Here is a 57,671-nt window from a genome sequence, read left to right as displayed (position 1 = left end):
CGCGAGTGGGCGCCGGAGTATCTCGGCGAGAATCCGCCGGAGCCCATGGTCGACCTCGGCGAGACCCGGCGTCGCGCGCTCGACGCCTACGCCGAGACCCGGCACGGGCACTGACGCGGGCGGGCCGGCCGTCCCCGGGCGTCGGCACCGTCGCGATGCGCCGGGTGTCGGCATCCGGGCACGCGAAAGGGGCGCCACCTCTCGGTGACACCCCTTCGAAAGCGATCGTCAGTTGACGCGGGTGTCGTCGACCTGCTCCTCGTCGTCTTCGCCCGGGATGAAGACGTCGACCACGGTCACGTTGATCTCGGCGACCTTCATGCCGACGAGCTCCGTGATGGCCTGCGAGACGGCGGCACGCACGTTCGACGCGACGCGCTGGAGCTGCTCGGGGTAGTCCACCTGGATCGAGATGTCGGCGGCGACCTCGGTCTCGCCCACCTCGACGCTCACGCCCTGCGCGTGGTCCTTGGCACCGACGGCCTGGCGGATGTTGCCGATGACGCGAGCCGCGCCACCGCCGAGGGCGTGGACGCCCGGAACCTCAGCCGCGGCGATACCGGCGACTTTGGCGACGACGGCGTCGACGATGACCGTGGAGCCGCCGTCCTTCTTGGCAGTGGTGGGGGTGGCGGTGGTGATGGTGTCAGCCATGAGCGCTTCCTTCCGTCGTCTCCGGGACCGTCTGTCCCGCGATGTCATAGAGGAGACGCAGCGGGCGACCGATTCGTCACGACTTTCTTCCTGAGAGAAGGCTGAGCACCGCTCACACGTCGAAGAAGCCGCCGAACGGGTCTTCGGAATCACCGGTGTCGCGGGGGTCGTACTGCACGGTCTCGACGGCGAACAGAACGCGCGTATGGGCCGTGCAGAGCACGCTCATCCGGCGGTTGCCCACCACGACGAAGCTCTCGAATCGCCCTCCGCTGTGGACGGCGCTCTCGATGCGTTGCTGCAGATCCGCCAGATCCTGCCCCTGTGCGAGGGAGAAGGTCGCGTCGTCGACGACGATCTGAGCGCGCACCATCGTGTGCGCGTCGGTGTCCTGCACGTCATCCGTCTGCGGGCCGTCGAGCGGCGTCCCCGCGGAGTGCGATTCGCTCATAGCGGGACGCTACGCACGATGAACGGGATCACGGACGGGGGTTGCGGCTCTTCTCGAGACGGAATAGCGGGCGGCCCACGGAGGTTGTCGTCGAGGTGACCGACGCGATCCCCTCCCTCTCTGTTCTCGACCTCGTGCCCGTGCGGCACGGGCAGACCAGCGCGCAGGCGGTGAGCGCCGCCCTCGACCTCGTCGAGCGCGCCGACCGCCTCGGATACACCCGCTACTGGTTCGCCGAACACCACAACATGCCCGCCGTGGCCTCGACCACTCCCCCCGTGCTGATCGCCGCCGCCGCGGCGCGCACGTCGCGCATCCGCGTGGGCTCGGGGGGCGTCATGCTGCCGAACCACTCCCCCCTCATCATCGCCGAGCAGTTCGCCGCCCTCGAGGCCCTCGCCCCGGGTCGCATCGACCTGGGCATCGGGCGCGCCCCCGGCAGCGACCCCGTCATCACACAGTTGCTGAACCGGTCGGGCACGACGAGCGACGTCTCGCGCTTTCCCGACCACGTGACCGACATCATCGCGCTCACCTCCCCCGAGGGCGCCACCGTGCGATTCACCTCGGGCACCGAGTATCAGGTGAAGGCGACACCCGCGGCATCCGGGATGCCGCAGGTGTGGCTGCTGGGCTCCAGCGACTACTCCGCGCAGCTCGCCGCCAGCTTCGGCCTGCCCTACGTGTTCGCGAACCACTTCTCGGGCGAAGGGCTCGAGCACGCGCTGCGGTTGTACCGCGACCAGTTCCGGCCCAACGACTCGGGCGAGGGCCCGCGCACGTTCGTCACCGCCAACGTCGTCGCCGCCCCCACCGCCGAAGAGGCCGAGGAGCGCGCGCTGCCGCAGCTGCGCATGATGGCGCGACTGCGCACCAACCGTCCGCTCGTGCCGCTCGAGACCGTGGAGCAGGCCAAGGCCGATCCCTTCGACGCGATGGCGGAGTCGATCATGGCGTCCACCCGGCAGAAGTGGTTCGTCGGCACCGGCACCGAGGTGCAGGGGCAGCTCGCGGCCTTCGCCGCGCAGTACGGGGTCGACGAGATCATGGTCTCGCCCGTCGCGGGAGCCTACGACAGCGAAGCGCTCGACTCGGTCGAGGGTCGCGCGCAGACCCTGGAGCTGATCGCCGAGAAGGCGACCGTCGCGGCCTGACCCGGGGCGGGCTGCCGCGCGGTGATGCGTCGCGGCGGGGCGGCAGCGATCTGGGCGAGAGCACACGTCACTGCCGAGAGCACCCGCTCTGACGTGTCATCTCGGGTGGCGCACCGCGCGCGTCAGGCCTCGGGCTCGCCGCTCAGCAGGCCGCGCAGCCAGTCGCGCGCCTCGACGAACACGTCGTCGCTGTAGCGCTGCGGGTACCGCACGATGGCGCGGTCGGCGCGCGCGTACGAGCCCAGGAAGATGACCTTGGGGCTGAAGCGGCGAAGACCCAGCAGCGCGTCGGCCATGCGCTCGTCGAGCACGTGCCCGTCGGCGTCGATGACGAAGCGGTAGCGGCCGAGGGCGTCGCCGATGGGACGGGATGCCAACAGGCTCAGGTTGATGCCCCGGGTGGCGAACTGCTCGAGCAGCTCGAGCAGGGCACCCGGGTGGTCCTCGGGGAGCTCGACGATGAGCGACGTCTTGTCGGCGCCCGTCGGAGGAGCCGGGGCGACCGTGCGACTGACGAGCACGAAGCGGGTCACGGCGTTGGGGTTGTCGCCGATGTTCTCGGCGAGGACCGTGAGGTCGTGGTGGGCGACGATGCCGGGGGCGGCGATCGCCGTGTCGGCGCCGCTCGTGCCGTCGAGCACGCCCAGGGCGCTGGCGACGTTGCTCTCGGCGGGCAGGTGCGCGTGGGCGGGAACGTTGTCGCTGAGCCAGCCCAGGCACTGCCCGTACGCGACGGGGTGGGCGGCGATGAGCGAGACGTCGGCGAGAGTCGCTCCGGGCTTGCCCACGAGCACGAAGTTCACCGGCACGAGGTACTCGCCGACGATGCGCAGGCCCGGCACGGTGGCCAGGGCGTCCTGCGCGGTGGACACGCCCCCGTCGACCGAGTTCTCGATGGCGATCATCGCGGCATCCGATCGTCCCTCGACGACGTCGGCCAGCGCCTCGCCGACGTTGCGCACCGGCCGCCAGATCTGGTCGCGCGCTTCGGGGACCTGGGCGAGCGCCGCCTCGGTGAAGGTTCCCGCGGGACCCAGGTAGCTGTAGGTACGGCGGGCCGGATCGGGAGTGCTCACGGGGACTCAGCCTAGATGCTCGACCCTCCCGCGGGGACCCGAGGCCGTCGTGCGCCGCAGAACCCCCGATACCGGTGGTCGAAGCCGCCGCTCGCGCCGCCGGAATGCGCCAGAGTCGCCCCTGTGGCGTCGGCCCCGCGCGGCTGGCGCCCTTCCGGTGCGACCCGACGCGCCGGATGCCAGGGAGAGAGACACCCGTCATGCGCCACACCTCTACCGACGCCCGCGTACCCCGGAGGCAGGGCGGGACCGACCGCGACCCGCGTCCGCAACCGGTCACCCACCCGCGCCCTTCGCCCGGCCGTATCGCCCGTGCCCGCCTGGCGCTGGTCGCGTGCATCGTGCTGTGGGTGCTCTACCTGGCCACCGTCGTGGTCGCGCTGTCGCGCGGCGGCGCGCTGGTCGACGCCGAGCAACTGGTGACGACGACGGTGTTCCTCGTCTCGGTGACGTTCCTGACGCTGTCGGCGTGCATGTACCTCCTCGCCCGCTCGGGTGCCCTCCCGCGCCTGGCCGCTCACCGTCGGGTGCGGCGCATCGACCTCGACGAGCACTTCTCCGGACGCGAACCGCGATTGACCGCGCTCCTGCCCTCGCGCGCCGAGGATCCGGCGCTGGTGCGCATGGGGCTGTGGTCGGTCGCGCTGCAGGAGTTCCCCCGCCTGAACGTCGTGCTCCTGCTCGACGACGACGTCGATCCCGTCGACGACGCGGCGCGCCTCGACCTCGAGGGGTGCCGCGCCCTCACCGACGAGCTGACGAGCGCGTTGCTGCCCGTGTTCACCCGGGTGGATGCCGCCGCGGCCCGCGCCCGAGACGAGTCCCTCTCGTCTGCCGAGGTCACCGAGCTGGCGATGCGCGAGCACGCCGCGTGCGCCCAGTGGCTGCGCGCGCAGGCCGACGCCGCCCCCACCCGCACGCACGTCGAGGTCTTCTTCGCCGAGGAGGTGCTGCGACGACTGGCCGATGACCTCGATGCGACGGCGGCGGCGCTGCGGGAGGCCGCCGACAACGGGGCGGCTCCCCTCGAGCGCGATCGCGCGGCGCAGGTGCTCGAGCGTCTCGTGCGCGTGTTCCGCGTCGAGGCCAGCACGTTCGAGAGGCGGCGGTACGCCTCGCTGTCGCACGCGGCGAACAAGGCGATGAACCTCAACTCCTACCTCGGACTGATCGCCGGCCGCTATCGCGAGACCGTGATCGCGGGCCGGCTCGTGCTGGAGGATGCCGGCGAGGGACCCGCCGACCTCGAGGTGGCCGCGTGCGACTTCGTGCTCACCCTCGACGCCGATTCGATGCTGCTCCCGGGCTACTGCGCCCAGCTCGTGCACCTGCTCGAGCAGCCCGAGAACGCGCGGATCGCCGTCGCCCAGACGCCGTACAGCGCCTACCGGGGCGCACCCACGCGGCTGGAACGTCTGGCCGGTGCGACCACCGATCTTCAGCACATGGTGCACCAGGGGCTCACCGCGTTCGATGCCACGTTCTGGGTCGGGGCCAATGCGGTGCTGCGGTGGGAGGCCGTGCAGCAACTCCGCCGGGTGAGCGTCGACGACGGCATCCCGGTGGCGCGGTTCATCTCGGATCGCACGGCGATCGAAGACACCGAGTCCTCGATCGACCTGGCCGCGCACGGCTGGTCGCTGGTGAACTACCCGGAACGCCTGAGCTACAGCGCCACCCCGCCCGACTTCGGCACGCTCGTCATCCAGCGGCGCCGATGGGCCGACGGTGGGCTGCTCATCCTGCCGAGGCTCCGCGCCCTCATCCAGCAGCGCCGTCGCGAGGGGCGCCCGGTGACGCTGGCCGAGAAGCTGCTGCGCACCAACTACCTCGGCTCGGTGGCCTGGGTGACGCTGGGGCTGATCGCCGTGCTCACGCTCTATCCGATGAACGGCCAGCTGGTCACCCTGCTGCTGCTGCTCATCGCCGTGCCGTACTTCACCGAGATGGCCTCCGACCTGCACGCGCTCGGCTACCGGCGCCGCGACGTCGTGGCGATCTACGGTCTCAATCTGCTCCTGCTGCCGGTCAACCTGGCGGGCAGCATCGGCTCGGTGGCGCAGGCGCTGAGCGGCCGCAAGGCGCGCTTCGCCCGGACGCCGAAGGTGGCCGCGCGCACCCGCGTGCCGGCGCTGTACCTGATCGCCCCGCTCCTCATCGCCCTCGCCGCCGCGGCGATCGGGGTGCGCGCCGCGTACGTCGACGCCTGGGGGACGACGGTGTTCGCCGCCTTCACCACCCTGTCGATCGTGTGGGCCCTGCTGCGGCTGGTGGGGGTCGGACACACCGTGTCGGATCTGTGGTTCGCGTGGATGGACTGGATCTGGGTCGCCCCACCCGCGGAGGCACCGGTCGCTCCCGTCGCCGCCGATCGCTGGACCGCCGTTCTCGACGACGGCCCCCGCGAACTCGTCGGGGCCGCATCGTGAGCCCGGTGACGGCTCGGGCGCGGTCGCCGTTCGCGGGTCGGCGCCTGTCGTTCGCGCGGCTCGCGATGAGTGCGATCGTCGCGGTCGCGCTGAGCGGCGGCGTCGCGGCCGTGGCCGTGCTGCCGACGCTCCCGACCCCGGTGGACGGAACGCCGACCACCGACCGATGGTTCGCCGGCTACTACGACGTGACGCTCGACTCGGGCGATCAGCTCGCACGGAGCGCGATGACCGAGGGCCCCGGCGGCGTGGTGCTCGCCTTCGTGGTCGCGGCGGGCGACGAGGACTGCACCCCGACGTGGGGGAAGGCGTACACCCTCGACGACGCGGCGGACCGCTTCCAGCTCGACCGTCGCGTCGAGCGCGTGCGACGCGAGGGCCGCCCCCTGGCCGTGTCGTTCGGCGGTGCGGCGAACTCCGAGCTCGCCCTGGCCTGCGACACCGTCTCGTCGCTCGCCGACGCGTACCGCGAGGTGATGGAACGCTACGGGGCCGATGTGATGGACCTCGACATCGAGGGCGACGCCCTCGACGACGAGGCGGCGACCGCGAGACGCAACGCCGCGGTCGCCCAGCTGCAGCAGGAGCGCACCGCAGCCGGGCGACCGCTCGATGTGTGGCTCACCCTCCCGGTGGCTCCGGACGGTCTCACCGACCGGGGGCTGACGCAGATCACGGAGATGCTGAACGCGGGGGTGAACCTGGCCGGTGTGAACGCCATGACCATGGACTTCAACGCCGACGACCGCAGCGTGTCGACGTCCGACCTGGCCATCGGAGCCCTCCGGCAGACGGCCGCGCAGGTCGCCGACGTCTGGCGCGCCGCGGGGCGCGACCTGCCCCCGGGCGGCGCCTGGGCGCTGCTGGGCGCCACCCCGATGATCGGTCAGAGCGACATCGAGCGCGAGGTGTTCACCCTCGACGACGCACGCGCCCTCGAGACGTTCACCACGCAGCAGGGCGTCGCCCGCATGTCGCTGTGGTCGCTGAACCGCGACCGCACCTGCGGCAGCAACTACCCCCGCCCGAAGGTCGTGTCGACGTCGTGCAGCGGGGTGGAGCAGGCGGGCGAGAGCTTCGCCGGCATCCTCGGGGCGGACCGCGACGGCACCCCCTCGGGTCGACCGGCTCCGCAGGAGGAGTGGCCGATGATCGCCGACGACGCGGACACGAGCCCCTTCCCGGTGTGGTCGTCGCAGTCGTTCTACTCCGCCGGCGTCTTCGTCGTCTGGCACGGCTCGGTGTACGTCGCGAAGTGGTGGAACGAAGACGGGGCGGTCCCCGACGACCCGACTCTGGATGCCGCCGCCTCGGCCTGGACGTATGTCGGCCCCGTCCTGGCCGACGACGTGCCCTTCGCCCTCCCCGAGCTGCCCGCGGGCACCTACCCCGACTGGAACGTCGACGCGCTGTACAACCAGGGCGACCGCGTGCTGTACGACGGCAGCGGGTACGAGGCGCGCTGGTGGTCGCGCGGCCAGCGTCCCGACCGTTCGGTCCTCGACCGCGACTACTCGCCGTGGAAGCTCATCGAGGCGGCGGCGGCGCCGTGAGCGCACCGTCGAACAGCGACACGCGCCCGTCGACGGCGATGCTGGCCTGCATGGCACGGTGGGGCGGGTGAAGCCGGCCCACCACGTCGCGCCGGGCTTCGCCGACGGCCGCCGCCATCCACGCGAGGACCGCGACCAGCACCTGCTCGTCGACGACCTCGCCGCTGTCGTCGAGCAGCACCACGTCGACCCCGCGACCGCGCGCCGCGCCCACCGCGGAGCGCAGCGGCTCTCGCGACAGGCCTCCGGCGCGCAGTTCGTCGCGCAAGCGCCCCTCCCAGGCCGCGTACTCGCGCCGCTGCTGCTCCGAGGCGGGACGAGCCGCACCGATCCGCTCCATCAGCGGCACCACCGTCTGCACGAGCTCGTCGGTGCGCCGGCTCAGCTCGACACGGGCCGCCCGCGACCAGCTCTCGTTCTCGGCGGCGATCACGGCCTCGCGGTGGAGCGCCGCGATCCGCCGCCGCATCCGCGCGACGACCAGGAGCATGGCGACGGCGACGACCACGATGACCGTGGGGCGGGCCGCCAGCTGCACCGTCTGACCGACGGGGGCGCCGTCGAGAACACCGCGCACGGCGATGACGACCGCAATGAGCAGCGCTCCCCCCATCGCGGTTCCCGTCCGTCCGCGCAGAGCCAGCACGACCAGGAAGAACGCCAGGGCCACCACCGGCCAGAGCGGACCGTACGAGAACGGAGCGGTCCACACCGCGCCGACGGTGCCCCCGACGACCACGGCGGTGATCGCGGCCGCACGCGGCCACGACGGTGTCGCCCGCCGTGCGCTCCACATCAGCGGGGCGGCGAGCAGCACGACCGCCAGCAGCACGGCCTGCCGCGCCCACGACTCGGGGGCGGCGAGGGCGGCGGCGACGGCGCAGAGAACCTGCAGCGCGACGAAACCGGCGGCGAGGAGCACGAGGGCGCGCCCGCGCGGACGACCCTCGGTGGCGGCATCCATCTCGGGTCCGGGGTCGGGCCGGTACCGCAGCACCACCCGGGTGCCCGTCCCGTGACCCGACTGCACCTCGGCGCTGCCGCCGCTCACACGCGCCATGCGCCCGACGATGCTGTGCCGGATGCCGAGGCGATCGGCGGCGATGTCGGACACCTCGAACCCCGCACCCTCGTCGGCGACGACCACCTCGATCGTCGCGTCGTGCACCGTGAGGGTCACGGTTCGCGACGCGTCCTCGGCGTGCCGGACGGCGTTGCCGAGCGCCTGTCGACACGCACCGACGATCGCCTCGCGCACGGGGTCGGACACCTGCACCGGGCCCTCCACGCGCGCGGCGAACAGCGCGTCGTGACGACGCGCCTCGCGGGCGAGGGCGGCTTCCAACGGCCACGAGTCCTCGGATTCCTCGTGCGACAGACGCGTCACCATGAGCGCGGCGCGACGGGCCTGGGCGGCGAGGCGATCGAGGGGGACCGCCACGGCCGACGCGGCCAGCGACAGGGTCGCCAGCACCTCGTCGTGCACGAGCGCGGCGGTCCGGGTGCGCGCGGCCAGTCGCCCGCGCTCCGCCGACTCGCGCTCGCCGGCCTTTCGGCGCGCGGCGGCCGCGGCATCGAGACCGCGTCCCGACGAGAGCACGAAGCCCCCGAGCGCGCAGATGACCGCCGCCGTGAGAAGCGCATGGGCGTCGTTGACGACACCGTCCAGGTCGAACCCGCCGAAACGCAGACGGTAGACGACCCCGGCGACCGCCGCCAGCGCCACGGTCACCCAGCCCAGCCCCGGGCCCGCGGCGACGAGGGCCGCGGCGACCCCGGCGCTGGAGGCGGTGAGCAGCCAGGGCATGCGATCGACCTGCCCCGCCTCGGCGGCCACCGGGAACAGCGCCACGACGGCCAGGTACGACGCCACGGCGGCCCCCGCGCCCGCGCGCAGCACCCGCTCGTTCAGCAGGGGAGCCGCGAGCGCGAGCACGACCGTGAGCGCCGCCGACCACCACGCCATCGCGTGGAACCAGAGGGGCAGACCGCGTTGCTCGCCGCTCGCGAGAAAGCCGAGCGTCACCACGGCCACCGCCGTCACCAGGAACCCCGAGGCCCCGGCGATCACCCGACGAGCGGCGAGCGAACCCGCGTGGAGGTCACCCACGGCGAGGGCGGGGGACGTATCCGTCTTCCACCCCGCGTTGATACAGCTCGACCTTGGTCGCCGCCGGCCGACCCACCAGCTGATACACGGCGCGGATCCGCCGCAGGTGATCGTTGACGGTGTTCTCGGAGATGAACAGCTGAGCGGCCACGTCGCGGGCGCCGAGACCCGAGGCGTAGAGGCCGAGCACCTGACGTTCCCGCTCCGTCAGGGGGGCGCCGTCGAGCAGGGGGTCGGTGTCGAGGGCCGACGCCCACTCGGTGGTGGCGACATGATCGCCGCGCGCGGCGGCGACGATCGCGGCGAGCAGAGCCGTCGACGGGGCGGACTTGCGCACGATGCCGCACACATCGCTGCGCGAGGCCGCGCGCACGAGGAAGGGGTCCTCCCCCGAAGTGAGCACGAGCACGTGAGCGCCCCAGCGGCGGATCGCCGCGACGTTCTCGCCCGGCGAGGAGTCGTCGCGCAGGCTCAGATCGAGCAGCACCAGCTCCGCGTCGCACGCGCGCGACACGAGGTGCGAGACCGTCGGGGCGTGGCGGGTGAAGCGCAGACCCTCGGCGCCGGCGAGCAGTCCCTGCATCGCGAGGGCGACGAGTTCGTGGTCATCGACGACCGCTACGCGCGCGACGTCCCCTTCAGTCATGGCACGAGTATGTCTCACCCGAACATCGGCGCCGTGGCTAGAACGCCTGCTCGATCCACGCGTCTCCCGAGACGCTCTCGCCGAGGAAGGTGCCCGTCGGTTCGGCGGTGCCCTCGTAGATCGGCGCGCCGCTCGCCGAGAACTCCTGGTCCTGGAGCCGCGTCGAGATCAGCATGTCGGCGTCGAACGACGGGATCTCCACCCGGAACTGCTGCGCGTAGCTGTTGCCGGTCGAGGGGCTGGTCCACAGCTCACCGACCGGGGTCATCGTGCTGGCGACGTAGTAGATCTGACCGTCCGGTTCCTGGATCGTGGCGAACGCGTCGACCGACACCCCGATCTCGGGCTTGTACCCCTCGCCGATCATGCCCGCGGTCGACAGCGTGTACCCGTTGTCGAGCTGGATGTCCTGCAGCAGCCAGCGCACGCGGGTGTCCGACGAGTTGCCGCCGAAGAACCCGTACTCGTGGTCCATCCAGGTGGTGCCGGTCACCTCGAAGGTCTCGCCCCCGAAGGTGATGGTGCCGGATGCCTTCAGCCGGGTGAAGGAGAAGTAGTAGTTGTCCTTCTTCAGGCTCTGGCTCGTCGCGCTGGGCTCCACGCCCGTTCCGAAGACGAACATCGGTCGACCCTGCTGAGAGAACGTGAGGTCGAACTCGACCTCGTCCAGCGTCTTGGCGTCCTGGAGGACGGCCGTCACCGAGATGTCGCGCGTCGGGTCGGCTTGGGGCGCCGTCATGACGACGGAGTGACGCACCGCCACGGCGGTGGCCCCCGAGCCGCCGCCTCCGACGAGGGTCACGGTCGGGGTGGTCGTGTACCCCGAGCCGGGCTTGAGCAGGATGATCTGGGTCACTCCGCCCTCGTCGTCGAGGATCGCGACGGCCGATGCCCCGGTGCCGTCACCCTCGAAGTGGACCGAGGGCGCCTCGGTGTAGCCGGAGCCGGTGTTCGTGACGCTGAACCCGCCGACGAGCCATGTCGGATCACCGAGCCGGGCGTACCACGGCTTCGACGGGTCGCCCTCGGCCCAGGTGTGCACGTCGAACACCCCGATCGGCGTGGGGCCGTAGACCTGCGTGCGCTCGTAGTGACGGTTGCCCTGCACGTCGCTCAGCGAGATCTGCGACATGCCGAAGTGCTGGCCGGTGAAGGACGCGGCGTTGATGTCGAAACCGAACGCGCGGTCGCCCGCCCGGAGGGTCCCGATGTGCCACCACCACTCGGTCGGGGCCCCCGCGTGCCGGTACATGTCCTTCGGCAGGCTGAGGACGACGTTCTGCTCGGGGACGGGAGCAGGCTTCGTCGTCCCCTTCCACAGCGGGTTGTCGGGAACGGGGACCGACGGTGCGGTCACTCCGCTCGGTTTCCCCTTCACGATCGCCACGATCGCCGCCACGACAAGTCCGATCCCGACGAAGCGGGCCCCCCACGACATACGTCTCATGGTCGGAGTGTAGTGACGACGGGTGTCGAGTGGGGTGTCGGTCTGTGGCGGCGCGATTCGACCGCCCCCTCACCGTCGAACGGGCCCGGCGGCGAGCGTCGTGCGCACGATCGGAAGCGGTGCACCGAGCAAGGGATTCCCGCAGAATTGCGTCACGGCGTGTGCGCATGTCGGACGCAGCGGGCAGACTGGGCGCATGAGCAGTCGCGCAGGGCAGCCCGCAGAGGCATCCGATCTCATCGACATCGACGAACTGATCGCGGCGTATTACGACCGCAAACCGGATGCCGCGGTGCCCGAGCAGCGCGTCGCCTTCGGCACCAGTGGTCACCGGGGCTCGTCGTTGAGCACCAGCTTCAACGAAGACCACATCCTCGCCACCACCCAGGCGATCGTCGACTACCGCGCGGCGCAGGGCATCACGGGGCCCCTGTTCCTCGGCCGCGACACCCACGGGCTCTCGCTGCCCGCCGAGCGCAGCGCCATCGAGGTGCTCGTCGCCAACGGTGTCGACGTGCGTGTCGATTCCCGTGACGCGTGGGTGCCGACGCCCGCTCTCAGCCACGCGATCCTGGCCTACAACAAGGGCCGCGCGGCCGACGACCCGGGCCGCGCCGACGGCATCGTCGTGACCCCGTCGCACAATCCTCCGCGCGACGGCGGCTTCAAGTACAACCCGCCGCACGGCGGCCCCGCCGACACCGACGCCACCGGCTGGATCGCCGACCGTGCGAACCAACTGATCACCGCGGGCCTGTCGGGGGTGCAGCGCACCCGCCACGCCGACATCGACCTCGAGAACCTCGGCCAGTACGACTTCCGCGACGCGTACGTGCGGGATCTGGCATCCATCATCGACATCGACGCCATCAAGAGCGCCGGCGTCCGCATGGGCGCCGACCCGCTGGGCGGGGCCTCGGTGGAGTACTGGGCGCTCATCGCCGAGGTGTACGGCCTCGACCTCACCGTGGTGAACCCCGAGGTCGACCCGACCTGGAAGTTCATGACGCTCGACTGGGACGAGAAGATCCGCATGGATCCCTCGTCGCCCTCGGCCATGGCCTCGCTCGTCGCCGCGCGCACCGACTACGACATCCTCACGGGCAACGACGCCGATGCCGACCGCCACGGCATCGTGACGCCCGACGCGGGGCTGATGAACCCCAACCACTACCTGGCCGTCGCGATCGACTACCTGTTCTCGCACCGTCCGGGCTGGCCCGCCGACGCCGCGATCGGCAAGACGCTCGTGTCGTCGATGATCATCGACAAGGTCGCCGCCTCGCTCGGCAAGACGCTGCTCGAGGTGCCCGTGGGCTTCAAGTGGTTCGTGCCGGGGCTGCTCGACGGCTCCGTCGCCTTCGGCGGCGAGGAGTCGGCCGGGGCGTCGTTCCTGCGCAAAGACGGCACGGTCTGGACCACCGACAAAGACGGCATCCTGCTGTGCCTGCTCGCCGCCGAGATCCTCGCCGTCACCGGCAAGACGCCGTCGCAGCGGTACGCCGAGCTCGAGGCCGAGTTCGGCGCCTCGGCCTACCAGCGTGTCGATGCTCCCGCGACGCCCGCGCAGAAGTCGACGCTGTCGAAGCTGTCACCCGATGCCGTGAGCGCCACCGAGCTGGCCGGCGAGCCGATCGTCGCCAAGCTCTCGCACGCTCCGGGCAACGGCGCGGCGATCGGCGGCCTCAAGGTGCAGACCGAGTCGGCCTGGTTCGCCGCGCGCCCCTCGGGCACCGAAGACGTCTACAAGCTGTACGCGGAGTCGCTGCGCGGCGAAGACCACCTGCGCGAGGTGCAGGAAGAGGCCCGCGCGGTCGTCTCCGCCGCTCTCGGCCAGGCCTGACGCGCGAGAAAGCGGCGTCGCCCTTCGGGGCGGCGCCGCTTTCGCGTGCTGCGCGCGGGCCGGGGCACGTCGCGGGTCGGGGGCGCGTCGCGGGCCGGGGGCGCGCGGGTCGGGTGCGCGTCGCGGGTCGGGGTTGCGCCCGGGCCGGGGCGCGTCGCCGGCCGGGGTTATGGCATCCATAAACGCTATTCCTGCGCATAAACACGACGCCTGCGCGTTTATGCGCAGGAAGAGCGTTTATGCGCGGGTGGCCCGGGCCCGCGCGCGGGTGGCCCGGGGCCCGCGCGCGGGTAGCCCGGGCTCGCGCGCGGGTGGCCGGGGCCCGGCGCCGGAGGGCGGGGCGAATAAGGGCGTCTGCCACGCAGGCGTGCCCGAGACGGGATGCCGCGGCCCCGGCGCTCCGCGGAGCGTCGGGGCCGGGGCGATCGGGGTCAGGACGCGAAGGTCGCCGCGTCGATGACGAAGCGGTAGCGCACGTCGCTCTTCAGCACGCGCTCGTAGGCCTCGTTGATCTGGTCGGCCGAGATGACCTCGACCTCGGGGGCGATGCCGTTCTCGGCGCAGAAGTCGAGCATCTCCTGGGTCTCGCGGATGCCGCCGATCGACGAGCCGGCGAACGAGCGACGGTTCGTGAACAGCGTGAAGACCTGGATGGGCAGCGGCTCCGGCGGGGCGCCGACGTTGACCATCGTGCCGTTGAGCGTGAGCAGTCCGAGGTACTTCTTCAGCTCGAGGGGGGCGCTGACGGTGTTGACGATGAGGTCGAAGGTGTTCTTCAGCGTCGCGAAGGTCTCTTCGTCCTTGGTCGCGTAGTAGTGGTCGGCGCCCATCTTGAGGCCGTCGTCCTTCTTGCTCAGCGTCTGCGAGAGCACCGTGACCTCGGCGCCCATGGCGTGGGCGATCTTGACGGCCATGTGGCCGAGACCGCCGAGGCCGACGATGGCGACCTTCTTGCCGGGGCCGGCGTTCCAGTGGTTCAGCGGCGAGTAGGTCGTGATGCCGGCGCACAGCAGCGGGGCGGCCTTGTCGTAGGGAATCGACTCGGGGACGCGCAGCACGAAGTGCTCGTCGACGACGATCTTCTCGCTGTAGCCGCCCTGCGTGATCGAGCCGTCGACGTCCTTACCGGCGTAGGTGCCGATGTTGCCCTTCTCGCAGTACTGCTCCTCGCCGGCGAGGCAGTTGTCGCACTCGCGGCACGAGTTGACCATGCAGCCGACGCCGACGCGGTCGCCGACCTTGTGCGAGGTGACCTCGGAGCCGATCTCGGCGACCGTTCCGACGATCTCGTGGCCCACCGTCAGGGGGTAGGGCACGTCGCCCCACTCGCCGCGGATGGTGTGGATGTCGGAGTGGCAGATGCCGGCGTAGGCGATGTCGATCAGGACGTCCTTCGGGCCGACGTCACGGCGCTCGATGGTCGTGGGCTCGAGGGGCGAAGTCGCGGACGACGCCGCGTAGGCGTTGACGTGCATGGGTCTCCTCAGGAGGGGTCGATGCGGATGCATCCATCCTCCCCCGGGCACGCCGAGGGCGGCGCGGGCTTGCACGGATGTGCGCGAGGTGCCACGACTCGCGCGCCGGGGGGCGGGGGGTGGGGGCCGGGGCTAGGACGGGCGGGTGAGCAGGGTGGCGAGGCGCGGGAGCTGCGCGGGGTCTTCGAGCGCTGATCCGACCGCGGCGACGCGCACCCCGGCATCCAGGAACTCGGCCGCGTTGCCGGCGTCGAGTCCCCCGGTGGCCACGAACCGCACGTCGGGGAACGGCCCGCGGATGACGCGGAACCACGCCGGTCCCAGCCACGAGGCGGGGAACGCCTTGAGCCAGCGAAGCCCCAGCGACACCGCGAGCTGCACCTCGCTGGGCGTCGCCACCCCCGGCAGGATCGGGATGCCGTGCGCCCGCGCGGCGGCCACCACCGCCGGGTCGAGGCCCGGTGAGACGAGGTACGCCGCGCCCGCGGCCTGGGCGACGGGCACCTGCGCCGGGTCGACGATCGTGCCGGCGCACACGCGCAGCCCGCGCTCGGCCGCGGCGGCGCACACCGCCCGCAGCGCCTCTTCGTCGGCGGGGGTCTGCAGGGGCACCTCGACGGCGTCGATGCCGAGGTCCCACGCGGTGGCCGCCACCGCGAGCGACCGCTCGCGGCCCATGCCGCGCAGGATCGCCATGAGCGGGGCTCCGGCGAACCGGTCGTCGAAGAAGGCGGTGGTGTCGTCAGCGGGAAGCATGGTCGCTCCGATCGAGAGGGCGAAGGGTGGATGCCGGCAGGGCGGCCGTGTCGTGCAGGGAGTCGCCGAGAGTGCGCAGGGTCAGCGCCGCACGCTCGTGCCCCGCGGCGAGCCGTGCGGCGACCCCGAGCCCGCGGGAGCGGGCGGCGAGGTACCCGCCGGCGAAGGCGTCTCCGGCCCCCACCGCGTCGAGCACCTCGACCCGCAGCGCCGGGACGAACGTGCGCGCCTCGCCGTGGAAGGCCGTGGCGCCGACGTCGCCGTCTTTCACGACGAGTTCCGCGACGCCGTCGAGAAGCGCCCGCACGTCGCTGTCGCGCGGGGTCGCCCACAGCGTCTCGGCCTCGTCGCGGCCGACGAAGACGACGTCGGCGGCCGTTGCGAGGTCGGCGAGGACGGGACCCGCGTCCGCCGCCGACCACAGCGCCGCGCGGTGGTTCACGTCGAAGCTCACCGTGACCCCGAGCGCACGCGCCCGCGCCATCGCCGCGACGAGGAACGCCCGGGCGGACGACGACAGGGCGGCCGTGATCCCCGAGACGTGCAGCACGTCGACCCCGTCGAGGGCCAGGTCCTCGGCATCGCCCTCGGTGAGAGCCGAGGCCGCCGACCCGCGGCGGTAGTACCGCACGCCCCGGCCCGGGTCCTTCACGTACAGACCCGTGGGGCGGTCGAGGTCTCGGACGACCGACGCCGCGTCGACGCCCCGAGCGGCGACCTGCCGCAGCACGCGATCGCCGAGGGCGTCGGCGCCGAGGCGACTGTGCCAGCGCGCCGTCATCCCGAGGGCGGCGGCGTGGGCGGCGACGTTCGATTCCGCCCCGCCCGCGTCGACGAGGAAGGCCGCGGCATCGATGACCCCTCCCCCGTCGGAGGGCGCGAGCATCGCCATCGTCTCGCCGACGGCGAGCAGCACCCCCGTCATCAGCGCAGGTCGGTGATGGGCGCGGCATCCATGTCGTCGAAGGCCTGGTTCTCGCCCGCCATCGCCCACACGAACGAGTACGCCGCCGTGCCGACCCCCGAGTGCAGCGACCAGCTCGGCGAGATGACGGCCTGGCGGTCGCCGACGATGAGGTGACGGGTCTCGTCGCGCTCGCCCATCAGGTGCACGACGCGGGCGTCGGCGGGCACGTCGAAGTAGAGGTAGCACTCGGTGCGCCGGTCGTGCGTGTGGGCCGGCATGGTGTTCCACATCGAGCCCGGGTGCAGCTGGGTCACGCCCATGACGACCTGGCAGCTCTGCACGCCGTTCTCGTGGATGTACTGGTTCAGGGTGCGGCGGTTGCTCGTGACCTGGTCGCCGAGCTCGCGCACCGTTCCCTCACCGGGCGACACCAGCGCCGCGGGGTAGCTCGTGTGCGCGGGCGCCGAGAAGAGATAGAACTGCGCCCAGTCGGCGTCGGTGCCCGCGTCGGCGAACACGACGTCGCGGATGCCGCGCCCCAGGTACAGGCACGCGCCGGTGACGAGCTCGTACACCTCGCCGTCGGCGGTGACGGTGCCGGCCCCGCCGACGTTGACGATGCCCACCTCGCGGTGCTCGAGGAAGTACTCGCTGCGGATCTCGGGATAGCCGGTGAGGGGCAGCGGAGCGCCCGCCGGCACGGCACCGCCCAGCACGATGCGGTCGTGGTGCGTGTAGGTCAACCGCACCTCGCCGGCGACGAAGAGGTCGTCGATGAGGAAACGCTCGCGCAGGTCGGCGGTGTCCATGCCGGGGATCTGCGCGGGGTGGGTCGCGTAGCGCTGGGGGATGGAGGCGGTCATGCGATTCTCCTGGGGTTCGGGGTCGGGAAGGCGAGGGGCGGAGCGGGCGGTGTCAGCGCACGAGCCAGCCGCCGTCGACGGGGATCACCGTGCCGGTGACGTAGGCGGCGGCGTCGGAGGCGAGGAACACGAACGCGCCCTGCAGGTCGCCCGGGGTCCCCCAGCGTCCGGCGGGGATGCGCGCGAGGATCGAGGCCTCGCGGTCGGCGTCGGCGCGGATGGGGGCGGTGTTGTCGGTCGCCATGTAGCCCGGGGCGATCGCGTTGACGGTGACCCCCGAGGCCGCCCACTCGTTGGCGAGCGCTTTGGTGAGTCCCGCGACGGCGTGCTTGGAGGCCGCGTAGCCGGGCACGAGGATGCCGCCCTGGAACGACAGCATCGAGGCGACGTTGACGATGCGCCCCCAGCCCTGCGCGATCATGCGACGGCCGGCGGCCTGCGAGAGGTGGAAGACGGCGTCGAGGTTGACGGCGAGCACGTCGTCCCAGTCGGCGGCGCCGTGCTCGGCGGCGGGGGCGCGGCGGATGGTGCCGGCGTTGTTGACGAGGATGTCGACGCGGCCGAGGACGTCGGCCGCCTCGTCGATCGCCGCGGCGAGCTCGTCGCGCGTGGCCGAGACGAAGTCGCGGTGCACGGTGTGCACGCGCCGCCCGAGCCCCCGAGCGAGGTCGGCGGTGTGCTCGGCGTCGCCGCGGTCGATGAGCACGAGGTCGGCGCCCGCCTCGGCGAGCGCGAGGGCCGCGCCCTGGCCGAGGCCGCGGCTCGAGCCGGTGACGACGGCGACGCGGCCGTCGAGGCGGAAGGTGTCGAGGATCATGCGGGTGCTCCCGAGGGTGAGGTGAAGACGGTGGTCAGCTCGCCGATCCCCGCGACGCGCACGGTCACGGCGTCGCCGGGGGCGAGCGGTCGGTGCGCGGCTTGCGCGGCGGCCAGCTTCTGCGGCGTGCCGGTCGAGACGACGTCGCCGGGCTCGAGCGTCAGCACCTGGCTGAGGTAGTGCACGACGAAGGCGACCGAGAAGATCGTCGTCGCCGTCGACTGCGACACGGTGACCCGGCCGTCTCGCACGACCTCGACGACGAGGTCCTGCGGATCGATCTCGTCGGCGGTGACCATCCAGGGCCCCAGCGGCGCGAACCCGTCGAAGCACTTGCCCAGCGCCCACTGGCTCTGTCGACGCTGCCACGACCGGTCGGACACGTCGTTGAGCAGGGTGTAGCCCGCGACGTACGACAGGGCGTCGTCGAGCGATACCCCGTGCGCCCGTCGGCCGATGACGACGGCGACCTCCCCCTCGTAGTCGACGTCGTCGGCCACGGCGGGGATCACGACGGGATCGGCCGGACCGCCCAGCGTGTTCGCCGTCTTCACGAACACGTCCGGCGTGGCCGGGTCGTCGGCGGTGGGGTCGACCCCGTCGGGCACGTGCCCGCGGTAGTTGTACCCCAGGCACAGCAGCGAGCGCGGCACCACCGGCGCGCGCAGCGCCGAGGGGTCGAGCGGCGGCAGGGTCTCGGCATCCGCGGTGGCGACGAGATCGCGGATGCCGTCGAGCCCGGCGAACAGCTCGGGCAGCGGCCGGGGGCCGAGGTCGAGCAGGCGGTCTCCGGAGCTCGCCGACAGCACGGCGACCGAACGCTCGCCGCCGTCGGCGGCGACCCGCGCGAGCCTCACCACACCGGCCGCCAGTCGGGGCGGGCGGCGCGGGCGAGCGCCTCGAAGTAGAAGTAGTCGCCCCAGAGGGTGCCCTCGTCGACTCCGACGTTCTTGGGCAGGTCGTAGACGCTGTGCAGCAGCACCGTGTCGGCGTCGGCGGCCTCGGCCGGGGTGTAGCGGGCGATGAGCGAGGCCAGGATGCGGTCGGCCGCCGCGCGCCACCGTTCGGCGTTCGCGGGATCGGCGGCGGCGAGCTCGTACAGACCGCACACCGCGATCGCCCCCGCGGAGCTGTCGCGGGGGGCCTCGGCGCCGTCGTTGTAGACGAGGTCCCAGTAGGGCACGTCGTCGGCGGGAAGGTGCGAGAGGAAGTATTCCGCGCACGTGCGCGACGCGGCCAGCAGCGAGTCGTCGCCGGTCGCGCGGTGGTTCAGCGCGAAGCCGTAGATGCCCCACGCCTGCCCGCGCGCCCAGCACGAGTCGTCGAACGCCCCCTGCTCGGTCGCCCCGCGCAGGGGCTCGCCCGTCGCGGCATCCCAGTAGAAGGTGTGGAAGGTCGAACCGTCGGGCCGCAGGATGTGTCGACGCAGCTCGGTGGTGTGCCGGGCGACGACCTCGCCGAAGCGGGGATCGCCGGTCTGCTCGCCCGCCCAGGTGAGCAGCGGCATGTTCATCAGGCTGTCGATGATCGTGCGTCCGCGCTGAGCGGGGTCGGCGAGGTTGCCCCACGCCTGGATCACGCCGGCCGACGGCAGGTACCGCGACATGAGGTGCTCGGCCGCCGAGAGCGCGGCGGCACGGGCGTCCCCCGCACGCTCGTCATCGGCGAGCAGGCGCGTCGGGGCCACGCACGACAGCGTGTACAGGAACCCCAGGTCGTGCGTGTCGAGGTCTTCCTCGTCGCGCACGCGGCGGCCGAAGTCGGCGGCGTGCGCGAGGGCCGCGTCGCGGAAGTCGGCGTCGCCGGTGAGGTCGAAGGCGATCCACTGCATGCCCGGCCAGAAGCTGGTGGTCCACCCGCGGTTGGCGCCCTCGTCGAATCCGGGCACGGCCGGTCGCAGGTAGTACCGGTTGTCCCGGGTGGTGTCGTCGGGGTAGCGCGGGCCGAACGCGGCGATGTTGGCCCGGATCGTGGCCAGCACCTGCGCGATGGCACGGTCGGTGTCCACCCGCGCGGTGGGAGGGGAGGTCGTCATTCGGGAATTCCTTTTGATCAGACGGCGACGGTGGCGTCGGCCGGAAGCACGGGGCGGAGGGCGAAGCGGGCGTTGGCCCAGACGAGGTACAGCGCGGGCGCGGCGGTGAGGCCGAGAGCCAGCGCGGGCGAGGTGGTGAACAGCACGGCCTGCCCTGCGAGCACGAGCAGGCTCACCGCGCTGAGGTACCAGCGGCGCACCGCCAGCACCGCGGCGGTCGAGAGCAGCACGCGCAGCGGCGTACCGGGGGCCTCGACGAGGGCGGTCAGCGCCACCGGCGTCGTCGCGAGGGCGAGCAGCGCCACCGTCGCGCAGAGGGGGACGACCACGACGGCCCAGGATGCCGCCGACACGGCGCGCACGTCGACCACGACGATCGCGAGCACCACCGCGACGAGCGCGCCGATGACCAAGGCCTTCGGGGCGCTGGCGCGCCACCCCGCCCAGAAGGTGCGGATCACCCGTCCGTCGCCGAGGCCGTGCGCGCGGAAGGCCGTCAGAGCCCCGGCGAGGGCGGGCGCGGCGAGGGGAGCGGCGATCGCCAGCAGGGGCCACGACATCACCGGGTCGGTGGTGAGCAGCAGGAACACCAGGGGGGCGCAGCCGATCAGCAGCAGCAGATTGACCATGAGCCCGAGGTAGACCGTCGAGAAGATGTTCGCGTAGGTGTCGTGAGAGATGCGGCGCATGGCTCAGCCCTTCATTCCGCTGGTCGCGATGCCCTCGACGAAGTACTTCTGCCCGAAGAGGAACACGATCGCGATCGGCACGACCGACATCGTCAGACCCGCGAACAGCAGGGCGTAGTTGGCGTCGTACAGCGTGCTGACGAAGCTCTGCAGCCCGAGCTGGATGGTCCAGAGGTCGGGGCTGCGCAGGTAGATCAGCGGCCCAAGGTAGTCGTTCCACGTGCCGACGAAGGTCAGCATGGTGAGGCTGGCGATGGCGGGGACCGACAGGGGCACCATGATGCGCGCCCAGATGCCGTACTCGCTGAGGCCGTCGAGACGCGCGGCCTCGGAGAGGTCTTCGGGGATGGTGTCGTAGTACTGCTTCATGAGGAACACCCCGAAGGCGCCGAACGCCTGGATGAGGATGATCGCCCAGAGGGTGTTCGAGACCTTGGCGTTGGAGAGCAGGATGAACTGCGGGATCATGTACGACTGCCACGGCACGGCGATCGTGCCGATGTACACGAGGAACAGCACGTCGCGTCCGGGGAACCGCATGCGCGAGAAGCCGTAGGCGGCGAACGAGCCCGTCAGCACCTGCAGGAAGGTCACGACGACCGCCAGCACGAGGGTGTTGCGGATCCACGTGAGCATGCCGGACTGCGTCCAGATGTCGATGTAGTTGCTCCACACCCACGTCTCGGGGAACCACTTCACGGGAGCGCTGAACACGTCGTTGGGCGTCTTCAGCGAGCTCATGATCATCCAGAAGAACGGCATGAGCAGCGCTGCCGCGGCGAGGATCATCACGGCGTAGCCGACGATGCGCCCCACCCGGCGGACGGGTCGCGCGGAGCCGGCGACCGGTCGGCGACGCGGCGGCTTGGCGCCGGCCGTCACGAGTGTGCGGGTCGCGTCGGGAACGAGGAGGTCGGTCATCAGGCGTCCCGCTTCTTGTTGAGGAAGAACTGCACCAGGGTCACCACGATGCACAGCAGGAAGAGCACGATCGAGGCCGCCGAGGCGTACCCGAACTGGTTCTCCTGGAAGCCCTTCTGGTAGATGAACTGAGAGAGCACGAGCGTGGACTGCCCGGGCCCGCCCTGGGTCATCACGAGGATCAGGTCGAAGATCTTGAACGAGTTGATGGTGAGCATCACGGTGACGAAGAACGTCGTCGGCCGCAGGCACGGGAGGGTGACGTTCACGAAGCGCTGCCAGACGTTGGCGCCGTCGACGCGGGCCGCCTCCTGCAGCTCGCGCGGGATGGTCTGCAGTCCCGCGAGGAAGAGGATCATGTAGTAGCCCATGTCGCGCCAGGTGCTGATGATGACGACGGCGGGCATCGCCCAATCCGACGAGGTGAGCCATCCGGGCGGGTTCTGCAGCCCGAAGAAGCGCAGGATCTCGTTGATGGGGCCGTACTCGGGGCTGAACAGCAGGTTCCACACCACGGCGATCGCGACGATCGAGGTGATGTAGGGGAAGAACGCCGCGGTGCGGAAGAACGCGACCCCGCGCAGCTTGTTGTTCAGCAGCAGCGCGAGTCCCAGCGCGACGATCATCGTCAGCGGGATGTGCAGCGCCGCGTAGTAGAGCGTGTTGAACAGGGCGATGCGGAAGCTGCCGTCGCCCAACAGTCGCTCGAAGTTGGCCAGGCCCACGAACGCCGACGAGCCGAAGACGTTCCAGTTCGTCATCGACATGTAGAACAGCGTCACGACGGGCACGAGCGTCAGGGCGGCGAAGCCGAGGAAGTTGGGGAGGATGAAGCTCCACCCGATGAGGGTGCTGCGCAGCGTCAGACGCGAGCGACGTCGCTGGCCGTGACGCCCGGTCTTCGGCGCCCGCGGGCGCGTGTCGGCGATGGTCGCCATGGTGTCTCCAGATCTCGAGGGGATCTCAGGGGTGGCCGGCCCGGACGTGGGCGCCGGGCCGGCCACCGGTGGTCGCGTCAGCCGACGCCGACCTCGCTCTTGACGCGGTTCTCGGCGGTCGAGATGGCGTCGTCGATCGACGTCGAACCCGACATCACGGCGGTGTGCAGGTCGAGCAGGATGTTCTGCACGGCCGCGGTCTTGGCCGAGGTGGGGTTCTCGGGCTTGGTGTCGTGCGACGACCACGCGAACGACGACAGCTCGTCGGCGGGGGCGCCCTTCACCGCGAAGTACGTCTGGGCGACGGTGTCGCTGGTGAAGGCCGGCGTGATGCCGAGGCCCGCGAGCACCTGCGCGCCCTCTTCACCGGCGGCGAAGGCGAGGAACTTCTTCGCGGCGGCGAGCTTGGTGGCATCCGCCGCCTTGTTCACGGCGAACCCGGTCGGGTCGCCGAAGGTCACCGGCGTCTTCGAGGTGCCGGCCGTCGACGAGTCGAACTGCGGGATGGGCGCGAAGCCCCACGAGAAGGCGTCGGCCTCGCCCTTGGCCTGCTGGGCGATGAGCGTGGCCGCGTACCAGGTGCCCATGGGCATCATGGCCGCCTGCTGCTTGCCGAACTCAGCCTGGTAGGTGAGCTTGTTGGCGGTGACGGTGTTGTACTCGACCTGCGCGCCCGCCTGCTGCAGGGCGAGCGAACGCTCGTAGTAGGGCTCGAGGTAGCCGAACTCGCCGTCGAGGATGTTCACGTCGGGGCTCTGCGCGTTGGCGAAGCCCTGCACCGTCGACTGCCAGTTGTGCTGGTAGGTGCCGAGGGCGGCGGAGCCGGCGGCGCCGAGCTGGGTGGTCAGCTCTTCGGCGGCCTTCTCGTAGTCGTCCCAGGTCCACGACCCGTCGGGCTCGGCGACGCCGGCCTGCGTGAAGAGGTCCTTGTTGTAGAAGAGCACCCAGGAGTCCTGGCGGTACGGCACGGCCCAGGTGGAGCCGTCGACGTCGTAGGCGTCGGCGCCGCCGATGCCGTCGGGCAGCGTCACGTCGGAGACGTCGGCGAGCTGACCGCCGGCCTGGTACGTGATGAAGGTCTTGAGGTTCTTCTGCGTCACGATGTCGGGGCCGGTGCCCGCGGCCAGGTCGGCCGTCATGAGGGTGTCGTAGTTGGTGGAGTCGTACTCCTTGACCTCGATCGTGACGTCGGGGTTGTCTTCGTGGAACTTGTCGGCGAGGGCCTGGAACTCCGGCGTGGTGCTGAGGCTCCATCCCGACATCGACAGCGTGACGGGGCCACCCTCGGCGGCGGCGTCCGAGGATCCCCCACTGCAGGCGGTCAGCGACAGGGCGGCGACGATGCCCATCCCGGTCGCGACGACGATCTTGCGCTTCATACGTGCTGCTCCTTTGCGATTGCGTACGGGGCTCCGGTGCGGGCCCGTGAATGCCGGTGCGCCCATCGAGAGGCTCCGGAGTCTGTGAGAGGGGTGCGGGTGCACCGGCCGTCGGGCCAGGTGACGACGGCGACGGGCTCGTCGCCCTCGATCTCGAACGCGGCGTCGCGGGTGTCGGCCGTGGTGTCGCCGCTCAGCGAGACGAGGGCGACGAAGGGCCGGCCGACCTGCGCGTCCCACGTCAGCACCGGCACCACGGCGACCTCGCCGAGCGGGCTGGCGTGGCGGCGCACGATCACGCGCGAGGTGGCGTCGGGGGTGAGGGCCCGGATGCCGGACACCCGGCCCTGCGAACGCACCTCGGCGGCGCCCGTGTCGGTGGAGTGCGCGGGATCGGCGCCCGCGATCGGCCACCCGCCGACGCGCACCCGCAGGGTGTCGACGTCGATGCCGGGGGCGAGGTCGTCGACCGAGGCGATGCGTACCTCCCAGGCGCCGCGCACGAGCGAGCGCACCGTCACCCGGCCGACGTGACGCACCGAGCCCGTGAGACCGGCGCCGTGGCGGTGCGCGGTGGGAACGGCATCCACCGTGTGCACGTCCGACGTCGACGCCGCGACTCCCACCCCGTCGACAACGTGCGCCCCCAGGGGCACGAGCGCCGTGCGGTGGGTCGCGCGGCCCGACGCGTCGACCAGGGCGACGGCCTGTTCGAGGGGGTCGGTCCAGGCGAGCTCGTCGAGCAGCGGCGCGGTGGCCGTGGAGTAGCCGATGCGGGCGTACAGCGGAGAGTCGGCGCTGCGAGCCCCGGGGCGCGCCTTGTCGGTGCCGTGGTTGATCACGCGCACGATCCCGTCGGCCCGAGTTCCCGAGACGATCCACCCGGCGGCGGCCACGGCCCGCAGGTCGTCGACCTCGGCGACGGGGAGGGGCTCGTCGGGCGCCGTCCACACCGGGTGGTCGGCGGGGAGGGCGATGCCCATCAGACCCTTGACGGCCCAGTAGGGCGAGCCGGGACCCGAGTACGACTGGGCGAGGGCGCGCCATTCGCCGTGCCATCCGAGGGTGAGCACGCCGTCGACGTCGGGGGCCCCGTGCGAGACGAAGTGGTCGACGATCGCGCCGGCCGCGTGACGCAGACGCCCCGCGCCGGTCGAGGGGACTTCGGCGATCACGCCGGCCCAGAACGGAGCGGCGGCGGCGAAGCGGTAGATGAGGCTGCGTCCCTGCAGCAGCGGCGAGCCGTCGGCGCCGATCAGCCGAACGGCGTCGACGAGGAAGCGGTCCAGGAGCGCCACGTCGGCCGCGGCGCGGTCGCCCGCGAGGGCGTCGGCGCCGGTCATGCGCGGCCACAGCACGGGGTACACGTGCAGCGCCCACCCCACGTAGTGGTCGTACGCGCGTTCTTCGCCGTCGGACATCCACCCGTCGGCGCGGGCGAACGAGTCGTGCCGGGCCAGGTCGGCGGCGATGTCGGACGCCGACCAGGGGCCGCCGACCGAGCGCAGGAAGGTCTCGACCACGATGCGGAACCACACCCAGTTGGTCTGCGGGTAGGTCTCGTCTCCGACGACGGGGGCGAGGTAGGCGATGACCCGCTCGCGGGTGCGCGCGTCGAGGGCGTCCCAGATCCAGTCGCGCGTGAGGTCGAGGGCGAGGGCGAGCGATGCCGCCTCGACCTTGGCCTGCGCGTGCTCGTCCATGCGCACCCAGCGGTCGGGGGCCTCGGGGTCGACGCCGGTGCGCACGCCGGCGGTGAAGAAGGCGATGAGGTCGTCGACACCCTGGCCGCGCGCGCCGGCGATGCGGAACCCGGCGAGGAGGAAGACGCGGGCGAACCCCTCGAGGCCGTCGACGGCGGCGCCGTACCCGCCCTCTTCGCCGGGGAAGACGATGCGTCCGCGACCGGGGCTCGCGTGGCGCTGCGCGGCGGTGAGCAGCGCATCGGCGACGGCGAGCCAGTCGCTGCGCTGTCCGCCGGCGAGGCGGGGAAGGGCGGAAGTCGCCACGGGTTCTCCTTCGAAGACCGTCCGTTCACCGACACGGGAGTGGTGAACGTTGGCGAGCGTATCAATCAAAAAACAACACCACAACATCTTTTCTGAATCTTCGTGATCGTTTATGATCGTTTGTAGCGGGACCATCCCGTTCGAAGGAGACCGATGCCGTTCCCCACCGCCGCCTTCCGCGGGCCGCTCGCGACGCTCGTCGAGGGCATCACGCTCCGAGCGCCCGCCCAGGCCCTGCCCGTGCCCCCGGCATCCGACCGTGCCGTGTGGGACCCGCGGGCGGGGTCGGCCGATCGCATCGGCATCGACGACCTCGTCGCCCGCGCCGGCGGCGAGCGCGCGACGCCCTGGCCGCAGCCGCGGGCGAGCGACGCGGCCCGGGTGCACCGCGACGGCGACCGCACCGCCTGGGAGGACGCGGCCTTCGAGAGGCAGCGTCGCCTCAGCCGCGCCGCGGTCGCCGCCGCCTCCACCCTCGACGAGATGTGGATCGACGAGGTCGTCGACGGCGTCGTGCTGTTGTGCGAGCAGAGCTCGTGGTGCTGGCCCGCCCACGACGACACCCGGAGCGTGCACGGCTCGGTGCTGGCCACCGTGACCGATCCCTTCGTCGACCTCGGCGCGGGTGAGGTGGTCGCGCAGCTCGCCTGGATCGACCACCTGCTCGGCGAACAGCTCGACGCCCGCGCCCCCGGGCTCCGCGCGCGCATCCGCCACGAAGCCCGCACGCGCGTGTTCGCGCCGTTCCAACGGCGCCGCGACTGGCACTGGATCGGCCTCGACGGCGACGTGCACAACTGGAACCCCTGGATCCACGGCAACGTCATCGTCGCCGCCCTGCGCCTGCTCGACCGGCCCGATGAGGCCATCGAGCGCGACCGGATCGTCGCCCTGGCCGTCGAGGGTCTCGACCGCTACGTCGCCGTCCTCCCCGCCGACGGGGCCATCGACGAGGGGTACGCCTACTGGTGGAACGGGGCCGCGCGCGCCCTCGAAGCGCTCGACGTCCTCGCGCACGCCACCGACGGCGCGGTCGACACCACCGCGGTGACGGCCCTGCGCGAAACCGTCGCCTTCCCCCATCGCTCGCACCTCGGCGGCGACTGGTTCGTCAACCACGCCGACGGGCAGGCCCGACCCCCCGCCGACCAGCCGTGGCACGCGTTGCACCGCGCCGCCCGGCGCCACGGCGACACGGCGGCCGCGGCCCTCGCCGCCTCGCACCGCCGTCCGGGCACCCCCGCCGCCACCGAGCGCGAGGGCCTGGGCCGGCTGCTGCGCGGGCTGACCGATCCCGCCTGGGTGTCGGCATCCCCCGCCCCGCCCCCACTCCCCCGCGACGTCTGGCTGCCCTCGACGCAGGTGTTCCTCGCCCGCGAGCGCGCCGGATCGAGCGACGGGCTGACCCTGGTCGCGAAGGGCGGGCACAACGGCGAGCACCACAACCACAACGACGTGGGCGCCGTCGTCATCGCCGTCGACGGGGTGCCCGTCCTGGTCGACGCCGGGCGCCCGACCTACACCGCCGCCACGTTCGGCCCCGACCGCTACGACATCTGGACGATGCAGAGCGCGTGGCACAACGTGCCCGTCGTGCGCGGCGTCACCCAGCCGGCGGGGGCCGATGCCGTCGCCCGCGACGCGCACGCGGAGGCGACCGACGACCTCGCCGTCTTCCGCGTCGACCTGGCCGACGCCTATCCCGACGCGGGGCTCGCGTCGTGGCGGCGCCGCGCGGCGCTGGACCGCACCCGCGGACGCATCGAGATCGACGACGCCTGGCGCTTCGCCGACGACGCCCCCACCACCGACGACACGCGCGTGCATCTGCTCGTCGCGGGCGAGGTGACCCTCGAGCGCGGGGGTGCCCGCGTCGTCCCGATCGAGGGGGCTCGTGCGGTGCGTCTGCGCTGGCCGAGCGACATCGAGGCGACGGCGGAGGTGCGGGAGCTCGACGATCCGCTGCTCACCGAGGTGTGGGGCGAGCGGCTGACCCGCCTCGCCCTTCCCCTGGCGTCGCGCACTCACGTGCAGCTCACGGTAGAACTGGACACACCGACCGAGGATCTTCGATGACCGACACCACCCCGCACCAGCCGCTCGCCGCCGAGCGCCGCGCCCACATCCTGAGCGCCCTGCACAACGACGGTGCCGTGCGCATCTCGCAGCTCACCGACGACCTGGGCGTCGCCACGGTGACGCTGCGGCGCGACCTGGCCCAACTCGAGAAAGAGGGGGTGCTGCGCCGGGTGCACGGCGGCGCGGTCGCCGGGGCGAACACTCCGGCACCCGCCACCCGCGCCGACGAGACGCAGACCGGATCGATCGCCGTGCTCGTTCCGTCGCTCGCCTACTACTGGCCGGGTGTCGTGCGGGGCATGGAGACGGCCGGTCGGCGCCTGGGCTACAAGATGCTCCTGCGCGGCGCCTCGTACGAGCTGCAGGACGAGCGGCCCGTGCTGGAACGTCTCGTCGCCAACGGCGACGTGCGCGGACTGGTCGTCGCACCCAACACCGACACGGCGCACGCCGCCGACGTCATGAGCTGGCTCTCCGACTGCCCGGTGCCGAGCGTGCTGGTCGAACGCGATGCGGTTCCGGGAGCGGGCGGCATCCCGAGGGAGTCGGTGACGACCGACCACGCGCTCGGCGCCCTGCTCGCCGCCCGTCACCTCGCCACCCTCGGGCACCGCAAGGTGGGGCTGATCCTCTCGCGGCACTCGCCCACCTCGCGAAAGATCGCCGGCGGGTGGCAGACCGCCTGCGAGGAGCTCGCCCTCACCCCCGCCGATCACTTCGAGCAGACCCTGCCCGACCGCACGAGCCCCGACTTCTCCGACGTGGTCAACGCCACGCTGGACTCGGCCCTGGCCACCGGCGTGACGGCCCTGCTCGTGCACTCCGACCCCGAGGCGATGGCCTTCGTCGATCTCGCACTGACGCGCGGCATCTCGGTGCCCGACGACCTGTCGATCATCGCGTACGACGACGAGGTCGCCCAGCTCTTCACCCCGGCGCTCACCGCCGTCAGTCCGCCGCGCGCGAGCGTCGGCGAGGCGGCGGTCGAGCTGCTGGCCCGGCGCATCGCCGAGCCCGATCGCCCCGTGCATCGCGTGCAGCTCAGTCCGCGCCTGAACGTGCGTGCCTCCACGGCGGCCCCGCGGTCATGACCGCGCCGTCGTCGTACGACTTCTCGCCGTGGACGTTCGACGGCGACGCCGCGCCCGAGGACCGGGATCGCCAGCGGGCGCACCTCGCGGCCCTGCGCGCGGCCCATCCCGACTGGCGGATCGGGGCCGACGTCTTCGTGTCGGAGCACGCCGGAGTCGATCCCGACGCCTTCTCGATCGGCGACCGCTCGTACGTCGCGCTCGGCGCCTACCTCACCGGCTCGGTCCGCATCGGCGCCGACTGCTCGATCAACCCGTACACGGTCGTGCGCGGTGACGTGCAGCTGGGCGACGCGGTCCGCGTGGGGGCGCACACGTCGATCATCGGCTTCAACCACTCGTTCGAACCGGGCACCGAGGTCTTCCGCCAACCGCTGACCTCACGCGGCGTGCGGATCGGGTCGGACGTCTGGATCGGATCGCACGTGATCGTGCTCGACGGCGTGACGGTCGGCGACCACGCCGTGCTCGCGGCGGGGGCCGTGGTCACCAAAGACGTCGCCGCCGGGGCAATCGTCGGGGGCAACCCGGCCCGGGTGCTGCGCTGGCGAGTGGCTCCGACGGCGGTCGCCGATCCGCGTCGTGACGACCTCGCGCGCTTCGCGGACGTGGCGCGCGCCGAACTGTCGTCGGTGCTCGAGCGGGGAGCCGTCGACGGCGGGTTCCGCGATCGCCCCGACGCGCCCGCGTCGCTGCGGGCGACCTGCGACGCGATCGAGCTCTCGGCCCTGCTGCACGGCGGCCCTCCCGCGGGTGCCGACCGCGCCGACTGGATCGACGTGCTCGGGGCGCAGCAACGCGCCGACACCGGGCTGATGACCGACGCGGCGTCGCTGTGGGACGCTCCCGACGCGGCGTACGGCGTGCTGAGCGCCGGCTACGCCCTCGACCTGCTGGGCGGTGGCTTCGCCCACCCCCTGGCCGACGTCGTCGCGGCCGACGCCGCCGGTCTCGTCGCGCGCCTCGATGCCCTGCCGTGGGGAGACGACCCCTGGCGCGCCGGTCATCACGTCGACGCGATCGGCACCGCGCTGCACTGGAGCCTGCGCCGGGCGGATGCCGTTCCCCCGGCGTTCGCCGAGACCCTGTTCGGGTGGCTGTCGCTGCGCGCCGACTCCCGCACCGGGATGTGGGGCCGACCGGGCGCCGACGGCGACCTGCGCCTGCTGGTCAACGGCTTCTACCGCGCCGCGCGCGGCACCGTGGCGCAGTTCGGCGTCGACGTCGCCCACCCCGAAGCGGTCGTCGACACCGTGCTGCGTCACGCGCGCAACGACCGCTGGATGCGGCCCGAGCGCCGAGACGCGTGCACGGTGCTCGACATCGCCCATCCCCTGTGGCTCACGCGCTCGAGCGGATACCGCACCGACGAGGTGCGCACCCTGGCCGCCGACCTGCTGCGCCACGCGCTGAGCGGCTGGCGCGCGGGAGCCGGGATGGCCTTCCGCCTCGACGGTGACGATCCGGGGATGCAGGGCACCGAGATGTGGCTCGCCATCGTCTGGTACCTCGCCGACCTCCTGGAGTGCTCCGACGCCCTGGGCTACCGCCCGCGCGGCATCCACCGCCCCGAGCCCGCACCCCGCTGACCCGCGGGCCCGCGCTCCCGCGGGTTCGCGTGAGGTGCCGGAAATCGTCGCCCGGAACACTCCGGAAGCGACGATTCCCGGCGCCTCACGCGCCCGGCCTCAGGCCCGGGACCGGCGGCGGGCCATCCGCACGCCCGCGCCGAGGGCGAGCAGCAGCAGCGCTGCGGCGGACAGGGCCGTCATCCCCGCGGTGTCCTGACCCGTGGATGCCAGATCCCCGCCGTCGGGGTTCTGCCCCTGACCCGCGTCGCCGCCGCCCGGCTGACCGGGAGCGCTCGGCTGACCCGGAGCGCTCGGCTGACCCGGAGCGCTCGGCTGACCCGGAGCGCCGGGATCCCCGGGCGTACCCGGCTCACCCGGCGTCCCCGGCTCACCGGGGGTGCCCGGCTCGGCCAGGGTCACGGTGACCGTGGTGGTGCGCACCGTGCCGTCGGGGGCGGTGACCCGCACGGTGCCGACGCCCGCGGCATCCCGGGGCTGCGTGATCTCGACGACCGCGTCCTCGTCGACGGCGAGCGCGAACAGCGACGGCAGCGCGTCGCCCTCGACCGTCGAGGAGTACTCCGTGACCGCGGGGTCGAAGCCGGGCACCGGCTCGTCGCCCACCGTCAGGCGCGCCAGGTCGGCGAGGCCGGCGGGCGCGGGGGCGTCGGCGAGGATCTCGACCTCCGACACGATCATGTGCTCGTTCTCGCGTGCCTCGAGCACGACCCGCACCTCATCGGCGCGGGCACCCTCGACGGGCACCTCGACCCTCGGAGCACCGGCCTCGGGCACCGGCACGGCGACCGGCTCGCCCTCGACCCATGCGCCGCCGTCGATGCGGTGGTCGACGCGCACGGTGTCGGCCCAACTCGGGCCGCCGTCCCGATAGAACTGCACGGTGACCCCGCGCAGGGTCTCGTCGGCGGCGAGCGCGTAGCCGAGCGTGTCGCGGGGGTTCTTGGCATCCGATCGCCAGTTCGACCAGCCCTTGTCGGACGGGTCGCCGTTGATGGTGCGCTCGACCCCGTAGCCGGTCTCGGTGTAGGTGGCCGAGGGGGTGCTGTCGGGTGCGACGTTGCGGTCGACGGCGGTCGTGACGATGACCGTCAGACGGGCGTCGAGCCCGTCGTCGGTCGCACCGGCGACGTCCACCGTGCCGGGCTCGGCGAAGGCGTCGTCGTCGAGGTCGCCCCAGGCCCATTCGACCGGAACCGGGTATCCCTCGCCCGAGGGGCGGATCTCGGCGAGCACCGTGTCGTCGGCCTGCGCCTGCACGGCGGCCGGGGCGCTGCCCGCGACGACCGTCACCGAGCGGGGCCGGGTGGCGGTGAACGCCCCCACCTCGACCTCGGCGCGGGCCTCGACGGTGGCACCGAACACCTCGGTGGCCGTTCCGGGCACCGTCACGGTGCCGGCGGACCCGAAATCGAGCCCGTCGGTGTTCCAGGTGACGGCGGCCGTTCGCCCCACTCCCCCGGCGTAGCGGACCGTGACGGTCTCGGGCAGGACGGGAGCCGTGCCCACCGGGGTCGCCACCGAGACCGGGTCGCTCGCGACGGCGGTGGTGCTCACGAGACGCCATGTCTGGTTGCCCGCGCCGTTCGAGGTCCACAGCCCCACGCCGGCGCCCGGCTCGCGGCTCTCGCCGCCCACGTCGAGCACGCGCTCGGCCGCGACGTTGAGCACCGAGTACGTCGAGCCGTCGAGGGTCGAGCCCATCCACTGCGTCGCCGGGTCGGCCGCCGCGGTGGCGGGGTCGGTGTCGACGAGGGCGGTCGCCCCGTCGCGCGAACCGAGGAACAGCCCGTCGCCGTTCTCGAGGGTGAAGCGGTGGCGGTTCGTCCCGGCGCCGTCGACGGTGCGCACGGTCCACCCCTGCGCCCTCGCGGCCTCGGGGGTCGCGGCATCCTCGTCGATCGTGACGGCCGATCCGCCCTGCAGGGCGAGCCCGCTCTGCACGCCGACGAGCTGCACGCGGTCCTGGTCGCGGAACGCCGGAGCGTCCGCGGCCACACCCGAGACGCCGTCGACCTCGAACGTGACGACCGACTTCGCCGGCACGGTGAGGGTCGCGATCCCGGATGCCGCGTCCACGGTCACGGCGTCGCCGGCGCGGAGCGCGTTGACGGTGGGCTCGTCAGCGGTCGACTGGGTCGTGACGACCGGGGTGACCGTCGCGCCCGCGGCGATCTCGCCGAAGCCGCGGAGGTCGAGTTCGACGACCTGCTCGGTGTCGTCGGCGTTGACGTGGACGATCGACGCGCCCTGTCCGTCGGCGTCGATGGCCGCGGTCGAGTTCGTGTCGTCGGTGGCCATGAGCCGATCGCCGGGCTGGATGTAGTGCGTGAAGTTGCGCACGGTGTTGAACTTCTCGTTCGTGAGCACCTGGCAGCTCGGGTCGGCGTCGCCGTCGGCGATGCGGCGCTCCGAGAGACCCTCGGCGTTGCAGTCGAAGTCGATGAAGACGCTGCCCCAGTTGAGCTTCTCGACCTTCTCCATGTTGTAGAGGTCTTCGACCGGCTGCCAGAACACCCACGCCTCGGGTTCGAGCTCGCGCAAGTCGCCCACGATGTGCGAGGCCATGCCGAGTCCGTTCTCGATGTCGTCGGTGACGAAGCCGCGGCCGGTGTCGGTCCAGTTGCCCTCGACCTCGCTCATCCACAGCGGCTTGTCGGACGCCTTGGCGATGTCGCGGACGACGGGGCGCCCGCCCGTGCCGTAGGTGTGCACGTTCAGCTGGTCGACGGCATCCTTCGACGCCTCGGACCAGGTGTTCCAGTTCGTGGCGAAGATGCCCGGGTTGGTCTCGTCCATCGCCGAGATCACGGCATCCGTGGTGGTCGATCCGGCGGCGAGGCGCTCGGCGAGCGCGCCGATCATCTCGTCCTGACGCTCGGGGCCGATGTGCGCGCCCTCCTGGCGACCGCCCGTGGGCCAGGTCGCGCCCTCGGGGATCTGCGTCTGCCAGTAGTTCGTGTTCGGCTCGTTGAAGGGGTCGATGGTGTCGAAACGGATGCCGTGGGCTCTCTCGAGCTCGTCGACGACGCTCACCATGTACCCGGCGAAGGCGTCCATGTCGGCGGGGGCGAGCTGCTCGCTCGTGGCGTCGTTGATCCCGCCCGAGACGAAGCCGCTGTCGGTGAGGAAGTACGGAGGCGAGTTGCTGAAGGCCTCCCAGTGGGTGACCTTGTCCTTCAGGGCGTCGAGCCACCAGCGCTGGGCCGAGTCGGCCGAGAAGTCGTAGTGGGTCGGGTCGTCGGGGTTCCACGCCTCGCGGTAGCGGTCGCGGTCAGCGTAGGTCGAGGTGATCTCGCCCTCGGCGTCGGTCGCGGGCAGCTCGGGGTTCCAGAAGCCGGGCACCGCACCGCCCGGGCGCAGGTAGGGCGGCACGTCGGAGGCGTTGCCACCGCCGACGTTGTAGCGGGCGATGTTGAGGTTCAGCCCCTCGTCGCCGAAGACGGCGTCGAACAGCTTCTGCCGCACGTCGGCGGGGTAGTTGCCGGTGGCGTTGGCGAACCACACCAGGCTGGTTCCCCAGCCCTCGAAGGCCTCGGTGGCCGACGCGGGATTCGGGGTGATGCGCACGGCCGCGGGGTCGTCGGCCGCGCGCGCGGGGGGCGGCGCGGCGGCCGACCCGACGGTCAGGGCGCCGGCGACCAAGGCCGCGGCGCACGTGAAGGACAGGACACGAGACGTCATCGTCGGTTCCGTTCCGGCCGCTCCGATGCGGCCTGTGGGGGGATGTTGACGTCAACATGTTGACGTCAACACCGAGCCTAGGCGAGCTTCCCCGTCGGTCGCAACGGTCGATGCGGCTATTCCAGACACCGCCGCCCCTGGCGCTGCGGCCCGCGAGGCGAACCTCGTCCCACTTTTGGCCGCCGAGAGCCGCCTCAGACAGCCAGAATCGGGACACGGTCCGCACAGAGTGGGACGGGGTCCGTTCAACCGGCGGGGGCGGTCCGCACGCAGCCCGAAGCGGGGCAGGGGGGAGCGAGCCCTAACGCGGACCCGAGCTCGCGCGCACCACGAGCGACGTCGGCACGAGCGTGCGGGCGTGCTCTCCCCCGGTGCCCTCGATATCGGCGATCAACGCGCTCATCGCCTCTTCGCCGACGCGCTCGAAGCGCTGGCGCACGGTGGTGAGCGGAGGCCAGAAGTTGGCCGCCTCGGGCATGTCGTCGAAGCCGACGACACTGACGTCGCCCGGCACGTCGCGGCCGGCCTCGTGCAGGGCGCGGATCACGCCGAGCGCCATCTGATCGTTCGCGGCGAACACCGCCGTGACGGCGGTGTCGTGCGCGAGGGCGGCGCCGATGCGATGCCCCGAGTCGGCGGTCCAGTCACCGATCTGCACCGCGGGCACACGGCATCCGCGGTCCTCGAGGGCGGCGTGCCACGCGTGACGACGTCGCTCGGCGGCGAAGGACTCCGGCGGCCCCGAGACGTGCCAGACGGTCGCGTGACCGAGGTCGAGCAGGTGCTCGGTGGCCAGACGGGCGCCCTGCGCCTGGTCGTTGTCGACGACCGCGTACGGGTAGTCGGCGCTCGAGTCGACCACCACCACGGGCAGCCCGGTGGGCAGCGACAACTCGTTCTCGCCGAGGCGGTGGGTCTCGATCAGGATCACCACGCCGTCGACGGCGTGTTCGCGCAGACGCGAGAACGCCCCCGACACGTCGGACTGCGAGGCCGAGTGCACGGTGATGAGGGTGATGGAGTACCCGGATGCCGCGGCCATCGACGCGAGCGCATCGAGCGTGCGCGTGTTGCCGTACGAGCTCAGCGAGAACATGATCACGCCGATGCTGCGGAACCGGCCCGATCGCAGCGCTCGCGCCGCACTGTTGGGGCGGTAGCCGAGCGACGCCATGGCGTCGAGGACGCGCTGACGCGTGTCGGGATCGACGTTGGTGCGGCCGTTGGCCACGCGCGACACCGTCTGGCCCGACACCCCGGCGGCGGCGGCCACATCGGCCATCGACACCTCGCGCCGGCGCTCTCGCGCCGGTGTGGCGGTCGACGCCGTCGTCGTCTCGCTCATGCCTGCCCCCTCGGGATGTTGACGTTGACACCTTAGCGGGGGTCGAGTTATGTTTACGTCAACATTCCGACCGCCCGGCCCGAATGCGCATCAACGAAGAGGCACTGGACGATGACGACCACCGCGGCACCCCCGCCCGCGCTGCGCACCCCGCGGCGCAAACGGCGCACCCGAATCGACGACCGCGGCTGGCTGTTCGTCGCCCCCTTCGCCGTGGTGTTCGCGCTCGTGTTCCTCGCGCCCCTGGCGTACTCGATCTACCTCAGCCTGTTCCGCGACCAGCTGGTCGGCGGCAACGCGTTCGTCGGCTTCGAGAACTACGTCACCGCCTTCGGAGACGAGAAGTTCTGGGACGGTCTGGGCCGGGTCTCGATCTTCCTCGTCGTGCAGGTGCCGATCATGCTCCTGCTGGCCCTGGCCGCCGCCCTCGCGATCGACAGTGCGCGCCTGCACGCCGCCGGCTTCTACCGCATGGTGATCTTCCTGCCCTACGCGGTGCCCGCCGTCGTGGCCGTGCTCATGTGGGGATACATCTACGGCGACCAGTTCGGCCTGACCCGCAACCTCAACGATCTGCTCGGCGGGAACGTGGTCCAGCCGTTCCTCCCCGAATGGATGCTGCTGTCGATCGGCAACATCGTGACCTGGCAGTTCGTGGGCTACAACATGCTCATCTTCTACTCGTCACTCAAGACCATTCCGGGCGAGCTGTACGAGGCGGCCTCGATCGACGGCGCGGGCGCCTGGCGCACGATCTTCTCGATCAAGATCCCGGCGGTCCGCGGTGCCGTGGTCATCGCCACGATCTTCTCGATCATCGGCAGCTTCCAGCTCTTCAACGAGCCGAACATCCTCAAGCCGCTGGCCCCGAACACGATCTCGACGTTCTTCACGCCGAACATGTACGCCTACAACCTCTCGTTCGCCGGCCAGCAGTACAACTACGCGGCCACGATCGCCATCATCATGGGCGTCATCACCGCCGTCATCGCCTACGTCGTGCAGCTGCGCGGCTCACGTCAGGAGGCGCGATGACCACCGCGACCGCACCCCGCACCGACACCGTCTCGGTGACCACCCCGCGTGCCGGCGGCACCCGCCGCCGCTTCGCCCGCACCTCGCCCACCCAGGGCAAGAAGTCGATCGTGCTGGGCATCGTCATGGGCCTGTACTTGCTGTACACGCTCGTGCCGCTGGCGTGGCTGGTCATCAACGCCACCAAGACCCAGCCCGATCTGTTCACGACCTTCGGGCTCGGCCCCGGTAACAGCTTCGCGCTCTTCGACAACATCGCGCAGACCCTCACCTACCGCGACGGCATCTTCCTGCGGTGGCTCGGCAACACGCTGCTCTACGTCGCGGTCGGCGCCGGTGGGGCGACGCTGCTGGCCACGCTCGCCGGCTACGGCCTGGCGAAGTACAACTTCCGCGGACGCAAGGCCGTGTTCGCCGTCGTGCTCGGCGCGATCGCGGTGCCCGGCACGGCGTTGGCGGTGCCCACCTTCCTGCTGTTCAGCCAGCTGGGCATCACGAACACCCCGTGGGCGATCATCATCCCCTCGCTCATCAGCCCGTTCGGCCTGTACCTCATCTGGGTCTACGCGACCGACGCCATCCCCACCGAGCTGCTCGAGGCCGCCCGCATGGACGGCGCGGGCGAGTTCCGCACGTTCTTCACGATCTCGATCCGTCTGCTCACCCCCGGCATCGTCACGGTGCTGCTGTTCGCGGTGGTGGCGACGTGGAACAACTACTTCCTGCCCCTGATCATGCTGAGCGACCCGCAGTGGTACCCGCTCACGGTGGGCTTGAACCAGTGGAACGCGCAGGCCACCGGCGTCGGCGCGCAGCCCATCTACAACCTCGTGATCACCGGAGCGCTGCTGTCGATCATCCCGATCGTGGCCGCCTTCCTGCTGCTGCAGCGCTTCTGGCAGTCGGGCCTGAGCGCCGGCAGCGTCAAGCAATGACCCCCTGACTCCCCCTGAACGCGAGCGCCCCTCTCGGGGCACCGCGTCTGCACCCGCACCACATCCACAACAACGAAGTAGAGGAATCCGATGACATTCATGCGTTCTGGCACCGCCCGGCGGGCCGTCTTCGCCGTCGCCGCCACCGCCCTGACGGTGGGCGCGCTCACCGCCTGCTCGGGTGGCAACGCCGGTGGCGGCGCCGCCGCCGGCACCGCCGACGACATTGAGAAGGCCCTCGAGGCCGGCGGCGAGCTCACGTACTGGTCGTGGACCCCCTCGGCCGAGGCGCAGGTCGCCGCCTTCGAGGCCAAGTACCCCAACGTGAAGGTGAACTACGTCAACGCGGGCACCAACACCGAGGAGTACACCAAGCTCCAGAACGCGATCAAGGCCGGCTCGGGCGCCCCCGACGTCGTGCAGATCGAGTACTACGCCTTCCCCCAGTTCGCGCTCTCGGACTCGCTCGTCGACCTGTCGTCGTACGGCTTCGCCGACCTGAAGGACGACTACAGCACCGGTACCTGGGGCTCCGTCGACTTCGACGGCAAGATCTACGGCCTCCCGCAGGACTCGGGCCCCATGGCCCTGTTCTACAACAAAGAGGTCTTCGATCAGTTCGGCATCGCCGTGCCCACCACCTGGGACGAGTACTACGCCGCAGCGCAGAAGCTGAACGCCGCCGACCCCACCAAGTTCATCACCGCCGACACGGGCGACTCGGGCTTCACCACGAGCATGATCTGGCAGGCCGGGGGCACGCCCTTCACGACCTCCGGCGACGCCGGCACCGACGTCGCGATCGACCTGCAGGACGATGGCTCGAAGAAGTTCGCCGACAACTGGAACCGCCTCATCGAGGGCGGCCTCATCTCGGACACCCCCAGCTGGAGCGACGAGTGGTTCAAGGGCCTCGGTGACGGCTCGATCGCCTCGCTCGTGATCGGCGCCTGGATGCCGGGTGTGCTGGAGTCCTCGGTCGCCGACGGCGCGGGCAAGTGGGCCGTGGCCCCGATCCCGACCTACGACGGCACGGCCGTGACGTCGGAGAACGGCGGTGGCGGCCAGGCCGTCACGAAGCAGAGCAAGAACCCCGCTCTGGCAGCCGGCTTCCTCAAGTGGCTGAACAACGACGAGGAGAGCCTGCAGATCTTCGCCGAGTCGGGCGGATTCCCCTCGACCACCGCGCAGCTGAGCGACCCCGCCTTCGTCGACAAGGAGTCGGAGTACTTCGGTGGGCAGCAGATCAACCAGGTGCTCACGCAGGCCTCGAGCGAGGTGCGCGAGGGCTGGAGCTACCTGCCGTTCCAGGTGTACGCCAACAGCATCTACGGCGACACCGTGGGTCAGGCCTACGCCAACAAGAGCGACCTGAACGCCGGCCTCACCGCCTGGCAGGACCAGCTCGTGCAGTACGGCAACGACCAGGGCTTCTCGGTCAACAAGTAAGCAATTCCCGGGGGCGGGTCGCATCGTTCGCATGCGGCCCGCCCCACCCGTTCCCCCGCCTGGAGAACCCATGAGCACCCCCACCCGCATCGTCGTGGACCGCACCGCCGTCGGAGCCGTCGTCCCCCGCCGCCTGTTCGGCTCGTTCGTCGAGCACATGGGTCGCTGCGTGTACGACGGCATCCATTCGCCGGAGCACCCGAGCGCCGACGCCGACGGCTTCCGCGCCGACGTGCTCGAGCTGGTACGCGAGCTCGGTGCCACCGTCGTGCGCTACCCCGGCGGCAACTTCGTGTCGGGCTACCGGTGGGAAGACGGCGTCGGCCCCCGCACCGACCGACCGGTGCGCCTGGATGCCGCGTGGCACAGCACCGAGACCAACCAGGTCGGTCTGCACGAATTCGCCACCTGGGCCGACGCGGCCGGCGTCGAGCTGATGGAGGCGGTGAACCTGGGCACGCGGGGAGTGGCCGAGGCCGCCGACCTGCTCGAATACGCCAATCACCCCGCCGGCACCGCGCTCAGCGAACGACGCCGCGCGAACGGCCGCGACGAGCCCTTCGGCATCCGGCTGTGGTGCCTCGGCAACGAGATGGACGGCCCCTGGCAGATCGGCCACAAGACCGCCGACGAGTACGGCCGCCTCGCCGCCGAGACCGCCCGCATGATGCGCTTCATCGACCCCACCGTCGAGCTGGTGGCCGCCGGCAGCTCCAACCACGAGATGCCCACGTTCGGCGCCTGGGAGCGCGGCGTGCTCACCCACACCGCCGGTCTCATCGACCACATCTCGGTGCACGCGTACTACGAGGAAGACCCGGCCGACCCGGCGAGCTTCCTCGCCAGCGGCGCCGCTCTCGACCGCTACATCGGCGACGTCGCCGACATCATCGACGAGGTCGGTGCCACGACCCCCGACGGGGGCACCGTCGGCATCAGCGTCGACGAATGGAACGTGTGGAACCAGACCCGGTGGAACGAGGTCGACAAGCCGCGCGTGTTCACCGGCGACTGGCCGATCGCCCCCCGCCTGATCGAGGACGACTACACCGTGACCGATGCCGTCGTCGTGGGGTCGTTGCTGATCACCCTCATCCGCCGGTCGGAGCGCGTGTCGATGGCCAACCTCGCGCAGCTGGTCAACGTCATCGGCCCCATCCGCACCGAGCCCGACGGCGGAGCCGCCTGGCGCCAGAGCACGTTCCACCCCTTCAAGCTCACCGCCGAAGCGGCATCGGGCCGGGTCGTGGTCCCCCTCGTCGAGGGCGCCACGATCGACACCGCCCGCCACGGCACCGTCGACGCCGTCGACGCGGTCGCCACGATCGACGGCGACCACGTGTCGGTGTTCCTCGCCCACCGCGACCTCGACGCCCCCACCGAGGTCGCGCTCGAGCTGGGCGCCATCGCCGACGTCGAGGCGGTCGTCGTCACGATCCCCGCGGGCGGCGACCGCCACACCACCAACTCCGCCGACGCCGAACCCGTCGCCCCCGCCGAGCTCCCCGTGAGCGTCGGCGACAACGGCATCCTGCGCCTGACCCTCCCCGCCCTGGCCTGGGCGCGCATCCGCGCGCGGCTGGTCGACTGACACCCGAAAGACACCGTGACGACCTTCACCATCGGCGAGACCGACTTCCTGCTCGACGGGCGACCGCACCAGGTCATCTCGGGGACGCTGCACTACTTCCGCATCCACCCCGAGCACTGGGCGGATCGCATCCGCACGGCCAAGGCCATGGGCCTGAACACCATCGAGACCTACGTGGCGTGGAACGCCCACGAGCCCGTGCAGGGGGAGTGGGATGCCACCGGGGCCAACGACCTCGGACGCTTCCTCGACCTCATCGCCGACGCGGGCCTGCACGCCATCGTGCGCCCCGGGCCCTACATCTGCGCCGAGTGGCACAACGGGGGGCTGCCGGTGTGGCTCACCTCGACGCCGGGGATCGGCATCCGTCGCTCCGAACCGCAGTTCGTCGCGGCGGTGACGGAGTACCTGCGCCGCGTGTACGAGATCGTCGCCCCCCGCCAGATCGACCGCGGCGGCAACGTGGTGCTCGTGCAGATCGAGAACGAGTACGGCGCGTACGGCTCCGACAAGGAGTACCTGCGCGAGCTCGTGCGGGTGACGAAGGACGCCGGCATCACCGTGCCGCTGACCACCGTCGACCAGCCGATGCCCTGGATGCTCGAGGCCGGGAGCCTGCCCGAGCTGCACCTCACCGGCTCGTTCGGCTCGCGCTCCGAGGAGCGCCTGACGACGCTGCGCGAACACCAGCCCACCGGCCCGCTCATGTGCAGCGAGTTCTGGGACGGGTGGTTCGACTGGTGGGGCAGCATCCACCACACGACCGACCCCGCGGCATCCGCCCACGATCTCGACGTGCTGCTGGCGGCCGGCGCCTCGGTGAACATCTACATGGTGCACGGCGGGACGAACTTCGGCACCACCAACGGCGCGAACGACAAGGGCCGCTTCGACCCCATCGTCACCTCATACGACTACGACGCGCCGATCGACGAGTCGGGCCACCCGACGGCGAAGTTCCATGCCTTCCGCGAGGTCATCGCCCGGTACGCCCCCGTCGAGGCCGAGGTGCCCGCCGAGCGTCCGTCGGCCCCCGCGCTCGAGGTCGCCCTGACCGGCGAGGGCGAGTGGATGCCGGAGGCCGGCGAGGCCGCGATCACCGACGCCCCCGCCAGCTTCGAGCAGCTCGGCCACCTCGGCGCGCTCGTGCGCTACGACGTCGACCTGCCCGCGTTCGACGACGCGGCGGGGGTCCTCGTCTTCGGCGAGGTGCGCGACCTCGCGTGGGTCGAGGTCGACGGCGTGCCGGTCGGGCGACTGTCGCGGTCGTTGCACGAGCGCGCCCTCGCGATCCCCGCGGGCGCGCACCTCACGGTGCTCGTCGAAGACCAGGGGCGCGTGAACTACGCCGATCGTCTCGGCGAGGCGAAGGGGCTCATCGGCGACGTGACGATCGACGGGCAGCCGCTCACCGGGTGGACCTCGACCCCGATCGACGTGACGGCCATCGCGGCCGCTCGCTCGGGATCGGACTCGGGCGTCGTGGGCCGCGCGGCCCTGCGCGGGTCCTTCGCGCTCGACGCCCCGGCCGACCTCTTCCTCGACACCGCGGCCTGGGGCAAGGGCTATGCCTTCGTCAACGGGTTCTTCCTCGGCCGGTACTGGCGCACCGTTCCGCAGAACACGATGTACGTGCCCGCCCCGGTCACCCGCGCCGGTGCGAACGAGGTCGTCGTGCTCGAGCTCGAGCAGGTGCTCGAGTCCGTGGCACGGTTCGTGGCGGCACCGTCGCTCGGGCCGCGCGAGGAGTAGGCCGCGCGGCCGACGTCCGCGCGACGCGACGGACCGGTCGACACGACAGGTCCACTTCCCCGCGCTCCCGGTGAAGTACGGTCAGAGAAGGCCTCTCTCGTCGAGCGGAAGTGGGGAAACGACGGTGCCGCTGTTCGAGATGGAAGTCAGCCCGCGGGGGCGGTTCCGCGTCTTCCTCCGGGCTCAGCTCCCCTTCACGCTCGGGGTGGCGTTCCTCGTCGGCGTCGCCGGTCTCGCGGTCCCCTCGATCGCCACCACCGGGGTCGTCGTCGCCGGCCTCGCCGTCACCCTCGTCGCGACCCTGGCGGCGCTCGTCGTGCCGTGGGAGCGCCTCCCCCTGGCGTGGATGATGGCGGTCGCGGGTCTCGACCTGCTCGCCGTCGCTCTGCTGCGCGCCGAGTTGCTCGCGCTCTTTCCCAGCGTCACGATCCTCGCGATCTTCCCCGTGCTGTGGCTCGCGTACGGCTTCCCCTGGTACGGCATGGCGGTCGCCGTGTTCGGCGCCGGGTTCATCACCTCGTTCCGCTTCGCCTACGTGGGGGCGTGGCCCTCGAACGCGGTCGAATGGGCCACCGTCGTGACCCTGCCGACCTTCATCGTCGGCGTCGCGGTGATCGTGTTCGTGGCCGCGCGGCACCTCCGCCGCAACTCCCGGCGCCTCGCCGATTCGTACCGCGCACAGGCCGCCGCCCTCGAAGAGGCACGGGATGCCGAGACGGTCGCCAGCGCCATAGTCGACACCGTCAGCGCGGGGGTGGCGTTCTACGGACCGACCGATCAGCTCGAGGTCGCCAATACCCGCGCGCACCGCTTCGCCGAGCTGGGCGGGTTCGACCTCGACACCCGCCCGTTCGCGGGACCCCACGTGCTCGCCGCCGATCGCGCGACGCCGATCCCCCCTCGGGCGCAGGTCCTCCCCCGCGCCCTGTCGGGCGAGACCGTCGTCGACGAGCTGCAGTGGTGGGGAGCGGCCGGGACGCAGGCCGCCGTGCTCGTGTCGTCGAGCCGTCTGCGGCGACCCGACGGGCGCATCCTCGGAACGGTCGTCGTGATCCACGACGTCACCGAGCTCGCCGAGGCGATCGAGGTGCGCGAAGAGTTCCTGCACACCGTCTCGCACGAGCTGCGCACCCCGCTCACGAGCATCACCGGGTTCCTCGACCTCATCGATGAGGCGATCGACCCCGAGCAGGTCACCCTGCGCCGCTACGTCGACGTCGCGACGCGACGCACCGCCGACCTGACGCAGCGGGTCGGCGAGCTGTTCGCCGCGGGCGAGAGCGAGAAGACCCTGCGTCCCGCCTCCGTCGACCTGGTCGATGTCGTGGCCGCGGCGGTGCGCGGTGTCGCCTCGCTCGCCGAGACGCACGCGCACACGATCGAGACGACCTCGACGGGCCCCTCGCACGCCCACGCCGACCGCGCCCAGCTCGTGGTCGCCATTCGCGAGCTGCTCACGAACGCCGTGAAGTTCGGCATCCCCTCCCGCCCCATCACCGTCGCCCACGGGGTCTGCGAGGGACGGGTGCGCATCGCCGTGACCAACACCGGGCCCGGCATCGGGCGCGCCGAGCAGCGCCGTGCGTTCGACCGCTTCTACCGCACCCCGCTCGCACGCTCGCGCGAGATCCAGGGGTTCGGGCTCGGGCTCACGAACGTGCGGTCCATCGCCCTCGCCCACGGCGGCACGGTGCACATCGACAGCGTGCCCGGCGAGTTCACCACCGTCACCCTCGACCTGCCCGCGACGGCACCGGCCGCCTGAGCGCCCCGCCCGGCGGGCGGGCGGGCGGGCGCGGCAGGCGCGGCGGGCGGGTCGGTGGGGTGAGGGCTTGGCGGGCGGGCGCGACGGGCGGGCAGGCGCAGCGGGCAGGCCCAGCGGGCGGGCAGGCGCAGCGGGCAGGCCCAGCGGGCGGGGCGCGCGGGCGCGGCGGCTATGGGGCGCATTCCGTGCACCGGGGCGCACATTGACCGCCCCGCCGCACCGATCGCGCCCCACACGCAGCCGGGCACCGGCCACAGCGCGGCAGGCGCGGCGCGCGGGCGGGGCGCCGCGGGCGGGCGGGTTCCGTGAGTTTGGGGCGCATTCCGTGCACCGGGGCGCACGGTGACCGCCCCGCTGCACCGATCGCGCCCCACGCCCGGCCCGGCACGAGCGCTGCCCGGCAGACGGGGCGCGACGGGCGCGACGGCCTCAGCCCGCGACGCTGCTCTCGCGCACCACCAGCGAGGTCGGCACCGACTCCGCCACCGGCTCGCCGCCCTCGATCGCCGCGATCAGCGCGACGACGACGCGCACGCCGAGGGCGTCGAAGTCCTGGCGCACGGTGCTCAACGGGGGGCGGTACTCGCTGGCATCCACGATGTCGTCGAAACCGACCACGGCGACGTCGTCGGGCACGCGCCGTCCCGCCTCGGCGAAGGCCCGCAGCGCCCCGAGCGCCATCTGGTCGTTCGCGACGAAGACGGCGGTGGCCTCGACCAGCGCACGCGCGGCGCGGTGACCCGAGGCCGAGGTCCAGTCGCCGCGCACGGGTTCGGGCACGGTGGCGCCGACCTCGACGAGGGCCGCGCGCCACCCGCGCTCGCGCTCGGCGGCGGCGAAGGAGCGCAGCGGGCCGGCCAGATGGTGCACGGTGTCGTGGCCGAGCGACAGCAGATGCGCGGTCGCGGCGCGGGCCCCGGCGGCGTGGTCGGTCTGCACGATCGAGAAACGCGGGTCGGGCGGGGAGTCGACGACGACGAGGTGCAGGTCGGCCGGGGGCTCGACGTCGCGCGCCAACTCGGTCGCCTCGTTCAGCACGACGGCGCCGTCGACGCCCTGCGAGCGCAGTCGGGCGAAGGCGTCGCGGATGCCGCGTTCTTTGACCGTCACGACGGCGAGGGCGTAGTCGCGGGCCGCGGCCGCCTCGGAGATCGCCTGCAGCATGCGGGAGTTGCCGACCGAGGCGAGGGTCGACACGACGAGGCCGATGGTCGAGGTCTGGCCGGTGCGCAGGGCGCGGGCGGCGCGGTGCATGCGGTAGCCCAGGTCGGCCATGGCCTTCTCGACGCGGGCGCGGGTGGCCGGATCGACCCGGGGGCTGCCGTTGGCCACGCGCGACACCGTCTGCGCCGAGACCCCGGCCCGGACGGCCACGTCGGCCATGGATACGCGCATCATTCTCCTCGATGTTGACGATAGCATGGGCGCGCTGTAGCGTGTTATCGTGAACATGCACACCCCCTCCGCGGTGCGTCTCGGCGCCGGAGTCGTCAAGCGCCCGACGCTGCTCGCCGACGGCCGCGAGCTCATCTACTTCGACGACCCCGGCACCGCGCTCGGCGCCGAGCGCTCGGTCGACGCCCGCACGCTCGACCCGCGGCCGACCACCGCCACCATGCGCCAGGACGTGCTGACCGGCGACTGGATCACCGTGGCATCCAACCGCCAGAACCGCGCGTTCCTGCCCCCCGCGCACCTCGACCCGCTGTCGCCGCAGACGCCGACGAACCCGTCGGAGATCCCGTCGCTCTACGACGTCGCGGTGTTCGAGAACAAGTCCCCGTCGTTCGGTCCCGCGCTCGACATCGCGCTCGGCGACGTTCCCGCCGCCGTCGACCCGCCGCGCGGCGACGACGACCTCGAGCACCTCGGACTCGGTCGCACCCGCACCTCGGTCGGTCGCTGCGAGGTCGTCTGCTTCAGTCCCGCGCACGAGGGCTCGTTCGGTTCGCTCTCGCGCACCCGCGCCCGCACCGTGATCGAAGCGTGGGCCGACCGCACGGCGGCGTTGTCGGCTCTGCCCGGCATCCGCCAGGTGTTCCCGTTCGAGAACCGCGGGCAGGAGATCGGGGTCACCCTCGCCCACCCGCACGGGCAGATCTACGCCTACCCGTACGTCACCCCGCGCACGCACCGCCTGCTCGACACGATCTCGCGGAGTTCCAACGATCTGTTCGCGCGCATCCTCGAATTCGAGTCGGCGGGAGAGCGCGTCGTGCTGCGGGGCAAGCACTGGACGGCGTTCGTGCCCTTCGCCGCGCGCTGGCCCGTCGAGGTGCACGTGCTGCCGCACCGCCACGTCGCCGACCTGGCCGAGACCACCGACGCCGAGCGCGACGAGCTCGCCCCGTTCTACCTGCGGCTGCTGCGCGGCATCGATGCGCTGTACGACACCCCCACGCCCTACATCGCCGCGTGGCACCAGGCCCCGGTCGGGCGCGGACGCGAAGCCGTACGCCTCAACCTGCAGATCACCTCGCCCCGCCGCGCCGCCGACAAGCTGAAGTACCTCGCCGGATCCGAAGCCGCCATGGGCGCCTGGATCGGCGACGTGACCCCCGAGTCGCAGGCCGAGCGTCTGCGCGCCGCCCTCGACACCGTTCCGGAGGTGACGGCATGACCGCCGTCGACGACGCCCGCACCCTTCTCGCCACGCTGACCGATCGCCCCCTCGCGGGAGTGTGGTCGGCCCCCGGTCGCGCCAACCTCATCGGCGAGCACACCGACTACAACGAGGGCTTCGTCTTCCCCTTCGCGATCGCCCAGCGCACCGCCGCCGCCGTGGCCCTGCGCGACGACGACCTGATCCGCGTGCGTTCGACCTTCTCAGACGACACCGTGGAGGTGTCGCTCGCCGACCTCGACGCGCGCATCGCCGGCGGCGGCCTCGACTGGGCGGGCTACCCGCTGGGCGTCGCGTGGGCGCTGCGGCGGGCGGCCCCGGATGCCGTGACCCGCGGCGTCGACCTCGCCCTGGCGTCGGAGGTCCCCGTCGGCGCCGGACTGTCGTCGTCGGCCGCGATCGAGGGAGCCGTGGCCTCCGCCCTCGACGACGTGTGGCGCGCCGGGCTCGACAAGGTCGCCCTCGCCCGGGTCGGCCGCGTGGCCGAGAACGACGCGGTCGGCGCCCCGACGGGGATCATGGACCAGATGGCGTCGATGCTGGGCGTCGCGGACGCCGCGACCTTCCTCGACTGCCGCACGCTCGAGACCCGCCCCGTGGCGCTCGGGTTCGCCGAGGCGGGGCTGTCGATCCTCGTCGTCGACACGCTGGTCGAGCACGCGCACTCCTCGGGCGGCTACCGCGAACGCCGTGCCTCGTGCGAGAAGGGCGCCGCCGCCTTCGACGTGCCGGCACTGCGCGACCTCACCGTCGACGATCTGCCCCGCGCCGCAGAGATCCTGGATGACGTGACCTTCCGCCGCGTGCGGCACATCGTCACCGAGAACCAGCGCGTGCTCGACACCGTCGCCGCCCTCGACGCCGACGGTCCCTCCGCCATCGGCGACCTGCTCACCGCCTCGCACGTCTCGATGCGCGACGACTTCGAGATCTCGGTCCCCGAGCTCGACCTGGCCGTCGAGACGGCGCTGGCCTCGGGCGCCCTGGGCGCCCGCATGACCGGCGGCGGCTTCGGCGGAGCGGCGATCGCGCTGATCTCCACCGACCTCCTCCCGGCGGCGACCGAGGCCGTGCGCGCCGCGTTCGCGGCATCCGGGTTCCGCGCTCCGAACATCTTCACGGTCACCCCGTCGGAGGGCGCGCGCCGCGACGCGTGACGACGCTGCCGCGGGTGGTGGCAGGGGCCTGTACTCACCCCGGGGCGCGGGCGTACCCTGCCGACAACCGGGAGGGACCATGAACGACGACGACGTGCGCGCCTGGCTGGCCGACAGCGACCCGAGCCTGCGATGGAAGGTCGAGCGCGATCTGCTCGACGCACCCGAGGAGCGATGGCGGGCCACCCGCGCCCGCGTCGCGCACGAGGGGTTCGGCGCACGCCTGCTCGCCGCCCAGGGCGACGACGGGCTCTGGGCCGGTGGCGCGCACTTCCCGGCGGACTTCACCGGAGAGGAGCCGCAGCCGTGGACGGCTACGTCGTGGTCGCTCATGAGCCTGCGCGAATGGGGCGTGGATGCCACGGCCCTGCGCCCCGACACCGCCGGCCTCCTGGAGCGCAACGCCCGCTGGGAGTACGAGGACCGTCCTTTCTGGCACGGCGAGGTCGATGCGTGCATCAACGCGTTCACGCTCGCGAGCGGAGCGTGGCTGGGAGCCGACGTCGACGGCATCCGGACCTGGTTCGTCGCCCACCGGCTGCCCGACGGCGGGTGGAACTGCGAGTGGGTCGAGGGGTCGACCCGGTCATCGTTCCACTCGACGATCAACTCCGTCATCGGCATCCTCGACGACGAGTGGCGCACCGGCGGAACGCGCGAGCTGCACGCCGCGCGCAAGGCGGCCGAGGAGTACCTGCTCGAACGGCGTCTGCTCCACCGCCTGTCCACCGGCGAGCGGCACGTCTGGGCGCATCACCTGGGCTATCCCTTCCGTTTCCGCTACAGCGCGCTGCGCGCGCTCGACCACTTCCGCGCCGCGGCGCTGCACGACGGTGACGACCCCGACCCGCGTCTCACCGACGCGATCGACCGGGTGCGGGCCTCGCGCGACCCCGACGGCACCTGGCATCAGGCGTACCCGCCCGAGGGCCGGGAGTGGTTCCCCGTCGACGTGCCCGCCGGCGAGCCGTCACGGTGGCTGACGTTCTTCGCGCTGCGCGTGCTGCGGTGGTGGGACGGGGCTTCGGGCACCTCGCGTGCGGGGGACGGGCGCGACGCGGCAGGATGAGGGGATGGATGCCGCTCCCCTCGCCGTGACCTCGAGAGGGGCGGTGCGCGGGTTCCGACGCGGGATCACCGCCGTGTTCCTCGGCATCCCGTTCGCCCAGGCGCCCGTCGGGACCCTGCGCTTCGCCGCGCCGACCCCGGTCGAGCCCTGGGAGGGCGAACGCGACGCGACGGCGTACGGCCCCACCGCCCAGCGCGGCGACGCGGGCATCACCCTCATCCCCGAGCCGAGCGTGCCCGGAGACGCCACGCTGAACGTCAACGTCTTCGCTCCGGTCGACGCGACCCCGGATGCCGCCCTCCCCGTGCTCGTGTGGATCCACGGCGGGGGCTACACCTCGGGGTCTCCCGCCAGTCGCTGGTACGACGGCGACGCGTTCGCGAGCGGGGCGGGGTCGTCACGGTCGTGATCTCGTACCGCATCGGATTCGACGGGTACGGGCTCATCGAGGGCGCTCCCGCGAACCGGGGCCTGCGCGATCAGATCGCCGCCCTCGAGTGGGTGCGCGACGAGATCCGCGCGTTCGGGGGCGACCCCTCACGCGTGACCGTGGCGGGGCAGTCGGCGGGCGGGGGGTCGGTTCTCGCGCTGATGACGAGCCCCGCGGCATCCGGGCTCTTCCACGGAGCGATGGCACTGTCGCCCGCGATCGGGGCGGTGCCCGCAGAGACCGCGCGGCGCTTCGCCGCCCGTGTCGCCGCGCTCGCGGGCGTCGCGGCCGGCCGGGAGGGCTTCGCGTCGGTGGCGGAAGAACGTCTGGTCGCTCTGCAGAAGGTCGCCGGCAAGCCCGAGCGCGGGCGGGCCCTCGCCTCGCTCGTCGCACTACTCGACGACGGGCTGCCGATCGGCCCGGTGATCGACGGCGACCTGGTGCCGCGGCATCCGCTCGACGCCCTCGCCGACGGGGTGGCCGCCGACGTGCCGCTCCTGATCGGATCGACCGACGACGAGTTCACCATGCTGACCGCGAGGTTCCGTCGCCTGCTGCGCCTCGTCCCGGTGCCGTTCGCCCTGGCCGTCCTGGGGCTCGGCCGTTCGAGGCGTCGGGAGTATCTCGGGCGCACACGGCGGCGCGGGGCCGCGGCGGTGCTCGGCGGCTACGCGTCGGATCGGGTGATCCGCGCGACGGTGCTCCGTGTCGCGCGAGCGCGGAGCGGTGCGGCCACGTGGGTGTACCGCTTCGCCTGGCGGTCGCCGTCGCCGAAGCTCGGGGTCGCCTGCCACTGCCTCGACGTCCCGTTCTGGTTCGACCACCTCGACGCCGACGGGGTCACGACCATCGCCGGGATCGCACCGCCCTCCGACCTGGCCACCCAGCTGCACGGCGCCGCGATCTCGTTGGTGCGCGACGGCGATCCCGGGTGGCCGGCCTGGGATGCCGCGTCGCGACGCGCGCGCGTGTTCGACGCTCCGGCAGCCGTCCCACCCGTCGAGCTCGACGCCTACGCCGAGGTGGCTCCGCTGGTCTGACGTCCCGCTCACCCGGAGGTGCGGGGTCGCGACGCGTCACTCGGGGCGATGCGAGGCCGCGCTCGACCCGCCCAGGGCCTGCCGCCGGCTCAGAGGTGCGGGATGACCGCGCGCTCGAACAGCGAGATGCCCGAGGTGTCGTACGCCGCCTCGGGGAAGTAGTGGATCGCGTAGCCGAGGCCGTGGGCGGCGCGTTCGCGCAACCGCTCGACGATCTGCTCGGGGGTGCCGAAGCCGTCGGAGGAGCGGTAGTCGGCCTCGATGGCGTCGGCCCGCTCGTCTCCCACGTGCGGGCGCAGCCGCGCGACGACCGCCGCGAGACGGTCGTTCGCCTCGGCCTCGGTCGCGGCGACGATCGTGTTGAAGTTGGTCGAGCGGGTGATCTCGCCGGCATCGCGACCGAGCGCCTCGCAGTGCCCGCGCAGGACCTCGGACTTGTGGTCGAACTCGTCGAGCGAGCCGCCGAAATTCGTGTACGAGGCGTACTTCGCCGCGATCTTGAGCGTGACCTTCTCGCCACCGCCGGCGATCCACAGCGGAATGCCGCCCGGCTGCAGCGGACGCGGCTGCACGATCGCGCCGTCGACCTCGTAGTACTTGCCCGACAGGGTGGCTTCACCGGTGGTCCACGCCTGGTGCATGATCTCGACGCCCTCGCGCAGGCGCCCGAGACGCTCGGCGATGGGCGGGAAGCCGTAGCCGTAGGCGCGCCATTCGTGCTCGTACCAGCCGCCGCCGATGCCCATCTCGGCGCGACCTCCCGAGATGATGTCGACGGTGGCGGCGACCTTGGCGAGGTACGCGGGATTGCGGTAGCCCATGCACGTGCACATCTGACCGAGGCGCACGCGGTCGGTCGCCGCGGCGAAGGCGGCCATGAGCGTCCAGGCCTCGTGGGTCGCCTCGGCGCTGGGCACCGGGGTGGTGTGGAAGTGGTCGTAGACCCACAGCGACGCCCAGGGCCCGTCGTCGGCGCTCTGCGCGAGCGAGTTCATCACCCGCCAGTGCTCGGCGGGGTCGATGCCCACCAGATCGAAGCGCCAGCCCTGCGGAACGAAGATGCCGAATTCCATGCGCTCACCCTAGGCGTGGCCGCCGACATCGCGCACCCCCCGGCCGGGTCCCGCCGCACCCCGATGCGAGGCGCCGCGAGCCGGACCCCGACGGCCGGAGCCTCAGAGCCCGACCCGGCGCTGCTGCCAGGGGAGGCCGCCCATCATGCTCAGCACGGCGACGATCGCGATCCCCAGGGCCGCGGCGGCCCCGAGCAACGGCGCCACCACGGGCGGCAGACCGCCCCGCGCGGGCGGCACGAGACCGGCCGCCTGCGGCTGGGTGGTCAACGGAGCGTTCATCGCGAGGAACGAGGCCGCGGACGCGGCGGCGGGGATGCTCGCCGGTGCGCGGCGCAGCAGGTTCTCGGGCGCCGCCCCGGCGACCCCTCCGGCGCCCCCGCTCGAGGGCGGAGTCGCGACGGGCGCGGTGGCGTCGTAGCTCACCGTGACCGGCGACGCCGGCTTCGCGGCATCCCGGACTCCCCCGGTGGTGAGCCAGTATCCCTGCTGCCCCGTCTGCCGGTGGAAGTCGACGAACGACTGCGGGAACGATCCCCAGTAGGCCTCGTTGATCCCCGAGCGGGCCACCTGGCCGGCTCCGACGCTCACCACTCCCCGGAACTCGGGCGTGACCGAGAAGCCCCGGTCGGCACCCACGTCGGCGGAGCGGATGTCGGCGAGCACCACCTCTTGCTCGGCGATCGGATTCCACACCGTGACATCGTCCATCGACGTGCCGAACCCGCTCGCCGTCGCGACCAACCGGCCCGCGCCCGAGGCGTCGAGCGTGAGCCGAGGGTCGGTCACACTCCAGTACGTCATGCCGCCGTAGAAGGCCACGGTGAACGACCCCGACCACCGGATGTCGAGCGCTCCGTCGCGGCGTTGTCCGGTTCCGCCCTCGATGACGACCTGATTGCCCGTCGTGCTCGAGGTCGACGACACCGTCACGGCGGCTCCCGTCGGGTCGAGGCACTTCGTCTCCCACGACGCGGTGGCGAACCCGCCGTCGGCGGTGGGCTTCTCGACGCGCACCGCCCCCTCCTGCGCGCGGTAGAGCCCGTCGTCGCGCGTCCACACCCGGGATCCCCCCGCGTCGCCCGCGCGTCCGGCGCTGAGGAAGTTGCATCCGCCCGCGAAGGCTCCCCCGCCCGACTCGGCGTTCAGCCCCCACCGCAGTTGCGCGCTCGAGATCGCGCCGTCGCCCCCGCCCGATCCCGGCGGCCCCGGCACCGTGACGATCACGTCGCCCGGGCCCGCGGCCGCCGCCGACAGGGGGACGCCCGCCACGAGAGCCACCGCGACGGCGATCCCCGCCCGCAGCATCGTCATCGACCTCATCGGGGTGCTCCCGCCGAGAGAGGCAGGGGTTCGGTCGGCGACGCCGCGGGCGCACCCGAGCCCGCGGGCGGGGCAGACGCCCCCGCGGGCGCGACCCGAGCCGCGCGGCGGGCCCGACGGCGCGCGCGAGCGCGCACGAGGGCGGTGATGACGCTCGTGACCACCAGCGCCATCGATAGCACGATGCACGCCAGCAGCACCACGATCGCCCAGGTCGGAACGACCGGCGTCGTCTCGGCGACGGTCGCGCTCGTTCCCCCCGTCACGCTCACCTCCGCCTCGGCGACACCGCCGGAGCCCGCCCCGCGCAGCGTGATCAGGTGTGTCCCGTCGCGGATGTCGCGCGGAACCGGGAGGGCGGCGGCCACCTCGCCCTGCGTTCCGGCGGTCAACGGCCCCACGGCCGTGAGCCCGCCGTCGAGGGCGGCGACGATCTGCTCCCCGGGGGTGAACCCCTGCCCCGTGAAGACGATCGAGGAGCCGGCGACGACGCTCCCCGCCTCGACGCCGACGCGCACCGCTCCCGCCGCCGCCGGCGCCGACCCGGCGGGTGCCGATTCGGCGGGGGTCGATTCGGCGGGGGCCGCCGCCTGGAAGGACAGCGGGGTGAAGGTCTCGTTGTTGGCGTTCTTCACGCCGTGCGCTCCGATGGTGATGATGCCGCACGTGACACGCCGGCAGTCCACCTCGCTGATGCGCCCCTCGCGATCCTGACTCTCGAACACCGCCCCCGGGATGACCATGCCGATGGACCACGACCCGTCGGCGCCGAGCGTCCCGTTCGCGGAGCTCTCGGTCTGGCTGCCGGGGAAGGCGAGGAACCGCTGATACCCGTTGTTCTCGGCGGACTCCGCGTCGGGGACGTATCGGTAGTCCTCGCCGACGACACCGCCCGCGCTCGGTCGCCACGACCCGCCGCCGGCGTCGTCGACCCAGCCGAAGAGCACGTAGATGCCGCCGAAGCCGTTCGGGATCGACTGGAAGCCCGACCCCCACACCGTCACCTCGGTCGCGTAGTCCGCATCGACCGAGGCCGAGCCGGAGGGGCCGGTGACCGACACGGATCCGGCGGCCCACGCGGGGGCGTCGGTGACGGTGACGACGCTCGCCGCCACGACCAGCGCGGTCGCGACGGCGACGAAGGAGCGGGTGAGGTTCTTCATGCGATGCGTTCTCCGGGCTCGGGGGGAGGGGCGAGGGAGGGGGCGACGACGACCAGCAGCGTGCCGCGAGGTCCGTCGATGACGTCGATCGGATGCCGATACACCCGCGTGAGCAGGGCGGGATCGAGCACCTCGCGCGGCGGCCCGGCGGCGACGACGCGACCGTCGTCGAGCAGGGCGATGCGGTCGGCGTAGGCGGCGGCGAGTCCCAGATCGTGCAGCACCACGACGGCGGCTCCCCCGGCATCCACCCGCTCGCGCGTGCGCGCGAGCACCCGGTGCTGATGGCGGATGTCGAGGCTCGCGGTGGGCTCGTCGAGCAGCGCGATCGCGCACTCCTGGGCGAAGGAGCGGGCGAAGGCCGTGCGGGCGCGCTCGCCGCCCGAGAGCGCGGTGACGGGCCGTTCGGCGAATGCCTCGACCTCGCCGGCGGCCATCGCCTCGGCCACCGCGGCGTCGTCCCGCGAGGCCGAGGGATGCCGGCGCCAGGGTGCCCGTCCCATCCGCACCACGTCGTGGACGGCGAAGGGGAACGACACCTCGTTGCTCTGCGTGAGCACCGACCGTCGCCGCGCGCGCTCGGCGACCGGCCAGGCGTCGAGCGTCGCTCCGTCGAGCTCGACGGAGCCCTCCACCGGCGCCCGGTCTCCCGCCAGCACCGACAGCAGCGTCGATTTGCCCGCGCCGTTCGGTCCGACCAGCGCGAGCAGCTCGCCCGCCGAGAGATCGAGGTGGACGCCGTCGAGGACCCGGCGTCCGCCCACCTCGACCGACACTCCGCGCGCGCGCAGCACCGGCGTCATCCCCATCCTCCCGATCGGCGACGCGCGCGCCGCAGCAGCCAGAAGAAGAAGGGGCCGCCGATGAGGGCGGTGAGCATGCCGATCGGCAGCTCGGACCCCGGTACGGCGGTGCGCGCGACGAGGTCGCCCGCCACGAGCAGCACCGACCCGCCGAGCGCGCTGGCGGGGAGCAGCAGCCGGTGCCCGGGGCCGAGCACCATGCGCATGAGGTGCGGCACGACGAGGCCGACGAAACCGATGATCCCGCAGAAGGCGACGGCCGCGCACGTGAGCAGCGCGATCACGACGATGGCGACGACGCGCAGCCGCTCGACGCGCACACCGAGATGCTCGGCCTGACGCTCGCCGAGGGCGAGCAGGTCGAGGCTGCCCGCCAGGAACAGGCACGCGGTGATCCCCACCGCGGCGATCGGCGCCACGATCGCCAGGTCGTCCCAGCGGGTGCCGTTCAGCGACCCGAGCTGCCAGAACACGATCTGCTCCCGCTGCTGCGTCGACCCGAGGTAGGTGAACAGGGCGATCGCGGCTCCCCCGACGGCGTTGACGGCGATGCCGGTGAGCACGAGCGTGACGACCTCGGTGCGCCCGTCGGCGCGGGCGGAGGCGTACACGATGACGATCGCGACCAGTCCGCCCGCGAAGGCGAGCACCGGAAGGGTGAGCGGTCCGAGGAACGTCAGCCCGAAGACGATGGATGCCGAGGCCCCCACCGCCGCTCCCGACGAGATGCCGATGACGCCGGGCTCCGCCAGGGGGTTTCGGAAGACGCCCTGCATGACCACACCGGCGGCGGCGAGCGTGGCCCCGACGAGCACCGCCATGATCAGGCGGGGCATGCGGATGAGCCACAGCGTCGCCTCGCCGTTGACGTGCGCGATCGCCGCCCCCGGGGCCACCGCGAGCGCATCCAGCCCGACCGCGCGCACACCGTCGTTCCAGGCACGCGCGAAGGCGCCGAGCACCTGGTCGGGTGGGATCGAGAGCTGACCGCTGCCCGCCGAGACGACGACGAGGACCACCAGCGCCGCGGACATCGCGCCGAAGACCGCGGGGATCCGCAGGCGGGACCGCGCCGCGGGCGCGGCGACCCGCACCCGCTCGCGCGGGACGACGCCCGCGCTCACCCCGCGGCCTCCGGCGCGTACACGGCCACGGCGAGCGCGTCGAGTACGTCGGCGGCGGCGGGGCCGAAGCTCAGCACGGTGGTGTCGGACATGTCGACGATGCGGCGGTGGCGCCCGGCGTCGGTCTGCGCGACGGCGGGCAGATGCTCGACGAGCCCGTCGACGCCGTCGACCGACTCGAGGCCCTTCGTCATCATGATGAGCAGGTCGGGATTGGCGTCGACGAGCGCCTCGTCGGTGATGGGCCGCATCCCCGTCCACCCGATCTCGCCGGCGACGTCGATTCCGCCGAGCGCCTCGATCAGACTGTCGGCGCCGGACTCCTCGCCGAAGAGGTAGTAGACGCCCGACTGCCCGCGCACGTAGAGGAACATCATGCGGAGCTTGCGGGCGGGGTCGGCCGGTGCCACCGCCGCGATCTGGGCGATCTTGGCCTCGACATCGGCGGTGCTGCGGGCGGCGAGGGCCGCCGCGCGCTCGGGGACGCCCAGCGCGGTTCCCACCTGCGTGATGAGCGAGCCGATCGAGTCGAGCGAGCGGTGGGAGTCCACGACCACGACGGGGATGCCGGCATCCCTCATCTGCAGGATCGTGTCCCACGGCCCGAGGCTCGAGTCGGTGAGGATGACGGTGGGGGCGGCGTCGAGGATCGCCTCGGCGTTGAGGTCGTGCCCGTTCTCGGTGACCACGGGCAGGTGCGCCGCCTCGGGGAAGGCGCTGGACACGTCGCGCGCGACGACGTGGTCGCCGAGACCGAGTTCGAACACGATGCGCGAGAGCGAGCCGTAGATGTCGAGCGTGAGGATGCGCGTGGCGTCGGTGACGGTGACGGCGGTGCCCTGCGCGTCGGTGACCGTCGCCGGCAGCGTCTGGACACCGTCGGTGACGGGGTCGATGGGGGCGGAGGCGGCGACCGCGGTCGACGGGCCCTCCCACGCGAGCGGGTCGCCGAGCGGCGTCACTTCGGCCAGCGGCGGCGTCGCGACGGCCTCGCCGCCGTGCGCCGATCCGGCGGCGTCGCACGCCGTCACGGCGAGGGTGACCACCATCGCCAGGGCGAGCGTGGCGAGGGCGCGGGTCGTTCGACGAGTCATGAAAAGACCTCCAAGTAAGGTGAGCCTATCCTTAACATTGCCCCGCCGCGCGCCTTCTGCTTAGGTAAGGCTAACCTGTCCTCTCGCACCCACCCTCGGGTGCATCGACGCACGCCGTCGGGCCGCACCGGGGACAGAGAAGGGAATGACCGTGGACTCCTCCACGCGCAGGCACCGGTTCGCACGCCTCTCGGCAGCGACCCTCGCCACCACCGCACTCGCCCTGGGGGGCGCCCTCGTCGCCGCCCCCGCGCACGCCGCCGAGACGAGCATCGACGACGCCGTGTTCCGCTGGGGCATCAACG

General features: G+C 72.3%; 45 protein-coding genes and 1 pseudogene (2 of these 46 running past the window's edge). 19 read left to right on the top strand and 27 right to left on the bottom strand.

Annotation, left to right across the window (positions count from 1 at the left end):
* Nucleotides 1-114, top strand: the 3' end of a protein-coding gene (locus IFU40_RS04270) for a cryptochrome/photolyase family protein (RefSeq protein ID WP_191925486.1). Its footprint begins 1,257 nt before the window's first position; only the last 114 of its 1,371 coding nucleotides appear in the window; its start codon lies off the left edge, out of view; it ends in the stop codon at nucleotides 112-114.
* A gap of 114 nt (nucleotides 115-228) precedes the next feature.
* Here the strand turns inward: IFU40_RS04270 and IFU40_RS04265 are convergent, their stop codons facing one another.
* The gene (locus IFU40_RS04265; RefSeq protein WP_055832939.1) at nucleotides 229-654 is read right to left on the bottom strand and encodes an Asp23/Gls24 family envelope stress response protein; all 426 of its coding nucleotides are present in this window, start codon (nucleotides 652-654) and stop codon (nucleotides 229-231) included.
* A 112-nt stretch (nucleotides 655-766) separates the two neighbouring features.
* Nucleotides 767-1,105 carry a hypothetical protein gene (locus IFU40_RS04260; protein ID WP_235560627.1) on the bottom strand — a complete coding sequence of 113 codons (339 nt, stop codon included), beginning with the start codon at nucleotides 1,103-1,105 and terminating at the stop codon, nucleotides 767-769.
* 95 nt (nucleotides 1,106-1,200) lie between these two features.
* On the opposite strand from IFU40_RS04260, the gene IFU40_RS04255 reads away from it, so the two are divergent.
* Nucleotides 1,201-2,259, top strand: a complete 1,059-nt coding sequence (locus tag IFU40_RS04255) for an MsnO8 family LLM class oxidoreductase (protein ID WP_191925485.1) — start codon at nucleotides 1,201-1,203, stop codon at nucleotides 2,257-2,259.
* Between the two features lie 122 nt (nucleotides 2,260-2,381).
* Here IFU40_RS04255 and pheA read toward each other — a convergent pair whose 3' ends face one another.
* A complete protein-coding gene (gene pheA / locus IFU40_RS04250; protein WP_191925484.1) occupies nucleotides 2,382-3,335 on the bottom strand; it encodes a prephenate dehydratase in 954 nt (317 codons plus the stop codon).
* 200 nt (nucleotides 3,336-3,535) lie between these two features.
* On the opposite strand from pheA, the gene IFU40_RS04245 reads away from it, so the two are divergent.
* Nucleotides 3,536-5,764 (top strand): glycosyltransferase family 2 protein, encoded by a 2,229-nt coding sequence (locus tag IFU40_RS04245; RefSeq protein WP_191925483.1) that lies wholly within the window; start codon nucleotides 3,536-3,538, stop codon nucleotides 5,762-5,764.
* A complete protein-coding gene (locus IFU40_RS04240) occupies nucleotides 5,761-7,317 on the top strand; it encodes a chitinase (RefSeq protein WP_206754866.1) in 1,557 nt (518 codons plus the stop codon). Before IFU40_RS04245 ends, IFU40_RS04240 begins: the two co-directional genes overlap by 4 nt.
* Here IFU40_RS04240 and IFU40_RS04235 read toward each other — a convergent pair.
* The 3 genes from IFU40_RS04235 to IFU40_RS04225 are packed head-to-tail and all read right to left on the bottom strand — an operon-like array spanning nucleotide 7,292 to nucleotide 11,520.
* Nucleotides 7,292-9,427: a sensor histidine kinase gene (locus IFU40_RS04235; RefSeq protein WP_191925481.1), complete on the bottom strand. Its 2,136-nt coding sequence runs from the start codon at nucleotides 9,425-9,427 to the stop codon at nucleotides 7,292-7,294. The two genes, IFU40_RS04240 and IFU40_RS04235, sit on opposite strands and share 26 nt — an antisense overlap.
* Nucleotides 9,420-10,073, bottom strand: coding sequence for a LuxR C-terminal-related transcriptional regulator (locus IFU40_RS04230; protein ID WP_191925480.1), 654 nt, complete (start codon nucleotides 10,071-10,073; stop codon nucleotides 9,420-9,422). Before IFU40_RS04230 ends, IFU40_RS04235 begins: the two co-directional genes overlap by 8 nt.
* A gap of 37 nt (nucleotides 10,074-10,110) precedes the next feature.
* Nucleotides 10,111-11,520, bottom strand: coding sequence for a lipocalin-like domain-containing protein (locus tag IFU40_RS04225; RefSeq protein WP_191925479.1), 1,410 nt, complete (start codon nucleotides 11,518-11,520; stop codon nucleotides 10,111-10,113).
* Between the two features lie 196 nt (nucleotides 11,521-11,716).
* Between IFU40_RS04225 and pgm the strand changes: the two genes are divergently transcribed.
* A complete protein-coding gene (gene pgm, locus IFU40_RS04220; protein WP_191925478.1) occupies nucleotides 11,717-13,363 on the top strand; it encodes a phosphoglucomutase (alpha-D-glucose-1,6-bisphosphate-dependent) in 1,647 nt (548 codons plus the stop codon).
* 431 nt (nucleotides 13,364-13,794) lie between these two features.
* On the opposite strand, the gene IFU40_RS04215 is transcribed toward pgm, so the two are convergent.
* The 12 genes from IFU40_RS04215 to IFU40_RS04160 all read right to left on the bottom strand — a co-directional run bounded on the left by IFU40_RS04215 (nucleotide 13,795) and on the right by IFU40_RS04160 (nucleotide 26,152).
* A complete protein-coding gene (locus tag IFU40_RS04215; RefSeq protein ID WP_055940535.1) occupies nucleotides 13,795-14,838 on the bottom strand; it encodes an NAD(P)-dependent alcohol dehydrogenase in 1,044 nt (347 codons plus the stop codon).
* Between the two features lie 132 nt (nucleotides 14,839-14,970).
* Complete coding sequence (locus IFU40_RS04210) at nucleotides 14,971-15,594, bottom strand: bifunctional 4-hydroxy-2-oxoglutarate aldolase/2-dehydro-3-deoxy-phosphogluconate aldolase (protein WP_191925477.1); 624 nt, start codon at nucleotides 15,592-15,594, stop codon at nucleotides 14,971-14,973.
* On the bottom strand, nucleotides 15,581-16,519 hold the full coding sequence (locus tag IFU40_RS04205) for a sugar kinase (protein ID WP_191925476.1): 939 nt from the start codon (nucleotides 16,517-16,519) through the stop codon (nucleotides 15,581-15,583). Before IFU40_RS04205 ends, IFU40_RS04210 begins: the two co-directional genes overlap by 14 nt.
* Nucleotides 16,519-17,364: a 5-dehydro-4-deoxy-D-glucuronate isomerase gene (gene kduI, locus IFU40_RS04200; RefSeq protein ID WP_191925475.1), complete on the bottom strand. Its 846-nt coding sequence runs from the start codon at nucleotides 17,362-17,364 to the stop codon at nucleotides 16,519-16,521. The genes IFU40_RS04205 and kduI overlap by 1 nt, the downstream gene beginning before the upstream one ends.
* Nucleotides 17,365-17,416: 52 nt before the next feature.
* On the bottom strand, nucleotides 17,417-18,181 hold the full coding sequence (gene kduD / locus IFU40_RS04195; protein WP_194716734.1) for a 2-dehydro-3-deoxy-D-gluconate 5-dehydrogenase KduD: 765 nt from the start codon (nucleotides 18,179-18,181) through the stop codon (nucleotides 17,417-17,419).
* The gene (locus IFU40_RS04190) at nucleotides 18,178-19,041 is read right to left on the bottom strand and encodes a fumarylacetoacetate hydrolase family protein (RefSeq protein ID WP_191925474.1); all 864 of its coding nucleotides are present in this window, start codon (nucleotides 19,039-19,041) and stop codon (nucleotides 18,178-18,180) included. Before IFU40_RS04190 ends, kduD begins: the two co-directional genes overlap by 4 nt.
* The gene (locus tag IFU40_RS04185) at nucleotides 19,035-20,216 is read right to left on the bottom strand and encodes a glycoside hydrolase family 88 protein (protein WP_191925473.1); all 1,182 of its coding nucleotides are present in this window, start codon (nucleotides 20,214-20,216) and stop codon (nucleotides 19,035-19,037) included. The genes IFU40_RS04190 and IFU40_RS04185 overlap by 7 nt, the downstream gene beginning before the upstream one ends.
* A 17-nt stretch (nucleotides 20,217-20,233) precedes the next feature.
* Nucleotides 20,234-20,905 (bottom strand): ferredoxin-NADPH reductase, encoded by a 672-nt coding sequence (locus tag IFU40_RS04180; protein ID WP_070409203.1) that lies wholly within the window; start codon nucleotides 20,903-20,905, stop codon nucleotides 20,234-20,236.
* Between the two features lie 3 nt (nucleotides 20,906-20,908).
* Nucleotides 20,909-21,826 (bottom strand): carbohydrate ABC transporter permease, encoded by a 918-nt coding sequence (locus IFU40_RS04175; RefSeq protein ID WP_055832913.1) that lies wholly within the window; start codon nucleotides 21,824-21,826, stop codon nucleotides 20,909-20,911.
* On the bottom strand, nucleotides 21,826-22,764 hold the full coding sequence (locus IFU40_RS04170) for a carbohydrate ABC transporter permease (protein ID WP_191925472.1): 939 nt from the start codon (nucleotides 22,762-22,764) through the stop codon (nucleotides 21,826-21,828). Before IFU40_RS04170 ends, IFU40_RS04175 begins: the two co-directional genes overlap by 1 nt.
* Nucleotides 22,765-22,841: 77 nt before the next feature.
* Nucleotides 22,842-24,143, bottom strand: coding sequence for an ABC transporter substrate-binding protein (locus tag IFU40_RS04165; RefSeq protein WP_055832910.1), 1,302 nt, complete (start codon nucleotides 24,141-24,143; stop codon nucleotides 22,842-22,844).
* Nucleotides 24,140-26,152, bottom strand: coding sequence for a DUF2264 domain-containing protein (locus IFU40_RS04160; RefSeq protein ID WP_342343472.1), 2,013 nt, complete (start codon nucleotides 26,150-26,152; stop codon nucleotides 24,140-24,142). The genes IFU40_RS04165 and IFU40_RS04160 overlap by 4 nt, the downstream gene beginning before the upstream one ends.
* Before the next feature lie 153 nt (nucleotides 26,153-26,305).
* Here IFU40_RS04160 and IFU40_RS04155 point away from each other — a divergent pair, with 153 nt between their 5' ends.
* From IFU40_RS04155 to IFU40_RS17015, 3 genes are read left to right on the top strand one after another with little or no spacing between them, the layout of a single operon-like run.
* Complete coding sequence (locus IFU40_RS04155) at nucleotides 26,306-28,228, top strand: heparinase II/III domain-containing protein (RefSeq protein ID WP_191925470.1); 1,923 nt, start codon at nucleotides 26,306-26,308, stop codon at nucleotides 28,226-28,228.
* Entirely contained in the window at nucleotides 28,225-29,322 is a 1,098-nt protein-coding gene (locus IFU40_RS04150) for a substrate-binding domain-containing protein (protein WP_055832907.1), read from the top strand. The genes IFU40_RS04155 and IFU40_RS04150 overlap by 4 nt, the downstream gene beginning before the upstream one ends.
* Nucleotides 29,319-30,911: an acyltransferase gene (locus tag IFU40_RS17015; RefSeq protein ID WP_191925469.1), complete on the top strand. Its 1,593-nt coding sequence runs from the start codon at nucleotides 29,319-29,321 to the stop codon at nucleotides 30,909-30,911. The genes IFU40_RS04150 and IFU40_RS17015 overlap by 4 nt, the downstream gene beginning before the upstream one ends.
* Before the next feature lie 99 nt (nucleotides 30,912-31,010).
* Here the strand turns inward: IFU40_RS17015 and IFU40_RS04140 are convergent, their stop codons facing one another.
* Together IFU40_RS04140 and IFU40_RS04135 are read right to left on the bottom strand one after the other, a co-directional pair.
* The gene (locus IFU40_RS04140; RefSeq protein WP_191925468.1) at nucleotides 31,011-34,595 is read right to left on the bottom strand and encodes a glycoside hydrolase; all 3,585 of its coding nucleotides are present in this window, start codon (nucleotides 34,593-34,595) and stop codon (nucleotides 31,011-31,013) included.
* Between the two features lie 301 nt (nucleotides 34,596-34,896).
* Entirely contained in the window at nucleotides 34,897-35,940 is a 1,044-nt protein-coding gene (locus IFU40_RS04135) for a LacI family DNA-binding transcriptional regulator (protein WP_191925467.1), read from the bottom strand.
* A 111-nt stretch (nucleotides 35,941-36,051) separates the two neighbouring features.
* Here IFU40_RS04135 and IFU40_RS04130 point away from each other — a divergent pair, with 111 nt between their 5' ends.
* The 6 genes from IFU40_RS04130 (at nucleotide 36,052) to IFU40_RS04105 (ending at nucleotide 44,467) form a co-directional block, all read left to right on the top strand.
* Nucleotides 36,052-36,975: a carbohydrate ABC transporter permease gene (locus IFU40_RS04130; protein ID WP_070409193.1), complete on the top strand. Its 924-nt coding sequence runs from the start codon at nucleotides 36,052-36,054 to the stop codon at nucleotides 36,973-36,975.
* A 125-nt stretch (nucleotides 36,976-37,100) separates the two neighbouring features.
* The gene (locus IFU40_RS04125; RefSeq protein ID WP_055940671.1) at nucleotides 37,101-37,910 is read left to right on the top strand and encodes a carbohydrate ABC transporter permease; all 810 of its coding nucleotides are present in this window, start codon (nucleotides 37,101-37,103) and stop codon (nucleotides 37,908-37,910) included.
* 90 nt (nucleotides 37,911-38,000) lie between these two features.
* Nucleotides 38,001-39,359, top strand: a complete 1,359-nt coding sequence (locus IFU40_RS04120; protein ID WP_191925466.1) for an ABC transporter substrate-binding protein — start codon at nucleotides 38,001-38,003, stop codon at nucleotides 39,357-39,359.
* Between the two features lie 70 nt (nucleotides 39,360-39,429).
* Entirely contained in the window at nucleotides 39,430-40,950 is a 1,521-nt protein-coding gene (locus tag IFU40_RS04115; RefSeq protein ID WP_191925465.1) for an alpha-N-arabinofuranosidase, read from the top strand.
* Nucleotides 40,951-40,965: 15 nt separating this feature from the next.
* Complete coding sequence (locus tag IFU40_RS04110; RefSeq protein WP_191925464.1) at nucleotides 40,966-42,702, top strand: beta-galactosidase; 1,737 nt, start codon at nucleotides 40,966-40,968, stop codon at nucleotides 42,700-42,702.
* Nucleotides 42,703-42,826: 124 nt separating this feature from the next.
* Nucleotides 42,827-44,467 (top strand): ATP-binding protein, encoded by a 1,641-nt coding sequence (locus IFU40_RS04105; protein WP_191925463.1) that lies wholly within the window; start codon nucleotides 42,827-42,829, stop codon nucleotides 44,465-44,467.
* A 429-nt stretch (nucleotides 44,468-44,896) separates the two neighbouring features.
* On the opposite strand, the gene IFU40_RS04100 is transcribed toward IFU40_RS04105, so the two are convergent.
* A complete protein-coding gene (locus IFU40_RS04100) occupies nucleotides 44,897-45,862 on the bottom strand; it encodes a LacI family DNA-binding transcriptional regulator (protein ID WP_249404033.1) in 966 nt (321 codons plus the stop codon).
* Nucleotides 45,863-45,917: 55 nt separating this feature from the next.
* Between IFU40_RS04100 and galT the strand changes: the two genes are divergently transcribed.
* From galT to IFU40_RS04080, 4 genes and pseudogenes are all read left to right on the top strand, one after another.
* Entirely contained in the window at nucleotides 45,918-47,087 is a 1,170-nt protein-coding gene (gene galT, locus IFU40_RS04095; protein ID WP_191925563.1) for a galactose-1-phosphate uridylyltransferase, read from the top strand.
* Complete coding sequence (gene galK / locus IFU40_RS04090; protein WP_191925462.1) at nucleotides 47,084-48,247, top strand: galactokinase; 1,164 nt, start codon at nucleotides 47,084-47,086, stop codon at nucleotides 48,245-48,247. The genes galT and galK overlap by 4 nt, the downstream gene beginning before the upstream one ends.
* A 79-nt stretch (nucleotides 48,248-48,326) precedes the next feature.
* Entirely contained in the window at nucleotides 48,327-49,316 is a 990-nt protein-coding gene (locus IFU40_RS04085) for a squalene cyclase (protein WP_191925461.1), read from the top strand.
* A gap of 4 nt (nucleotides 49,317-49,320) precedes the next feature.
* Nucleotides 49,321-50,786: pseudogene (locus IFU40_RS04080) on the top strand (carboxylesterase/lipase family protein).
* Nucleotides 50,787-50,875: 89 nt separating this feature from the next.
* On the opposite strand, the gene IFU40_RS04075 reads toward IFU40_RS04080, so the two are convergent.
* The 6 genes from IFU40_RS04075 to IFU40_RS04050 all read right to left on the bottom strand — a co-directional run bounded on the left by IFU40_RS04075 (nucleotide 50,876) and on the right by IFU40_RS04050 (nucleotide 57,366).
* On the bottom strand, nucleotides 50,876-51,859 hold the full coding sequence (locus IFU40_RS04075) for an LLM class F420-dependent oxidoreductase (protein WP_055832894.1): 984 nt from the start codon (nucleotides 51,857-51,859) through the stop codon (nucleotides 50,876-50,878).
* A gap of 102 nt (nucleotides 51,860-51,961) precedes the next feature.
* Nucleotides 51,962-53,173, bottom strand: a complete 1,212-nt coding sequence (locus tag IFU40_RS04070; protein WP_191925460.1) for a hypothetical protein — start codon at nucleotides 53,171-53,173, stop codon at nucleotides 51,962-51,964.
* A 5-nt stretch (nucleotides 53,174-53,178) separates the two neighbouring features.
* Entirely contained in the window at nucleotides 53,179-54,345 is a 1,167-nt protein-coding gene (locus tag IFU40_RS04065) for a hypothetical protein (protein ID WP_191925459.1), read from the bottom strand.
* Nucleotides 54,342-55,148: a heme ABC transporter ATP-binding protein gene (locus IFU40_RS04060; RefSeq protein ID WP_191925458.1), complete on the bottom strand. Its 807-nt coding sequence runs from the start codon at nucleotides 55,146-55,148 to the stop codon at nucleotides 54,342-54,344. The genes IFU40_RS04065 and IFU40_RS04060 overlap by 4 nt, the downstream gene beginning before the upstream one ends.
* Nucleotides 55,145-56,272, bottom strand: a complete 1,128-nt coding sequence (locus IFU40_RS04055; protein WP_446724817.1) for a FecCD family ABC transporter permease — start codon at nucleotides 56,270-56,272, stop codon at nucleotides 55,145-55,147. Before IFU40_RS04055 ends, IFU40_RS04060 begins: the two co-directional genes overlap by 4 nt.
* Complete coding sequence (locus IFU40_RS04050) at nucleotides 56,269-57,366, bottom strand: heme/hemin ABC transporter substrate-binding protein (RefSeq protein WP_191925457.1); 1,098 nt, start codon at nucleotides 57,364-57,366, stop codon at nucleotides 56,269-56,271. Before IFU40_RS04050 ends, IFU40_RS04055 begins: the two co-directional genes overlap by 4 nt.
* 145 nt (nucleotides 57,367-57,511) lie before the next feature.
* Here IFU40_RS04050 and IFU40_RS04045 point away from each other — a divergent pair, with 145 nt between their 5' ends.
* A protein-coding gene (locus IFU40_RS04045) for a hypothetical protein (RefSeq protein ID WP_191925456.1) crosses the window boundary here: on the top strand, nucleotides 57,512-57,671 show its 5' end (the start). The gene runs 1,664 nt beyond the window's last position; only the first 160 of its 1,824 coding nucleotides appear in the window; the start codon lies at nucleotides 57,512-57,514; the stop codon falls past the right edge of the window.

Origin of the sequence: Microbacterium sp. CFBP 13617 (genome assembly GCF_014839445.1) — a bacterium.
Taxonomy (GTDB): domain Bacteria; phylum Actinomycetota; class Actinomycetes; order Actinomycetales; family Microbacteriaceae; genus Microbacterium.
Note: the sequence above shows the minus strand (reverse complement) of the source record. Positions and strands in the feature narration are given on the sequence as shown.

Bases quoted from the DNA above. Each gene is read 5' to 3' on its own strand.
- IFU40_RS04065 (WP_191925459.1), bottom strand. From the start codon at position 54,345: ATGAAGAACCTCACCCGCTCCTTCGTCGCCGTCGCGACCGCGCTGGTC.
- IFU40_RS17015 (WP_191925469.1), top strand. From the start codon at position 29,319: ATGACCGCGCCGTCGTCGTACGACTTCTCGCCGTGGACGTTCGACGGC.
- IFU40_RS04210 (WP_191925477.1), bottom strand. From the start codon at position 15,594: ATGCTTCCCGCTGACGACACCACCGCCTTCTTCGACGACCGGTTCGCC.
- IFU40_RS04155 (WP_191925470.1), top strand. From the start codon at position 26,306: ATGCCGTTCCCCACCGCCGCCTTCCGCGGGCCGCTCGCGACGCTCGTC.
- pgm (WP_191925478.1), top strand. From the start codon at position 11,717: ATGAGCAGTCGCGCAGGGCAGCCCGCAGAGGCATCCGATCTCATCGAC.
- IFU40_RS04205 (WP_191925476.1), bottom strand. From the start codon at position 16,519: ATGACGGGGGTGCTGCTCGCCGTCGGCGAGACGATGGCGATGCTCGCG.
- galT (WP_191925563.1), top strand. From the start codon at position 45,918: ATGCACACCCCCTCCGCGGTGCGTCTCGGCGCCGGAGTCGTCAAGCGC.
- IFU40_RS04260 (WP_235560627.1), bottom strand. From the start codon at position 1,105: ATGAGCGAATCGCACTCCGCGGGGACGCCGCTCGACGGCCCGCAGACG.
- IFU40_RS04075 (WP_055832894.1), bottom strand. From the start codon at position 51,859: ATGGAATTCGGCATCTTCGTTCCGCAGGGCTGGCGCTTCGATCTGGTG.
- IFU40_RS04085 (WP_191925461.1), top strand. From the start codon at position 48,327: ATGAACGACGACGACGTGCGCGCCTGGCTGGCCGACAGCGACCCGAGC.
- IFU40_RS04100 (WP_249404033.1), bottom strand. From the start codon at position 45,862: ATGCGCGTATCCATGGCCGACGTGGCCGTCCGGGCCGGGGTCTCGGCG.
- IFU40_RS04120 (WP_191925466.1), top strand. From the start codon at position 38,001: ATGACATTCATGCGTTCTGGCACCGCCCGGCGGGCCGTCTTCGCCGTC.
- IFU40_RS04185 (WP_191925473.1), bottom strand. From the start codon at position 20,216: ATGACGACCTCCCCTCCCACCGCGCGGGTGGACACCGACCGTGCCATC.
- IFU40_RS04050 (WP_191925457.1), bottom strand. From the start codon at position 57,366: ATGACTCGTCGAACGACCCGCGCCCTCGCCACGCTCGCCCTGGCGATG.
- IFU40_RS04245 (WP_191925483.1), top strand. From the start codon at position 3,536: ATGCGCCACACCTCTACCGACGCCCGCGTACCCCGGAGGCAGGGCGGG.
- IFU40_RS04135 (WP_191925467.1), bottom strand. From the start codon at position 35,940: ATGAGCGAGACGACGACGGCGTCGACCGCCACACCGGCGCGAGAGCGC.
- IFU40_RS04175 (WP_055832913.1), bottom strand. From the start codon at position 21,826: ATGACCGACCTCCTCGTTCCCGACGCGACCCGCACACTCGTGACGGCC.
- IFU40_RS04070 (WP_191925460.1), bottom strand. From the start codon at position 53,173: ATGACGATGCTGCGGGCGGGGATCGCCGTCGCGGTGGCTCTCGTGGCG.
- IFU40_RS04170 (WP_191925472.1), bottom strand. From the start codon at position 22,764: ATGGCGACCATCGCCGACACGCGCCCGCGGGCGCCGAAGACCGGGCGT.
- IFU40_RS04215 (WP_055940535.1), bottom strand. From the start codon at position 14,838: ATGCACGTCAACGCCTACGCGGCGTCGTCCGCGACTTCGCCCCTCGAG.
- IFU40_RS04140 (WP_191925468.1), bottom strand. From the start codon at position 34,595: ATGACGTCTCGTGTCCTGTCCTTCACGTGCGCCGCGGCCTTGGTCGCC.
- IFU40_RS04115 (WP_191925465.1), top strand. From the start codon at position 39,430: ATGAGCACCCCCACCCGCATCGTCGTGGACCGCACCGCCGTCGGAGCC.
- kduI (WP_191925475.1), bottom strand. From the start codon at position 17,364: ATGACCGCCTCCATCCCCCAGCGCTACGCGACCCACCCCGCGCAGATC.
- IFU40_RS04180 (WP_070409203.1), bottom strand. From the start codon at position 20,905: ATGCGCCGCATCTCTCACGACACCTACGCGAACATCTTCTCGACGGTC.
- IFU40_RS04165 (WP_055832910.1), bottom strand. From the start codon at position 24,143: ATGAAGCGCAAGATCGTCGTCGCGACCGGGATGGGCATCGTCGCCGCC.
- IFU40_RS04150 (WP_055832907.1), top strand. From the start codon at position 28,225: ATGACCGACACCACCCCGCACCAGCCGCTCGCCGCCGAGCGCCGCGCC.
- IFU40_RS04130 (WP_070409193.1), top strand. From the start codon at position 36,052: ATGACGACCACCGCGGCACCCCCGCCCGCGCTGCGCACCCCGCGGCGC.
- IFU40_RS04225 (WP_191925479.1), bottom strand. From the start codon at position 11,520: ATGAGACGTATGTCGTGGGGGGCCCGCTTCGTCGGGATCGGACTTGTC.
- IFU40_RS04230 (WP_191925480.1), bottom strand. From the start codon at position 10,073: ATGACTGAAGGGGACGTCGCGCGCGTAGCGGTCGTCGATGACCACGAA.
- IFU40_RS04265 (WP_055832939.1), bottom strand. From the start codon at position 654: ATGGCTGACACCATCACCACCGCCACCCCCACCACTGCCAAGAAGGAC.
- IFU40_RS04125 (WP_055940671.1), top strand. From the start codon at position 37,101: ATGGGCCTGTACTTGCTGTACACGCTCGTGCCGCTGGCGTGGCTGGTC.
- kduD (WP_194716734.1), bottom strand. From the start codon at position 18,181: ATGATCCTCGACACCTTCCGCCTCGACGGCCGCGTCGCCGTCGTCACC.
- galK (WP_191925462.1), top strand. From the start codon at position 47,084: ATGACCGCCGTCGACGACGCCCGCACCCTTCTCGCCACGCTGACCGAT.
- IFU40_RS04060 (WP_191925458.1), bottom strand. From the start codon at position 55,148: ATGACGCCGGTGCTGCGCGCGCGCGGAGTGTCGGTCGAGGTGGGCGGA.